General features: G+C 45.6%; 54 protein-coding genes (1 of these 54 only partly in view). 45 read left to right on the forward strand and 9 right to left on the reverse strand.

All coding sequences use genetic code 11. The features are described from left to right. The first annotated feature begins 197 nt into the window (after positions 1–197). Both HMPREF0083_RS00925 and HMPREF0083_RS00930 read left to right on the forward strand, forming a co-directional pair. Positions 198–1688, forward strand: a complete 1491-nt coding sequence (locus HMPREF0083_RS00925) for an aldehyde dehydrogenase family protein (protein WP_021619036.1) — start codon at positions 198–200, stop codon at positions 1686–1688. A 303-nt stretch (positions 1689–1991) separates the two neighbouring features. Next, positions 1992–3422, forward strand: coding sequence for a hypothetical protein (locus HMPREF0083_RS00930; RefSeq protein WP_021619037.1), 1431 nt, complete (start codon positions 1992–1994; stop codon positions 3420–3422). Positions 3423–3453: 31 nt separating this feature from the next. On the opposite strand, the gene yyaC is transcribed toward HMPREF0083_RS00930, so the two are convergent. Then, positions 3454–4020: a spore protease YyaC gene (gene yyaC / locus HMPREF0083_RS00935; RefSeq protein WP_051354491.1), complete on the reverse strand. Its 567-nt coding sequence runs from the start codon at positions 4018–4020 to the stop codon at positions 3454–3456. Between the two features lie 187 nt (positions 4021–4207). On the opposite strand from yyaC, the gene HMPREF0083_RS00940 reads away from it, so the two are divergent. From HMPREF0083_RS00940 to HMPREF0083_RS00975, 8 genes are all read left to right on the forward strand, one after another. Beyond that, positions 4208–4963, forward strand: coding sequence for a creatininase family protein (locus HMPREF0083_RS00940; RefSeq protein WP_021619039.1), 756 nt, complete (start codon positions 4208–4210; stop codon positions 4961–4963). A 214-nt stretch (positions 4964–5177) separates the two neighbouring features. Beyond that, positions 5178–5888 (forward strand): iron-containing redox enzyme family protein, encoded by a 711-nt coding sequence (locus tag HMPREF0083_RS00945; protein ID WP_021619040.1) that lies wholly within the window; start codon positions 5178–5180, stop codon positions 5886–5888. Positions 5889–5987: 99 nt separating this feature from the next. Further along, positions 5988–7445 (forward strand): aldehyde dehydrogenase family protein, encoded by a 1458-nt coding sequence (locus HMPREF0083_RS00950; RefSeq protein WP_021619041.1) that lies wholly within the window; start codon positions 5988–5990, stop codon positions 7443–7445. A 66-nt stretch (positions 7446–7511) separates the two neighbouring features. After that, complete coding sequence (locus HMPREF0083_RS00955; protein WP_021619042.1) at positions 7512–7985, forward strand: GlcG/HbpS family heme-binding protein; 474 nt, start codon at positions 7512–7514, stop codon at positions 7983–7985. Positions 7986–8026: 41 nt separating this feature from the next. Next, positions 8027–9502, forward strand: coding sequence for an MFS transporter (locus tag HMPREF0083_RS00960; protein WP_021619043.1), 1476 nt, complete (start codon positions 8027–8029; stop codon positions 9500–9502). A gap of 234 nt (positions 9503–9736) precedes the next feature. Further along, the gene (locus HMPREF0083_RS00965; RefSeq protein ID WP_021619044.1) at positions 9737–10414 is read left to right on the forward strand and encodes a GntR family transcriptional regulator; all 678 of its coding nucleotides are present in this window, start codon (positions 9737–9739) and stop codon (positions 10412–10414) included. 27 nt (positions 10415–10441) lie between these two features. Beyond that, positions 10442–10720, forward strand: a complete 279-nt coding sequence (locus HMPREF0083_RS00970) for a DUF1450 domain-containing protein (protein ID WP_021619045.1) — start codon at positions 10442–10444, stop codon at positions 10718–10720. Position 10721: 1 nt separating this feature from the next. Continuing rightward, positions 10722–11243 (forward strand): RidA family protein, encoded by a 522-nt coding sequence (locus HMPREF0083_RS00975; RefSeq protein WP_021619046.1) that lies wholly within the window; start codon positions 10722–10724, stop codon positions 11241–11243. Positions 11244–11391: 148 nt separating this feature from the next. On the opposite strand, the gene HMPREF0083_RS00980 is transcribed toward HMPREF0083_RS00975, so the two are convergent. Both HMPREF0083_RS00980 and HMPREF0083_RS00985 read right to left on the reverse strand, forming a co-directional pair. Continuing rightward, positions 11392–13086 (reverse strand): methyl-accepting chemotaxis protein, encoded by a 1695-nt coding sequence (locus HMPREF0083_RS00980; RefSeq protein ID WP_021619048.1) that lies wholly within the window; start codon positions 13084–13086, stop codon positions 11392–11394. A 189-nt stretch (positions 13087–13275) separates the two neighbouring features. Beyond that, positions 13276–14082 carry an aspartate dehydrogenase gene (locus HMPREF0083_RS00985; protein ID WP_245191298.1) on the reverse strand — a complete coding sequence of 269 codons (807 nt, stop codon included), beginning with the start codon at positions 14080–14082 and terminating at the stop codon, positions 13276–13278. A gap of 167 nt (positions 14083–14249) precedes the next feature. Between HMPREF0083_RS00985 and HMPREF0083_RS00990 the strand changes: the two genes are divergently transcribed. Then, positions 14250–14567, forward strand: a complete 318-nt coding sequence (locus tag HMPREF0083_RS00990; protein ID WP_021619050.1) for a 2Fe-2S iron-sulfur cluster-binding protein — start codon at positions 14250–14252, stop codon at positions 14565–14567. A 90-nt stretch (positions 14568–14657) separates the two neighbouring features. Then, complete coding sequence (lepB, locus tag HMPREF0083_RS00995; RefSeq protein WP_021619051.1) at positions 14658–15164, forward strand: signal peptidase I; 507 nt, start codon at positions 14658–14660, stop codon at positions 15162–15164. Positions 15165–15353: 189 nt separating this feature from the next. Here lepB and HMPREF0083_RS01000 read toward each other — a convergent pair whose 3' ends face one another. Continuing rightward, entirely contained in the window at positions 15354–15806 is a 453-nt protein-coding gene (locus HMPREF0083_RS01000; protein WP_021619052.1) for an N-acetyltransferase, read from the reverse strand. 253 nt (positions 15807–16059) lie between these two features. Between HMPREF0083_RS01000 and surE the strand changes: the two genes are divergently transcribed. The 5 genes from surE to HMPREF0083_RS01025 all read left to right on the forward strand — a co-directional run bounded on the left by surE (position 16060) and on the right by HMPREF0083_RS01025 (position 20731). Next, complete coding sequence (surE, locus tag HMPREF0083_RS01005) at positions 16060–16851, forward strand: 5'/3'-nucleotidase SurE (protein WP_021619054.1); 792 nt, start codon at positions 16060–16062, stop codon at positions 16849–16851. A gap of 17 nt (positions 16852–16868) precedes the next feature. After that, on the forward strand, positions 16869–17933 hold the full coding sequence (locus tag HMPREF0083_RS01010; protein WP_021619055.1) for a hypothetical protein: 1065 nt from the start codon (positions 16869–16871) through the stop codon (positions 17931–17933). 90 nt (positions 17934–18023) lie between these two features. Next, complete coding sequence (locus tag HMPREF0083_RS01015; RefSeq protein WP_021619056.1) at positions 18024–18452, forward strand: MerR family transcriptional regulator; 429 nt, start codon at positions 18024–18026, stop codon at positions 18450–18452. A gap of 61 nt (positions 18453–18513) precedes the next feature. Next, the gene (locus HMPREF0083_RS01020; RefSeq protein ID WP_021619057.1) at positions 18514–19194 is read left to right on the forward strand and encodes a zinc metallopeptidase; all 681 of its coding nucleotides are present in this window, start codon (positions 18514–18516) and stop codon (positions 19192–19194) included. Between the two features lie 157 nt (positions 19195–19351). Then, entirely contained in the window at positions 19352–20731 is a 1380-nt protein-coding gene (locus HMPREF0083_RS01025; RefSeq protein WP_021619058.1) for a hemolysin family protein, read from the forward strand. A gap of 178 nt (positions 20732–20909) precedes the next feature. Here HMPREF0083_RS01025 and HMPREF0083_RS01030 read toward each other — a convergent pair whose 3' ends face one another. Next, entirely contained in the window at positions 20910–21581 is a 672-nt protein-coding gene (locus HMPREF0083_RS01030; protein WP_040301031.1) for a helix-turn-helix domain-containing protein, read from the reverse strand. Positions 21582–21764: 183 nt separating this feature from the next. On the opposite strand from HMPREF0083_RS01030, the gene HMPREF0083_RS01035 reads away from it, so the two are divergent. Continuing rightward, a complete protein-coding gene (locus tag HMPREF0083_RS01035) occupies positions 21765–21968 on the forward strand; it encodes a cold-inducible protein YdjO-related protein (protein ID WP_040301032.1) in 204 nt (67 codons plus the stop codon). 6 nt (positions 21969–21974) lie between these two features. Here HMPREF0083_RS01035 and HMPREF0083_RS01040 read toward each other — a convergent pair whose 3' ends face one another. Both HMPREF0083_RS01040 and HMPREF0083_RS01045 read right to left on the reverse strand, forming a co-directional pair. Then, a complete protein-coding gene (locus HMPREF0083_RS01040; RefSeq protein ID WP_021619062.1) occupies positions 21975–22634 on the reverse strand; it encodes a response regulator in 660 nt (219 codons plus the stop codon). Further along, a complete protein-coding gene (locus tag HMPREF0083_RS01045; RefSeq protein ID WP_021619063.1) occupies positions 22621–23655 on the reverse strand; it encodes a PAS domain-containing sensor histidine kinase in 1035 nt (344 codons plus the stop codon). Before HMPREF0083_RS01045 ends, HMPREF0083_RS01040 begins: the two co-directional genes overlap by 14 nt. 173 nt (positions 23656–23828) lie before the next feature. Between HMPREF0083_RS01045 and HMPREF0083_RS01050 the strand changes: the two genes are divergently transcribed. From HMPREF0083_RS01050 to HMPREF0083_RS01070, 5 genes are all read left to right on the forward strand, one after another. Continuing rightward, the gene (locus tag HMPREF0083_RS01050) at positions 23829–25802 is read left to right on the forward strand and encodes a methyl-accepting chemotaxis protein (protein WP_040301033.1); all 1974 of its coding nucleotides are present in this window, start codon (positions 23829–23831) and stop codon (positions 25800–25802) included. Between the two features lie 122 nt (positions 25803–25924). After that, positions 25925–26305: a rhodanese-like domain-containing protein gene (locus HMPREF0083_RS01055; RefSeq protein ID WP_021619065.1), complete on the forward strand. Its 381-nt coding sequence runs from the start codon at positions 25925–25927 to the stop codon at positions 26303–26305. 353 nt (positions 26306–26658) lie between these two features. Beyond that, the gene (steA, locus tag HMPREF0083_RS01060) at positions 26659–27738 is read left to right on the forward strand and encodes a putative cytokinetic ring protein SteA (protein WP_051354492.1); all 1080 of its coding nucleotides are present in this window, start codon (positions 26659–26661) and stop codon (positions 27736–27738) included. Beyond that, entirely contained in the window at positions 27735–28415 is a 681-nt protein-coding gene (locus HMPREF0083_RS01065) for a glycosyltransferase family 2 protein (RefSeq protein WP_021619068.1), read from the forward strand. Before steA ends, HMPREF0083_RS01065 begins: the two co-directional genes overlap by 4 nt. After that, the gene (locus HMPREF0083_RS01070; protein ID WP_021619069.1) at positions 28412–29209 is read left to right on the forward strand and encodes a hypothetical protein; all 798 of its coding nucleotides are present in this window, start codon (positions 28412–28414) and stop codon (positions 29207–29209) included. The genes HMPREF0083_RS01065 and HMPREF0083_RS01070 overlap by 4 nt, the downstream gene beginning before the upstream one ends. A gap of 135 nt (positions 29210–29344) precedes the next feature. Here the strand turns inward: HMPREF0083_RS01070 and HMPREF0083_RS01075 are convergent, their stop codons facing one another. Next, entirely contained in the window at positions 29345–29596 is a 252-nt protein-coding gene (locus HMPREF0083_RS01075) for a DUF2627 domain-containing protein (protein WP_021619070.1), read from the reverse strand. A 154-nt stretch (positions 29597–29750) separates the two neighbouring features. Here HMPREF0083_RS01075 and HMPREF0083_RS01080 point away from each other — a divergent pair, with 154 nt between their 5' ends. The 15 genes from HMPREF0083_RS01080 to fur all read left to right on the forward strand — a co-directional run bounded on the left by HMPREF0083_RS01080 (position 29751) and on the right by fur (position 48178). Next, positions 29751–31817 carry a sigma-54 interaction domain-containing protein gene (locus HMPREF0083_RS01080; RefSeq protein WP_021619071.1) on the forward strand — a complete coding sequence of 689 codons (2067 nt, stop codon included), beginning with the start codon at positions 29751–29753 and terminating at the stop codon, positions 31815–31817. A gap of 375 nt (positions 31818–32192) precedes the next feature. Beyond that, positions 32193–33296 carry a branched-chain amino acid dehydrogenase gene (gene bcd / locus HMPREF0083_RS01085; RefSeq protein WP_021619073.1) on the forward strand — a complete coding sequence of 368 codons (1104 nt, stop codon included), beginning with the start codon at positions 32193–32195 and terminating at the stop codon, positions 33294–33296. A 23-nt stretch (positions 33297–33319) separates the two neighbouring features. After that, the gene (gene lpdA / locus HMPREF0083_RS01090) at positions 33320–34741 is read left to right on the forward strand and encodes a dihydrolipoyl dehydrogenase (protein WP_021619074.1); all 1422 of its coding nucleotides are present in this window, start codon (positions 33320–33322) and stop codon (positions 34739–34741) included. A 67-nt stretch (positions 34742–34808) separates the two neighbouring features. Further along, on the forward strand, positions 34809–35801 hold the full coding sequence (locus tag HMPREF0083_RS01095) for a thiamine pyrophosphate-dependent dehydrogenase E1 component subunit alpha (RefSeq protein ID WP_021619075.1): 993 nt from the start codon (positions 34809–34811) through the stop codon (positions 35799–35801). A 16-nt stretch (positions 35802–35817) separates the two neighbouring features. Beyond that, positions 35818–36801, forward strand: coding sequence for an alpha-ketoacid dehydrogenase subunit beta (locus HMPREF0083_RS01100; protein WP_040301034.1), 984 nt, complete (start codon positions 35818–35820; stop codon positions 36799–36801). 37 nt (positions 36802–36838) lie between these two features. Beyond that, entirely contained in the window at positions 36839–38194 is a 1356-nt protein-coding gene (locus HMPREF0083_RS01105) for a dihydrolipoamide acetyltransferase family protein (RefSeq protein WP_040301036.1), read from the forward strand. 258 nt (positions 38195–38452) lie between these two features. Next, positions 38453–40105 (forward strand): acyl-CoA mutase large subunit family protein, encoded by a 1653-nt coding sequence (locus HMPREF0083_RS01110; protein ID WP_021619079.1) that lies wholly within the window; start codon positions 38453–38455, stop codon positions 40103–40105. 14 nt (positions 40106–40119) lie between these two features. Next, a complete protein-coding gene (mce, locus tag HMPREF0083_RS01115; RefSeq protein WP_021619080.1) occupies positions 40120–40980 on the forward strand; it encodes a methylmalonyl-CoA epimerase in 861 nt (286 codons plus the stop codon). A gap of 89 nt (positions 40981–41069) precedes the next feature. After that, positions 41070–42614, forward strand: coding sequence for an acyl-CoA carboxylase subunit beta (locus HMPREF0083_RS01120; protein ID WP_370950961.1), 1545 nt, complete (start codon positions 41070–41072; stop codon positions 42612–42614). 132 nt (positions 42615–42746) lie between these two features. After that, positions 42747–43868, forward strand: a complete 1122-nt coding sequence (locus HMPREF0083_RS01125) for a M20/M25/M40 family metallo-hydrolase (RefSeq protein WP_021619082.1) — start codon at positions 42747–42749, stop codon at positions 43866–43868. Positions 43869–43980: 112 nt separating this feature from the next. Further along, positions 43981–45120 (forward strand): DUF3866 family protein, encoded by a 1140-nt coding sequence (locus HMPREF0083_RS01130; protein ID WP_021619083.1) that lies wholly within the window; start codon positions 43981–43983, stop codon positions 45118–45120. A 25-nt stretch (positions 45121–45145) separates the two neighbouring features. After that, positions 45146–45703, forward strand: a complete 558-nt coding sequence (locus tag HMPREF0083_RS01135; protein WP_021619084.1) for an NUDIX hydrolase — start codon at positions 45146–45148, stop codon at positions 45701–45703. Then, positions 45700–46896 (forward strand): endonuclease Q family protein, encoded by a 1197-nt coding sequence (locus HMPREF0083_RS01140; RefSeq protein ID WP_021619085.1) that lies wholly within the window; start codon positions 45700–45702, stop codon positions 46894–46896. Before HMPREF0083_RS01135 ends, HMPREF0083_RS01140 begins: the two co-directional genes overlap by 4 nt. Before the next feature lie 58 nt (positions 46897–46954). Further along, on the forward strand, positions 46955–47614 hold the full coding sequence (spoIIM, locus tag HMPREF0083_RS01145) for a stage II sporulation protein M (RefSeq protein ID WP_040301038.1): 660 nt from the start codon (positions 46955–46957) through the stop codon (positions 47612–47614). A gap of 78 nt (positions 47615–47692) precedes the next feature. Further along, a complete protein-coding gene (gene fur, locus HMPREF0083_RS01150; protein ID WP_040301077.1) occupies positions 47693–48178 on the forward strand; it encodes a ferric iron uptake transcriptional regulator in 486 nt (161 codons plus the stop codon). Between the two features lie 279 nt (positions 48179–48457). Here fur and HMPREF0083_RS01155 read toward each other — a convergent pair whose 3' ends face one another. Continuing rightward, the gene (locus HMPREF0083_RS01155) at positions 48458–50542 is read right to left on the reverse strand and encodes a peptidoglycan D,D-transpeptidase FtsI family protein (protein ID WP_021619088.1); all 2085 of its coding nucleotides are present in this window, start codon (positions 50540–50542) and stop codon (positions 48458–48460) included. A 147-nt stretch (positions 50543–50689) separates the two neighbouring features. On the opposite strand from HMPREF0083_RS01155, the gene HMPREF0083_RS01160 reads away from it, so the two are divergent. The 7 genes from HMPREF0083_RS01160 to HMPREF0083_RS01190 all read left to right on the forward strand — a co-directional run. Continuing rightward, complete coding sequence (locus HMPREF0083_RS01160) at positions 50690–50926, forward strand: DUF4227 family protein (RefSeq protein WP_021619089.1); 237 nt, start codon at positions 50690–50692, stop codon at positions 50924–50926. Between the two features lie 104 nt (positions 50927–51030). After that, positions 51031–51918: a site-specific tyrosine recombinase XerD gene (gene xerD, locus HMPREF0083_RS01165; RefSeq protein ID WP_021619090.1), complete on the forward strand. Its 888-nt coding sequence runs from the start codon at positions 51031–51033 to the stop codon at positions 51916–51918. Between the two features lie 113 nt (positions 51919–52031). After that, a complete protein-coding gene (deoB, locus tag HMPREF0083_RS01170; RefSeq protein ID WP_021619092.1) occupies positions 52032–53213 on the forward strand; it encodes a phosphopentomutase in 1182 nt (393 codons plus the stop codon). A gap of 41 nt (positions 53214–53254) precedes the next feature. Continuing rightward, the gene (locus HMPREF0083_RS01175) at positions 53255–54073 is read left to right on the forward strand and encodes a purine-nucleoside phosphorylase (RefSeq protein WP_021619093.1); all 819 of its coding nucleotides are present in this window, start codon (positions 53255–53257) and stop codon (positions 54071–54073) included. A gap of 381 nt (positions 54074–54454) precedes the next feature. Then, the gene (locus tag HMPREF0083_RS01180; RefSeq protein WP_021619094.1) at positions 54455–54931 is read left to right on the forward strand and encodes an Lrp/AsnC family transcriptional regulator; all 477 of its coding nucleotides are present in this window, start codon (positions 54455–54457) and stop codon (positions 54929–54931) included. 57 nt (positions 54932–54988) lie between these two features. Next, on the forward strand, positions 54989–56707 hold the full coding sequence (locus tag HMPREF0083_RS01185) for a peptide ABC transporter substrate-binding protein (RefSeq protein WP_021619095.1): 1719 nt from the start codon (positions 54989–54991) through the stop codon (positions 56705–56707). Between the two features lie 77 nt (positions 56708–56784). Further along, positions 56785–57671: the 5' portion of an ABC transporter permease gene (locus HMPREF0083_RS01190; protein ID WP_040301040.1), read on the forward strand. Its footprint extends 43 nt past the window's final position; 887 of the gene's 930 nt are visible here — the first part of the coding sequence; the start codon lies at positions 56785–56787; its stop codon lies off the right edge, out of view.

Below are 57671 nucleotides of genomic sequence, written 5' to 3' on the forward strand. Positions count from 1 at the left end.
TACCTCTCGCCACAAAAATGTGTCGATTTATCAAGTCAAATGTATATAGAAAACCGGCATGTTAACATGTCGGTTTTTGTTGTATATCATCGAAAAAATATTCTGATTATTTTTAGAAAAAATATTTATTTTGCTAGCGTTTTCATATATAGTAATTGGTGGATTGAGATTCCAAAAATAAAAGGAGGCATTTGTTCATGCAGCTGGCTTCTCCATCGTTACATCCGAATGTTGAAAAATTCCTCAAGGAACCGAAAAAATTATTAATTAATGGCCAATGGGTGGAAGCTGCAAACGGTAAAACGTTTGCCACGGTAAACCCGGCAACGAAGGAAGTACTGTGCCATGTCGCCGAGGGCGACGCAGAGGATATTGACAAAGCGGTAAAGGCAGCGAGAGCGGCTCTCAACGGCCCTTGGAGCAAGGTAAGTCCGTCGCAACGCGGACAGCTTTTGTATCGTTTGGCCGATTTGATTGAACAAAATGCGGAGGAACTGGCTCAATTAGAAACGCTTGACAATGGAAAACCGATTCGAGAGACGTCAAATGCGGATGTGCCGCTGACGGTGGACCATTTCCGTTACTATGCGGGCTGGGCAACGAAGATTTATGGGCAGACTATTCCAGTCTCCGTTCCTAATTATTTCAACTATACGAAACGGGAGCCAGTCGGTGTAGTCGGTCAAATCATTCCATGGAATTTTCCGCTCCTGATGGCGGCATGGAAGCTGGGAGCGGCTCTTGCCTGCGGCAATACAGTCGTGTTAAAGCCAGCGGAACAGACTCCCCTATCGGCGATTCGCCTGGGTGAGCTTATTATGGAAGCCGGATTCCCGGAAGGGGTAGTGAACATTGTAACAGGATTCGGCGAGATGGCAGGCCAGCCGCTTGTCGAGCATTATGACGTAGACAAAATTGCGTTTACGGGCTCTACGGAAATCGGACGCCTGATTATGCAAAAAGCAGCGGGAACGTTGAAGAAGATTTCCTTGGAGTTGGGTGGTAAGTCGCCGAATATTATTCTACCAGATGCGGATATGTCACGGGCGATTCCGGGAGCGCTAAGCGGGATTTTCTTCAACCAGGGGCAAGTATGCTGCGCAGGCTCACGCCTGTATGTGCACAAAAAAGTATATGATAATGTGTTGAGCGATATGGTGTCCCATGCTCAGAAGATTAAAGTGGGCAACGGATTATTATCGGATACAGAAATGGGACCGCTCGTATCTTCTGAACAGTTTAGCCGCGTTACGGATTACATTGACATTGGTAAAAAAGAAGGTGCACAAATCATTAGCGCTGTACGGGAAGAGGAGGCGCTGGAGCAGGGGTATTTCGTCACACCAACGGTATTCTCTGAAGTAACGGATGATATGACGATTGCCCAGGAAGAAATTTTCGGGCCGGTATTGGCGGCAATGCCGTTCGAAGATATAGATGATTTAGTCGAACGGGCCAACCGTACGACATATGGACTTGCTGCAGGCGTATGGACACAGGATGTTTCCAAAGCCCATAGAATTGCAGATCGTATCAGGGCAGGTACGGTTTGGGTCAATTGTTATAATGTGTTTGATGCAGCTTCCCCGTTTGGCGGATATAAGCAAAGTGGTATAGGACGCGAAATGGGCAGCTACGCACTTGAATTGTATACGGAAGTAAAGAGTGTATGGATAAATATTCGTTAGAGTAATCAGTAGCTTTGTCATAAGATAGGAGATAAGGGAGCAGAAGCACCGCAAGGTATTCTGCTCCCTTTTTCCATGAAAGTATAGCAAGGATTAGTTGTTAGATTATTTTAAAAAGTACTATTATTACAATAAATAATGTGTTAGACTTCAATAAATGGTATACAATATACCTTGATGAAGGGAGGTGTATTTCATGAAACCTTGTATGTAGAGCGCATGTAAGCCGGTTAATATAACAGAATATTTAGTCTAAAGAGAGTATTAACAATAAAAGGGATAACTAGGCAAGGAGGGGTATGCATGGACTGGGATATAGCGCATATCATTTATGCGTTAGGTGCTATCACCGTCGTGATGGCGATGCTTTTTCGCAAAGGAGTTATTATTCCTTCACTCGTTACTACCTTTCTGCTGGGTTGGGCGTATAAAGGAGGATTCGGCGAAGGAATTATAGCAGGATTGGCTGCGATTTACAACGCAAACATCATGGCGGCAAAAGAACTATTCAGCATTATTTTGCTTATTGCGTTCATGGTGGGAATGTTGAATGCACTCAAAGAGCTTGGTGCTGATCGAAAGATGATTGCGCCCATCCAGAGAATTATGGTAAATGGACATGCGGCTTACTGGATTTTATTCATAGCTACGGCATTGTTATCTACCGCATTCTGGCCCACACCAGCCGTTCCGTTGGTTGCAGCTGTATTAATACCAGTTGCGCTGCGGGTCGGATTGCCACCAATGGGTATTGCTATCGCAATTACGCTGGCAGGACAAGGAATGGCACTGTCAGCCGATGCATTGATGCAGGTAGCACCAGCACTGTCTGCAAAGGCAGCCGGGATGCCTCAATTGTCGGAAGCAATATGGATAAAATCAATTATACTCACGTTAATTGTTGGTGGCGTAGCAAGTATTATCTCATATGTCCGTATCGCTAAAACGATTAAGAAGCCGAAAGGGCAAGGGCAGCTGGATGAATTGGACGAGAAGTATTTTGAAGAAGGCGAGGCAGAAGCCGCTGCTACGCTAGAGTTTATGCCCCAAAAAGAATCAGGGGTCACCGCAACTTTTTTCGCTATCTTTACTATCGTCATGTTTCTGCTTGATATTGTCGCGATGAGTATGTTTGATATTAAAGGTGGAGATGCTGGGGCATTAATCGGAGGAACTGCAGCCATTATTATGCTTGTGGCAACAATTGTTAGGCACAGGGGAGAGGCATTCGAAGAAATCGGAGAGCGGCTGACTGAAGGGTTTGGCTTTGCCATTAAAATTATGGGATCTATCATTCCGATTGCTGCCTTCTTCTTTCTAGGTGGACAGGAGCATTCTACTGCTGTATTCGGTGAAGGGGCACCAGGGTTTCTGTTCGATATTGTAGAAGGGATGCAGGCTTATATCCCAAGCAATGAGTTTATCGCCGCCTTCGGCGTGCTGCTTGTAGGCATTGTGTGCGGGATTGACGGCTCCGGATTTGCCGGTCTGCCAATTACCGGAGCTCTTGCCGGCGCGTTATCACACGGGACAGGCATCGATACGTCGATGCTGGCAGCAGTGGGGCAGATGGGCTCCATTTGGTCTGGAGGCGGTACGTTTATCGCGTGGTCATCGCTCATTGCTGTTGCTGCGTTCGTCGGTGTTTCCCCGATTGAACTGGCACGAAAGAACTTTTTGCCCGTTATGATCGGACTTATCCTTGCTACCATACTTGCTGTTGTTATTTGGTGAGTAAGCAGACGAAAAGCCGTTGGATAGTGGATTACACCACATGGTCAGCGGCTTTTTTGACGTTCTTTTCGATGAGTGCCGATGCATTAAATAAGGCTGTAGCGATTGTTTTAGCCATATTGCGTACCGACTTTTCATTCGCATTTTGCAGCATCATATAGTTGTAAGGACCAGTTGTATTTACAATGCCTTTGATATGAATATCGCCTATTTGAGGAAGTGACTTTTTCATGCTGTTGCCGGGAAAAAGGGGCCCTTCTACCAATTGAATGTAGCCGATATGGTGTAGGTGGCCAAGGGAAGCGTCAATTGCCACAATAAACGGATCAGTATATTTTTCATAGATTTCCTGCATCGTATCCTGTAGATTCAAGGCGTGTACTGGCTCCTTAATTGTGCCGTAAATATGTGTATTTTTAAGCTCGCTGTCCTGAAGCAATGTGCCTATCATCGGTCCAAGCGCATCACCGCTCGCTTTAATGGTTCCGATGCAGACGAATACAAGAGGTCTTTCTCCGGCTGTCCTGAATAGAAGTGTCAGGCTGTTACATAAATGGACAGCGGCGTTTCTTTCTTTATAATGCATTTGTATAATCACATCTATCTCTCCAAATATGTTTTTTTATAGTATACCACATCACATAAAGTTCACTTTGTGCTGCCAGTCATAAACTATATACCTCTGATTTGATAAATTGACAAATAAATTCTACTTATTCTTTAAATTATGGTATACAATATACAATATAAAAAATAAAAAAACAATGAGATAGGGAGGCATATTTGTGAATATATATGATTTACAGCAAATGACCTGGCCAGAAATTAAGGAGGCATTGGAGCGGGCAAGACTAGCGATTGTACCGATTGGAGCGCATGAGCAGCATGGACCGCATATGGTAGAAAGCTGCGATGCTGTTCTAGCGAAGAAAATGGCAGACAGACTGGCTGCACGGCTTCATCCGCTCACTGTCGTCGCTCCCGCAGTCACAATGGGCGTATCGCCACACCATATGAACTTTCCAGGCACCATTTCGCTGCAGCCGGAAACGATGGTAAGCCTGCTAAGGGATATTACCTCCTCATTAAAGTATCATGGCATTGTGAACTTTCTCTGGTTAAATGCGCATGGAGGCAATCAATCTACATTATCGATTGCTTGTCAGAAGTTGAGCGTTGAGCTGGATGTAACGATTTATTATGCAAAAACGACGGCAAGTGCAAGCGAGGTTTATAAAGAGCGTATTTCTTCCTCACCGTTTGGTCATAGTTGCGAGCGGGAAGTATCTGAAGCGTATTATCTGGCACCAGAATTGCTGAGGAAAGAATGTTTGCAGCAGGGACAATTAAATGAAAATCCCCGTTGGCGTCATCTGCGTCCAGGTAATCCGCTTCAGGGATTTTATCGTTATGAGGAGATGACGGAGAATGGATGTATCGGAGATGCCACACAGGGCAGCTATGAGCTTGGCGAAAAAATTGTCGAGACAGCGCTTGATCGGCTGGAAGAGGAGATCCGTTTTTTGCTGTACGCACAATAGTTTACGAAGAATTTATAGAAAAGTCTAATTTTTAAATAAAATTCGTTGACATGTTGTTTATATGTGTTAATATAAAAGCAAGAAAAAATTTGGTATACAATATACTAAAAGAGCGAGTCTGTATGTTCTGTTAAACTAGAAGCGAGACAGATTAAAAGGACAAGCTCTACTTCTTTCGCCAATTTGGTATACAATATACAAGGAGGAATGAATTATGGCTGAATTAATGGACAAGGAAGTATTTCGTGAGAAGCTGGAGGCAGCGGTAAAAGGCAACAGCAGTGAGGTTGCTCCGTTTACAAACGCATGGGCTGAAGGACAATTAACGCGCGAGCAGTTCGCAAAATGGGTAGAACAGCATTATCACTATGTTGGACCGTTCGCAGATTACCTAGGGTATATGTACTCCAATTGTCCGTATGAGGATGCGAAGGATTTCCTCCTGCAAAACATGTGGGAAGAAGAGCTGGGGGGAGATCGTCATACCGATTTGCTCATCCGCTTTGGTGAAGTATGCGGCACGACGCGCGAGCAGGTTGAAAATCCGAATAACATGTTGGCGACGACACTGGGATTGCAGAGCTGGTGCTATGCGATGGCTATGCGTGAAAACTTCATTGTCGCAACCGCAGCGCTTATCGTTGGCCTCGAATCGCAGGTTCCGGGCATTTATCGTAAGCAGACGCCGACCTTACGTGAGAAGTATGGATTTACTGACCATGAAATCGAATTCTTCGACCTGCATATTGTTTCTGATGAAATCCACGGAGAGCGTGGCTATCAAATCGTCCTGAAATATGCGGATACCCCGGAGTTGCAGGATCGTTGCCTGAAGGCGGTACAAAAAGCAACAGAAATGCGCCGGATGTACATCGACGGTATTTATCGCGCTTTTGTAGATGAAAAACCGTACGCTACATTATAACAGAAAATTAAAAATATGAAGAGCGGCTCTCTCGTACAGGGAGGGCTGTTTGTACTCTATCGCTACTATATAACATTGCCAGGCTAAGGAGGAAATGTAGTGACGATAACTGCAGGCATAAAAATCTATCATAACTTAATCGATGGTCAATGGGTGGAGCCTTCTACGGGTCAATATTTTGAAAGCATAAACCCTGCCAATATTGATGATTGCGTAGGGAGATTTCCGGCTTCTGATGCAGCGGATGCACAGCGGGCTATTGCTGCCGCGCGTCAGGCGCAAAAAGATTGGGCGAAGTACCCTCCATCGAAGAAAGCGATCATCCTCTACAGGGCTGCCGATTTATTGGAAGAAAGAGCCGAGCAATACGGACGGGAATTGACCCGAGAAGAAGGAAAGGTGCTGGCGCAAGCGGTAATGGAAGTGCAACGCTCAGCGCAAACGCTACGCTATTACGCTTCTGAAGGATTGAATGTAGCTGGCCAGACATTACCTACTGATGACGGAAGCTTGCTCTATACGAGACAAGAACCTCTTGGTGTTGTCTCTGTAATTACACCATGGAATTTTCCTATTTCGATTCCTGCACGTAAAATTGCCCCTGCTCTGGTGACAGGTAATACAGTTATTTTTAAACCAGCCTCTGATACACCGCTTGCCGGACTGCGTCTTGCAGAATGTTTGCATGAAGCGGGATTGCCTGCTGGTGTGCTGAACTTCATTACAGGTTCCGCAGGGAAAATTGGAGACATTCTTGTTTCGCATAAGGAGATTAATGCAGTTACGTTTACAGGTTCTACACATGCAGGGGCACAAATCCATAAAAATGCTTCATTCAGGACGCGCCTTCAGCTTGAATTAGGTGGAAAAAATCCTCTTATTGTAATGGATGATGCTAATGTAGAGCAAGCGGTACAGATGACGATTGCCGGAGGCTTCAGCTTAACAGGGCAAGCATGCACAGGAACGAGTCGTGTATTTGTGATGGCAGCGATATATGACACATATGTCAAGCAGCTTGTAGAGGCGACAGAGAAGCTTACTATCGGTAACGGTCTGGATGAAGGAAACAAGCTGGGACCGCTCGCTAATGAAAATCAATTGCATAACGTGCTTGCATATGTGGAAAGTGGCAAGGCAGAAGGAGCCACGCTTCTTATTGGCGGTGAACAATTAACGGCAGGAAATTTGGGCAAAGGCTATTACGTATCGCCGGCTATATTCGTCGATGTGCACCCGGAGATGAAGATTATGCGTGAAGAAATTTTTGGTCCGGTTATCGGTGTACAGAAGGTTTCTTCATTTGATGAAGCACTGGCATTGGCTAATGATACGGAGTATGGATTAGCGGCAGCGATTTGTACATCTGATGAGAGTACAGCAACCCGATTTACTGAACAAATCGAGGCTGGTATGGTAAAAGTCAATAAACCGACAACGGGTGTTGCATATAATGCGCCATTCGGCGGCATGAAAAATTCCAGTACGGCCACTTACCGCGAGAGCGGACGTGATGCGCTAGGCTTTTATGTCCAGACCAAGACAATATATCGATAAAATGGAAAGGGATATTGCTGCTCGTTAAGGGGGCGAATAAAGTGAAAAAAGAAGGGAGAATGCGAGATGCGGCAAGTGCTACAGTTAGAGCTAGAAGAAGCGAAGGTCATGATTGAAGCGGCACGGAAAAAGGCGGAGGAAATTGGCGTGCTGGAGACGATTTGCATTGTGGATGGCGGCGGTTATGCGATTGCGCTAGAGAGAATGAACGGCTCCCGTATTACCGGGGTAGAAATATCGCTGGCCAAAGCGTTCACAGCATCCGGACATAAGCGTTCCACACACTTATTTAATAAAGAAGGAGGACCGGCAGCCGTCGGAGGTGAAGCTTTCGGTATTCAACAGATGATTCCGGGCAAGTTCGCTATTTTTGTCGGAGGCTTTCCTATAGTAGTGAACGGAGAGGTCATAGGCGGAGTTGGCGTCAGCGGAGGAAATGGTGAGCAGGATACAGCGGTTGGTGTCGCCGCACTCGAAGCACTACAGAATTATCTGGGTAATGAATTCGAAGTTCTGGTACAGGCTGATATCAAAAAATAACGGAAGAAGAAAATCTTCTCCGGTACAAAGAGGCGGTACGGATGGCACAGCCGTTGGTCAAACCGCATGGCGTGGTTCCCCCTCAGCGGACCGGTGCACGAGCGGCGGAATTAAATCGCATGTTGCTGGCAATTTGCCTGGGGGCCTTTGTTTCCCATCTGACAGCAGGGATTGTCAACATTGCACTACCGGGGCTTTCTGCTACCTTTCAACAGGATATCTCCCTTATGCAGTGGGTTGCTTCCGGTTATCTGCTCGTTATCGCCGCCCTTCTGCCGATGATGGGAAAATGGGGAGATCGGTTTGGAAACAGAAGAATACACAATATAGGGTATATTATTTTCGGCCTTAGTTCGCTCCTGACTTTATTTGCAAATACGATATATGGCCTGCTTTTGCTTCGGGTTATTCAAGCATTCGGCGCCGCTATGTTTCAGGCGACGAATATCGGACTCGTTAGTCGCTACTTTCCCGCTGAATCACGTGGACGGGCACTTGGATTCGTGAGCACTGCGGTTGCCCTTGGGGCATTAAGCGGTCCGATGATTGGCGGACTGATTATGGATTGGCTGAATTGGCACTGGCTATTTCTTATACATGTACCGGTGCTGGTCATTGCCACCCTTCTTGCGTTCCGCTATATTCCAGCCGATCCGCCGGGAGCTGCACATACGCCGGATTGGGTCGGCGGGATATTGTTCGCAGTTGGTATCGTCGCATTTATCTTTAGTATTTCTAACGGAAATGCATGGGGATGGACCTCGTATGGTATTATGTTCACATTCGCTCTCAGCCTGCTGGCGCTTGCTGGATTATACTGTTGGCTTGGTAGGCGCGTTAGACGAAAGCGGGAGCCGTTCATTAATGTATCCTTATTTGCAAAACCGACGGTTTTGGCCGGTATGTTTGTTGGATTGACTACGTTCATCGCTGTGTTTGCTACACAAGTGACCCTTCCGTTCTATTTGCTAGGAGTGCGGCATTTTGCTCCGACGCAGGCCGGCATGATGATTATGATGTATCCGGTTGCGTTAGGAATTATGGGACCGATTAGTGGCTCGCTATCCGATAAGCACGGGTCGTCAAGAATTACTATGATAGGACTTATCTTCATGTCTGGATCGCTTATTTTCCTATGTTCCATTGGCAATCAAACGCCAGTAAGCCTGCTCGCCCTTGGTCTGCTTGGCCTTGGTGCTGGGATGGGAATGGTTACATCACCGAATTATAGTTTAATTATGGGAAGTGTTGATAAAAGCAATCTTGGCGCTGTCGGAGGGCTAGTGGCACTGGTACGCAATTTGGGATTGGTAATCGGAACGGCAATGGGCATTGCCCTTTTGGATTATGCATTTCCTGGCTCCATTTCAAGATGGATGGCAACAAAAGAAGTAGCTTATGCGCCTTATGTAGTCTCAGGTCTGCGAACCGTATTTATGATATCATTTGCATTCTGCTTGCTTGGCATTTTATTTTTACGGCTTGCACTGCGGAGGCGGGCCCTGCAAGCAAAGTAAAAAATGGGGGGACATCATGGGGGATGAACAGATGTTTAACGTTTTTTTCGAGCCGGTATGCTAGGCTATGGCAGCGGACTTTTGATGCTCCCGCTCATCCATGTGGAAGCCGTAAAACGGTACCCTTGTTATCAGTTCTTCCTTGCTTTATGGTGCTGCGTTCTTGCCATAAGGTTGTGAATTTGCACAGCATCCAGTAAGCTTAGAGGAAAGAGATACAAGGAGGAATATTGTATGCAAGCTGACACATGGGCAAAAGAAGAATTAAGCCCTATACGGGATAAAGTGTATCGCTATATTAAAGAAATGATTTTGAACGGCGAATTGGTGGCAGGTGAGCGAATTGTGGAGCGTGAGTTGGCAGATAAACTTAATATTAGTCGCACACCGATTCGCGAAGCGCTTTTTCGCTTAGAATCTCAAGGCTTCGTAAAAACACTCCCCCGCAAAGGTGTGGTTGTCTCGAAAATGACCACAGAAGAAATTATTGAAATTTTTACGATTTTATCCTCGCTGGAAAGCCTTTCAGTTAAGCTGGCCGCCAACAAAGTAACAGAGGAAGAAAAGATTCAGCTTGCCGACCAGATTAAAGAAATTGATAAATTATTGGAGCGAACGGATTTGGATACGAAGCATCTTACTGATTTACACGTCGATGTGAACGAAACGATCTATAAGCTGGCGAGAAGCCCGCGTTTATATGAAATGCTACACAGTCTGCTTGAATATATTCAGGCATTCGCAACAGTTGGACAGGAAGTGCCAGGCAGGTTACGCAAGTCGCTTGAAGAGCATCGCGCTATTGCGCTTGCAGTACAGCATGGGGACAGTGAATTGGCCGAACATCTGGCGAAAATCCATATTGCCAATTCAAAGGCAGCGTATCTTGAAGCGCTGCAAATGGAGTCATAGCGAATCGTTGATAAGGGAGGGTATACAATGAGCAACAAAATTAAAGTGGAATTTTGCCAGAACAACGTAAACCGCCATGCCTCTTCACGGCATGCTCTTGCGTTCGTGAAGGAGCATGTGTCTGAGGATACAGTGCATCTGGTAGAGATGAAATGCGGAGGAATTTGCGTTGCTTGCAAGATGAGTCCCTATGCACTAATCGATAAAAAGTATGTAACGTCCCTTGATGCGGAGGAATTTTTTCAACGGTTTAAAAAAGAGCTGGAAAAACAAACAGCGGCGGCTATGGCCAGGAAGGCGATATGAGATGCACATTGAAAAAAGGCTGGCGCTTTATGGTATCGAACTGACGGATTGTCCGGATATTACCAAATCGTACATTACGTCAACGACTGACAAATATCATGTATATGTTAGCGGAATTCAGGTGCATTGTCCTAGCAATCTATTCCATGAAGGCCATATTATTGGTAAGCAATTATCCACGAAATGGTTAGAAGCGTGCGCACGCCGCAGTCTTGCAAATCAGTTAAGTATGCTAAAGCGCATTGTTGAGGATTTAGATATAGTCGACCATATTATTAAAATGGTTTATTATATTAACGGTATTGGGACGAAAGAAGATTGGAGACAGGTAACAAAGGAAACAACGGATATTATGCGAGAAGTATTCGGTGAGGCAGGCGATTGTGAAATATGTACAATTGCACCTGTTCCACTACCTCCGGGCCAGCCGGTACAGATCGATCTTCTCGTTTCCTTGCCATCTTCGCCGCGTTCGAACTCTTTACACGTATGTGAAGGAGTAAAAGGCAATGGATCATTTTAATTTTATATGGTATACAAAATACAAAAGCTAGTGCTTTGTTTATACAAAGCCCCTAGCTTTTTTGTCGTATAAGAAAATAGATGTTTTTGCAAATCGTGCAGTTGGCAGGCAAAAAAGGATGAACGACAGCACCCCACATATTTTTCTTCTATGTTTTAAACTGGCTAATTTCAGTCTGTAGTTCATGAGAAAGTCTACTAAGCGAATCGGCTGCAGTGCTAACTTCTTCGATAGAGGCCAATTGTTCCTGGGCTGCTGCTGCTACCCCCTGTGTTCCATTGGCAATTGATTCCGAGACAAGGAGCAATTGTTCCAAAGAGGACGTCATCTGAAATGTACTGGCCGAGATTTGCTCTGCGCTGACGGAAACCTCCTGAACCTCTTCTGCCACCTGCTGAACGAGTGTGAAGATACGCGTAAACGCACTACCTGCTTCATCCACAATGACCGTGCCAGCTTCTGCTTCGTTGGTTCCATAGTCCATCGCTTGTATTGCCTGTTCTGTACGCTGTTGAATCTGGGTGATACGTGCGGCAATATGTTCTGTCGATTGTCGGGACTGTTCGGCCAGTTTTCGTACTTCGTCGGCAACGACGGCAAAGCCTTTGCCGTGTTCACCTGCCCGTGCGGCTTCAATAGCTGCATTTAATGCAAGTAGATTCGTTTGATCGGCAATTTGCTGAATTACTTGCGCAATATTGCAGATTTCCTGTGAGCTTTCTCCTAAGGCATGGATACTATCAGACGATTCTTTAACGGATTTTTGAATGCTTTGCATTTGCTGTATGGCTCTTGTAATAACCTCTTGCCCTTGACGAGCCTCCTCAAGTACATCTGATGCTGAACCGGATACCATAGAGGTTGCCTTGGCTATTCGTTGCACAGCCTGTGCATTTTCACTGATTGCATGCTTGCTTTCGCTCATGCCTTTGGCCTGTCGCTCAGCGCCGCTGGCTACCTCTTGAATAGTAGAAGCGACCTGGGTGGCGATTTCTGCCGTTTGCTCCGCACTAACGTACAGGTCTTTGGAGGAGGCGGCTACATGCTTTGCTGTACTATCGGATTTCTGAATGAGCGTTCGAATGTTTTGCTTCATTAGGTTAAATGTTTGCGACATTTCACCCAGCTCATCTTTGTTTTTGACTATCACATCCGGTCCCGATAGGATACCGGCTGCGATTTCCCGTGCATTAGCTGTTAGTGCACGTACCGGAATGAAAATAAGGCGGCTGATATACATAGCGATAACACAGCTTCCGGCAAGCGCAAGCAAGCAAATAGTGAAAATCGTCATCTTAATAATCGTTACACGCTTGGTGGTTTCGGCGATGCTCTTCTGTAGAAGTTCCTGCTGCATTAGCCCGAACTCTTTGGCCTTGGTGAGGAATTGTCTGCTTGTTACTTTTTCTTTTTCTTGTATTAAGCGTAAGTATTCTTGCTGGTTGTTTTGCTGCTTATAGAAAATAATTTGGTAGGCTGTATCGTTGTAGGAGGTTTGGAGTTGATTCAATTGGCTGAGCTGGTTTTTATTGTCGGCCTGACTGGTGGTAGAACCGAGTTTCCCGCTGATTTTTATGTATTCATTTTTGGCTGCTTCATAGTATTTTAAGCTTCCTTCATCACCCGTCAGCAAATATTCGCGCAGGGTTGCCGATTGTTCATTGGCTAGAGTGGTCAATTCTTTCACTAGTATCATTTTCTCCATACGATCATTGACTACTTGCTGATAAATTCGATCAACTACTGAAAGTTGATAACTAGCAATTCCTGTGGCGATGCCAGATAGCAGCAGGACAGCAAGAAATCCGTAAAACAATTTCTTCTGGATCGACATGCGCATCATACTATGCTCCCCTTTCTAAAATTTACTTACTCGCACAAAGAAATATGTGACTATTATAATAGTTTTGAAAATACTTTAGTTTTATTTATTTTAGCTGAAAAGTATTAATTTGACGATAGAAAAGAGAAAAACCTCCAAAATTTTCTGGAGGTTCTTCTCTTTTCTATGTCTATGTTCATAGATAAAAGTTTATACGCCTATCACAAAAGGATTCGTATACTGGCGTAACACTTTAACAATACTCATTGCGACAATGTATCCTGTTTTTGGATTGTGTGCTGAAGGGGTGTTTTGTAGGGATAGTTTAATTCTTCCGGCGAATCCTTCGACAATAATTTGATGTGTATTCCGTGTAATGGTAGGGTCCACATATACTTGGACATGTGTATTTTCAAATCCGATTCCTGCCAGACTCAAGGCTGCGGATACATTGACACTTTCGGGAAAAAGCAACGCCGATTCGTTAGCCGTTCCGTTAAAAATGAGAGTTGGTTCAGATACGGCAGAAAGTTCTACCTTTTCTTCCGCGAATGTGCCATACCAGGCGACTGGAGGCTTACGCGTAATCAGTTCGATACGATCGATTTCTTCAAGAGTCATGGCACAAATACGGTCCAATCCACCGATAGCAGCGGAAGGAACGAGCAGTTGAGTATGGTATTGTGCTGCAGTAGCCCGTAATTCTTTCAATACATTTGCTTCGGCTAGTGCCCCGATGCTTGCCACGATGAAGGAAGCGTGACGGAGCGCGCGCACCCCGTATGTTTTTACGGCTGTATGTCCGGCTGCTTCTACAATAATATCCATATCCTCGGCAAAGAACGCGTCCTCATCTGATGTAATAAGGCAGGAAGCAGGCAGACGATAATCCCGGGATTCATTGCGGACAAGTGCGGCTTTTACTTCGATCTGTTCAGCATAGCGTTCCATGCTATATGACGCGACAGCATGTCCGATAGTACCAAGGCCGATAATTCCGATTTTAATCGCATTCAATCTTTTCACCTACCTAATTGTATTTTGTATACCAAAAGTATATAAAAAAAGTGTGAATAATACTAGTTCAAATTGTAAAATATTAAATTTTAGTATATTGTATACCAAAAGTGAAGTATGTATGATATAGTTGGAATAATTAGAATACGAAAGGCAGGGAACAGAGGATGCAAAAAATTGATTTCAAAACTAGTGGCAAAAAATTAGAGGTTTCTAAAGAATCAAATCTATTGCGCATGTCGATTCGTTACGAAGGTGGTATTCCCTATAAATGCGGGGGCGGCATTTGCGGTACATGCGTTGTAAAAATTGATGATGGAGCACAGAACTTGAGCAAAGTAAGCAAGAAGGAAGTCGAGAGATTGGGTGAAGACCTGATTGCTCAAGGGTATCGGCTTGCATGCCAAACGTTTGTTAATGGAGATGTAGAATTGAACTGGGAAGAGAACCCGATCCGTCCGAAACGTAAAGCCGCTGCAAAATAACTCTTTATTCGACAACCTATCCCCCTGTACAGATAACCTAAAAATAGGGAAAATAGAAGTAAATAAATCAACGCAGGGGGATGCGGAACGGTGGAAAAAAATACAGGAATCGTGCAGTGGAGCAGGTGGTTTTTGGCTCTTGTCATGGGGATTGTTGTGATACGTATTTTCTTTTTTGCTCCGTATGTAGTAGAAGGCACCTCCATGTATCCGACCTTGGAAGATCATGAACGTATTGTAGTGAATAAATGGGTTTATCATATGAAGAGCCCAGGCTACGGAGATGTAATCGTATTGCATGCTAATGATAGGGAGGACTACATTAAGCGGATTATTGGGGTGGGAGGCGATGAGTTAGAACTTACGAATGGTACGCTGTACCGAAATGGAAAGATAGTGGACGAGCCATACATTAATGAAGTAACGCTAGGTGAATTCGAAAAAATTAAAGTGCCGCCTGCTTCTTATTTTGTTATGGGTGATAACCGAAACCGAAGTATGGACAGCCGTGAAATCGGTTTTATCTCCCAGAGAAACATTGTTGGCCGGGCGGAGTTCATCTTTTATCCATTCAGAAAACTGGAACGGATTCAATAATTTGTCCCGCTTTAACGAGCAGTAATACCCCTACCTCAATACTTGGAGAATTTTCTCCTTTCAACCACCTGGGTTTTTGTTACTACGTTAAATGATTTTTATATAGATAGGCTATGTCGCCGTGTGCGGGAGAATGAGTTTCCTCGTTTGCACATGGCGACTTTTTTGATCGCTTGAAAAAATGGTTATCTAGAATGCTTCTGCATACAAGTTTTTTTTCATCTGTGTCCACTTTACTTTGAAAATCAGTTTGCTTTTTGCACCGTAGCCCATCATCCAGAAGCCGTATGTCTCGTACATGAAACTTGAGAAATGCATCTTTTGCCAGAACAGGAGATTTTCCGGTGCACTTTCCAAAATAATGACCCAGTGGTGTTCCTTCGCGAATTCTTTCATAATCGTTACAATATCGGCCCCGATGTTTTTACCGCGCAGCTTGTGGGGAACGCGAATCATGCCAAGAAACATGGCTTCATTCTTATGATCAAAGAACAAATCAAGCATCACGTTGTTGGGCGTCATACCAGCGTCCCGCATCTCTTCCTCTGTACGATAAAGATAATGGTGCTCTTCTTTTTGCTCTAAATGGTATGGGATACGATGCGTCTCGAAAACACGTTCGAATTCTCGCAAAATCTTCATGATACTTCCTTTCTATCCATGTTTTTGCTGCGCCTTTTTCATGTTTGTATGGATTGCTTGAAAATGATTCCTCACTCAATATACATGGATTTTGCATGCGCCGCAAATGCTGTTTCTAAACAATTTGTGAACAAAGAACGAATAGGAAACAAGCGAAGCGCTTTCAAAGAATGGGTTGTATTTTCGTGCTTTTTCACAAATGAACGAGTACAATGTATAGAAAGAAAAACATCGATGTGGAGGATTATGTACAATGTATAAAGTAGTGGTAACAAACGATGATGGTATTCATGCACTGGGTATTCATAAACTGGTGAAATCGCTTGATGGATTAGCGGAAATTATTGTCGTAGCGCCTGATACAGAACGAAGCGCAGAAGGCCAGAGAATTACGGTGCGGGAAGGTCTAACGGTTAAACGAGTGGATTTTCATGGAATGAAACATATACAAGCATGGGCCGTAAATGGAACCCCTGCTGACTGTGTGAAAATGGCGATTAACGTCATTTTGCGGGAACGTCCGGATTTGGTGATATCAGGAATTAATGCAGGGCTCAATCTTGGTAAAGACATTTATTATTCGGGAACTGTAAGCGCTGCGCGTGAGGCGGTCATTTATGAAGTGCCAGCGATAGCGGTATCGTATGAGAATCATTTCCATAAGGATGATTTCGGTGAAGTGGAGAAGCTTGTACGTCCAATTTGGGAAGAAATTAAAATTCATGATATTCCAGTCGATGTGCTAATTAACATCAATGTTCCGCATATCAAAAGCGCTGAATTGCGTGGTGTGGTAGTAACTGGGCTTGATATTCATCATTACCGCGATCGCATTGATGAACGACCGGGAGTATCAGGAGTGCCGGAGTATTGGCTGGATCGTGAATATGGGGAGCTGAAAAAAATCAACAACAAGGATTACCACATGATTCGAAACAAGTATATTACGATGACGCCTATCCAAATCGATTCGACGGACTATACATTCTTTAAAAAGATGGAAGAATGGAAAGTGATTAAGAAGAACTTGCTTGAAGAAGAGTAGAGAAAGGCGGAAATGTAATGGAAGAATGGAAAATAATAAAGCCGTCCATCCCTTTGCCTCCCAATCGTGCGTCTTTAGGTAGCGATACGCTTGGAAATACGCTGAACCAATTATCTTTTCAGGATATATACACAACGGTACAGGAAGACGGTATGCGTTATTTTCCCAGATTAACTGCCGAGGGCGATGTAGAGGTATGTATCATATATGAGGATATTGATAGCTTTGGCGAGCAGGCGGAAGCGGAAGTGTATCTTGATTTTTCACGTCATAAAGACAATTGGATTGCAGTGCTATGGGTTGTAACCGATCCGGAAGATCCGCTCGGTTATCCGCTTTCCTTTCAAATAACGAAGAGTACGGACCGTTATTTAGCGGTTCGTTTCCTTGAACAGGAACGCATTTGGGTACATTATTTGGCGGATGTGGAAGCGGGAATTATGCATTTGTATTCGGAAGCAATTTCTTTTTCCGATCAGGAAACGGAGCGGGCCGTGGAACTTATGCTTGCAGCTTATCGGTATGATCCGACGAAGGAAGAGGCCGATGAAATGCCCGAGACGACCATTTATGGAGAAAAGCTGGAATTATCTCGCTTGCGTGAGAAAGGGTTTTCGTTTTATTTTGATTATCGATTAATGGAGAATCGATTTGGTGAAGAAGGAGCCCGGGAGCTTGTTATGAGCACGATATTTCGTGCATTCTGGATGATGCGACGTCATCCGAATCCTCAGGCGCGTGAAGCGAAGCTTTTGCTGTGGATTGGGGAGAAAATCGGAAAGAATCGAGCGGATGAAGAGACACACCTGCTCGTGGTAACGATGACACCGCAGTTGCTTGATGTATATCAAGTGGTGAATTTAAGCGAATTGGAAGCCAATCCGCTGGCTACGACATTGATGGCATTAACCGAATATCAATACCTTGAGGAAGAGACACCGCTTGAGAGCGGATATATCCCGATTGCAGGCTATGAGAACGGTACGCTTGTTCATATAGAATGGAGGGAAACGTCGCTCTTCAGATTGGATCAGGCATTTGCAGATGAATATCCGCATCGACATAATCCTTACCGCGCATAACTGGCACATTAACCATCACGTTCGACTGTCTGGTTTGTCGGTATTGTGGTAAAATTGAGGTAAGGGAAAGGAAGTGAAACCGATGGGAAGTTGTATCGTATAGGAGAAGTAGCGGCACAGGCGCAGGTAAGCAAGCGTACCATTGATTACTATACGAACCTGGGACTGTTAATTGCACGTCGCTCGGAAGCGAATTATCGTCTTTATCCGGAGGATACGCTGGAACGCCTAAGATTCATTGAAAGCCTGAAGCGGCGGAAGTTTTCGCTCGAAGAAATTAAGGAACAGATGGCTGGATGGCAGGCGGGTGGCATAAAGCGAGAAGCGATTGAAGTTGTACAGCATGTACAAGAAATCCAGGGTGACATGCGTAGGCTCGAAGAACGCGTGCAAGAATTGAAGATGTATTTAAAAACGCTGGATGAAAAGCAGGCACGCTTGGTTGCACGGCAGTTGTCGGTACAGAGCGGTTCGCTTTTACAGACGCTTATGCTACTGCTTGGCGATGCGCCGTTTTAAGAATAAATAAGTAAGCAGAGACTCATTTAAACAGATAAATAAAGGAGGCAGGAAAGTCTTGATGTTTACATGGATAACTCCCTTGATCTTGGCGGCATTTGCGCTGACGATCTGGGCACAATTTAAAGTAAAGGGCAACTTCAACAAATTTTCGCAAGTTCCGGCGCAATCTGGAATGAGTGGAGCAGAGGTAGCACGCCGAATTCTTGACGATAATGGTCTACATCATGTGCCTGTCGAACCGGTTCCGGGAACATTGACGGACCATTTCGACCCGATGTCTAATGCGGTGCGCCTGTCAGAGCCAGTATATTACGGTAATTCGATTTCTTCCATTTCTGTTGCAGCACACGAGGTCGGTCACGCGATTCAGCATAAGGAAGGGTACAGCATGCTTGTGCTGCGCCATCGTATGTTTCCTGCCGTGAATTTAACGTCCGGAATTGCCCCGTTTCTTTTGCTGGCAGGTGTATTCTTTAAGATGACCAACCTGTTGCTTATTGGGATTATTTTCTTCTCTGTAGCTGTAGCGTTCCAACTGATCACGCTTCCAGTGGAGTTTAATGCAAGCTCGCGTGCGAAGCGTCTTATGCTTGCGGAAGGCTTTGTTGCAAGGGATGAAAAAAGAGGGGTGGATAAAGTGCTGGGTGCAGCTGCGCTCACATATGTAGCTTCCACGCTGGTGGCCGTAATGCAATTACTTGAATACATCTGGATTTTCACGTCTAATAAAGAAGACTAACAGCAGATACGGATGGGCTGTGTGCAATGCGCGCGGCCCATTTATAAATTGTCCGTCATGTGGTATAAATAAATTATATGGGTAGATGTACGTGTTCTATATTTTTTGCTGTAACAAAGGAGGTGTATCTGTCATTCTTGAGAGTGACAGAGTCTAGTTGAGTACTGACCCACTGTCTGCCTTACTTTACCTTGCTGCCGTTTTTCTTCTGGTCTTTCTAAATGGTTTTTTTGTGGCAGCAGAATTTGCGATCGTGAAAGTCCGAAGCACTAGAATTAATCAACTTGTGATGGAAGGAAACAAGCGCGCCAATCTGGCAAAGACACTGACGGATAATCTGGATGCGTATCTGTCGGCGACCCAGCTGGGTATTACACTTGCCTCGCTAGGACTTGGATGGATTGGAGAGCCAGCTATCGCGGAATTGCTTGGACCGATTATGCATGCCTTGCATGTACCGGAGACGCTTACCCATACGCTCTCTTTCATTATCGCATTTGCGACAATTACGTTTCTCCACATTGTATTGGGGGAACTGGCCCCGAAATCCATGGCCATTCAAAAAGCGGAGACGACGACATTGTGGACAGCGGGACCGCTGATTTTGTTCCACAAAATTATGTATCCGTTTATCTGGGCATTGAACCGAACGGCATTTTTCTTTCTGCGTTTTGTCGGCATTCAACCGACAACTGATCATGATTCGGCCCATACTGAGGAGGAAATCCGAATTTTGATGCAGCAAAGCCACAAAAGCGGTTTAATTGATCAGACGGAGCTAACGCTTGTGGACAATGTGTTTGAATTCGCGGAGCGCAATGCCCGTGAAATTATGATTCCCCGTACCGATATGGTTTGTGTGTTTCAGGATGATGACTTTGAGGAGACATTCAAGGTCATTATGGAGGAAATGCACACGCGTTATCCGGTAGCGGCGGGAGATAAGGATAACATTATCGGTTTCGTCCATATTAAGGACATATACCGATTGTACATGAGCGATAAGAAGAACGATTTGAACTCTATCATTCGTCCGGTAGAACGTGTTCCTGAATCGATTCATATTAGCGATTTGCTGAAGCAAATGCAGCGCAACCGCTCTCAGATGGCTATTGTTATCGATGAATATGGTGGGACGGCGGGGCTTGTAACCGTGGAAGATATTCTGGAAGAGATCGTTGGAGAAATCCAGGATGAATTTGACGAAGAGAGACCGCATATTGAGCAGAAAGCGGATACAACATATTCTGTAGACGGCCGCTTGTTGATTGAAGAAGTGAATGATCGTTTCGGATTGGATATTAACTCCGACGATTATGATACAATCGGCGGATGGGTGTTCTCGCAGGTGGAGTTTCCGCCACAGGTAGGGCAGGTTGTTTATTCGCATGGCTATGAGTTTAAGGTCATTGAGGTTGACCATCTGCGTATTGTCCGTTTGATGTTGCGTAAACTGGATAAGGCTGAAGAAGAGGCCACGAAGCAGCAACACGGAGATGTTGGGGAAGAATTGTATGCCAGCGAAGTGAAGGAATAAAGAAAAGTGTCTATGCAACCTGAGTTCGAAATTTCATCGGACTCAGGCTTTTTATTTTGCTTGAAAAATTGTAAGAAACGTTATTCAAATTAAGAAAAAACCCTTTCAGGGTACCATAGTAAAATCTTTCTTTTAACTGTGATACCCTGAAAGGGTTATACATGTAATTTTCAGTTTTTTATGTTTGAGCTCTTTTGCGTTTTGCTTTGCTTGAAAAGCCGAAAAGAGGCCAGGAAAAACCCTTTTTCTTTTTCTCTTCCTGTTTTTGTATGGCGCCGATCATTTGAATTTCAAAATTCATTTTGCGGAGTTCGAGACGAAGCTCTTCCTGTTTTTTTTCCATTTCTTCCATTTTAAGTAGAATTTCCTTGTAATATTGAGTAAGCATTAAATCTTCTGGCAGTGTTGTTTCTTTCTGCTGTTGTGCAGCAGAGGTTTCGTATGCCTGGCTAAGTTCGTGCATAGTGTCGAACAATTGCTGGCTTAAGTGGCGTTCCATCTCGTTCATTCGATTAAATAAATAGTGTGTTGTATCCGCTTTCGGTTTTTGAGGAGAGCTTTCCACAGGCAGATCGTAGTCAATATCCAAGTCTTTTTTTTCAGGGAGGATTCTTTCGAGCAATAGCACTTCCTCGACTTCTTTTAGCGTTTGAATTCCTGAATCTTTGACTCGCTTAATTTCAATGAGCAGATTGAATGCTTGCTCGCTCAAGAGAAAATGTCCCTGGCTGTTTTTTTGCAGCACCATATATGGGCTGAATGTATCTATCCAATTGCGTATAGTACGCACGCTTACATCCAATTTTTCGGCCACATCTTTTGACGCCATCCACATGCTATTGCTTTGCATTCTACATCATCCTCCTCATCCTCACATGCTTTATAATAAAGAATACGGCATAAATAAAAAAGTTCCTACCGACTCGACAAAGGTTATCAAAAGAAGTGTTGTTTCGCTTTTTTCGACAAAAAAGCATAAAAACCATGGAGAAAGGCATACTATGGATACTTTCATGGGAAGGGCGGGGAAGATATGGCTTTCATGCGAGGCAAACAGCAGGTGGAAGAAATTCCAATGTTTGAGATGATTGTGTGGAGTTGCACGAACGATGTATGCAAGGGATGGATGCGACAGGAATACTCATTTTCGGCCGAGCCAGCCTGTCCACTTTGTCAGTCGGGAATGATTCATGAGACGCGCCTGTTACCGCAGCTATCCCATTACATCGGCTCATAGTCAAGCTTACAAGGGCTTTTGCACAGGCAAAAGCCCTTTTTCTATTGCGTATTGCACCAGTTCAGCCCGTGTGGTCATATGTAGCTTTTTCATAAGACTCGTTTTATGGTTTTCCACCGTTTTTACACTGATGAATAGTTTGTTTGAAATCTCTTTATTCGTATATCCTCTGGCTGTAAGACGTAGCACTTCTTCTTCACGTGCGGTTAACAGGGATTTGGATTCTTCTTTGGTGATTTCATGCTGGAAGCGAAGAATGGTTTCTTCCGTAAAAGTGGTATCAAAATATTTTTTCCCCTCTATAAGTGTGCGAATTGCGGTTAGTAGCTGGTAAGGATCCGTTTGTTTTAATACAAGACCATGAGCACCAAGTCGCAATGCTTCCTTTAAGTAAATCTCATCATCATACATTGTTAGAACAAGAACCGGCACATCAGGAAAAGAAAGACGGATTTCTTGTAAGGTTGTAAAGCCATCCATTCCTTTAGGCATAGATAAATCGGTAATGACTACATCAGGGTGAACGGCATGTAGACGCAGTAAGCCTTCCTTTCCATCAGCCGCTTCACCTACTACAATCATATCCGGTTGACTGTTTAGAAACATAGTAAGCCCAGAGCGAACAATCACATGATCTTCAATGAGTACGATGCTAATTTTTTTCATTGTCGGTTTCCTCCGTGCTCGTGAATGGTATGACAAAACGAAGAACGGTACCACGCCCAGGCGCACTGCTGATGTGCATGCTCCCTTGAAGCAGTTTTGTCCGTTCTGCAAGATGCTTTAATCCGAGTCCGGTACTGTGCCGATAAACATGAATCGGATCAAACCCCTTCCCCTTATCTCGAATCGTAAGGCGGAGTCCGAAACGATTGGACAGGGGGCGCAAAGACAGGAAGAGCACCGGGCTTTTTGCATGCTTGGCTGCATTCGAGAGTATTTCCTGTACGATACGATAAATATGCAATTCCATAGAAGAGGACATGCGCAAACCTAAGGGGAGCTTGTAGCGCATTGTTATTTTTAATGAGAAGTGTTGCTCCATTTGGCGGATAAGAGATACGAGTGCAGCTTTAAGGCCAAGAATGTCAAGCGCTGGCGGGCGAAGTGTCACCGACAGCTGCTTTACTTCTCTCATCGTATCAGCAAGGGTGGCAGATGCTGTAGCGAACAGTTGTGTACCCGACTCCGGTACGATTTGCCGCAAAAGGCCGAGTGCCATCGAGATACTGTACAAGGATTGTCCAATTCCATCATGCAGCTCCTGTGCGAGCCGTTTACGCTCCGCTTCCTGTGCTTCGATGGTCTGACGAGCAAGTAGCTTGGCCATGCGAGCTTCTTCTTCCTGTTTTTTCTGGGAAATATCACGCAGCATAAGAAGCGTATGCTCGACTGTTCCGTCTTCTGCAGGAAGATATGTAGTGCTAAATGAGACAGGTATACTCTCGCCATACAAGGTTGGCATTTCCGATTCAAAATAGGAAGGTGCATTTTTTCCCATTAGCAGACAGCGCTCTTCATCATGTTCCACCTCTCTGTACTGACAGAATAGGCAATATGGCACTTTATGTCCTGTTTCCCAGCCGGTCATTCGGGTAGCAGCCGGATTGATTTCTTGAATAATACGGTTGCGATCCATAATGAGGACCCCATCCGATAATGCTTGAAACAGCATATGTTCAAGCATAGCTCCCGCTCCTTTCTTGCTTTACCTAATTCTACTGTACCATAAATAACGAATGCATTATGAAATGAGAACTAAAATATTCTTATTTTCTACCTATTTATATATTGCTAGAATTAGGAATAAGGTTATATAGTAATAAAGACAAACTTCGACAAGAGGGGGAGGAGAGTGTCTTGAAATCATTGAGAAGCAAGCTGTTGGGGATGGTTTTACCTATTCTGATTGTATCGCTATCCACCATCGCATGGATTAACCATTCTAAAGCAACGGAGTTTCTCGAACAAAATTTTAACGAGAAGGCCAATCTGCAGCTTGTTAACTTAAAGAAGCAGATTAGTACATGGATTTCGGTACGGGAAAGCGTGCTTAACACAATATCTCAATCGGATGATGTGAAAAATGGAACGCCAGAGTCGGCTGTTCCCTTTCTAAAGAAAGAGTTGGACATTAATCAAGAATTTGATTATTTCTTCGTAAGCGATGAGAAGGGAAATATGGTTACGACGGCTGGAGATAGGGCTAATATTGCTGATCGTCCATATTTTAAACGCGCTATGAGCGGGCTTCCCGCTATTTCTGATGTAGTTGTAGCGAAAACGACCGGTAAAAAAATCATCGTATTGGCTATGCCGTTAGAGACGGAGAACGGTGAACGGAAAGGCGTTTTGGCCGGAGCTATTACGACAGATTATCTAACAAGTGTGCTGTCGGACGTCAAGCTCGGCAGGACAGGATATGCTTTCATGGTCCAGAAAGATGGCATGGTTGTCGCGCATCCAGAAAAAGACAAAATTCTTAAAGAAAATGTACTGAAAGGCTCGAATCAAGACTTAATCTCTATCATAAAAAAATCGCAAACAGGACAGACTGGTTCTTTACGCTATACGGACAAAAATGAAGCTAAACTAAGCTACTATACATTTATTCCGCGAACAAGTTGGTCGCTTATTATTACTGCACCGGCGAGTGAAGCGACGGAACAATTATCATATCTCGCCAAAATCTCTATAGCAACCGCAGCCGGGGTTCTTATCTTTACATGTATCATCCTTATATTGTTTGCTTCCCGCTTTGTGCGTCCGATTCGTCGCTTGAGTGATGTGACGGCTGAACTGGCTCAGGGGAATTTGACGGTGCGTGCCAACGTGCATAGTGAAGATGAAGTGGGAAAATTGAGTCAGAACTTTGATAAAATGATTGAAAATATGAGTGACATTATTGAAACGATGAAGACGACTTCCACTCATCTGGAACATTCTTCACAGAATATGACTATTTCCAGCGAGGAGACAAAGCGAGCCGCAGAAGAAGTGGCCCTTACCATTCAGGACCTGGCTACCGGTTCGACCGACATCGCTGACTCGGTTAGTGAAGTAACCGGAGAGATGGGTGCGATGAAGCATACGATTGACAATATCTCTGAGCAAGCATCTTGTATGGTTGGTGCGTTTACGAAAATGTCTGAGCTTTCTAGGGAAGGTCTAAAGGTTTCTGGACAGGCTGTGAGCCGGATGCAGGATGTAGATGAACGCATTCATGAATCGGCCGGGATGATGCGGGGGCTAGAGGATAAGTCAAACGAAATCGGCGGTATTGTTACTTTGATTTCCAGCATTGCGGAGCAGACGAACCTTCTTGCGTTGAATGCCAGCATTGAAGCAGCCCGCGCAGGCGAACACGGCAAAGGTTTTGCCGTCGTAGCCGGTGAAGTGCGCAAGCTGGCCGAGCAGACCAATCAGGCTACTTCTCAGATCCAAACGCTTATCTCCGATACACAGAAGGAAGCGAACCGGGCATCGCAATCGATTTCGGACGGCGTATCTACCGTGCAGGAAGGACGTACTATGGTTGAAAAATCAGGTGCATACTTCTCTGAGATGGCAGCTATGATTGATGAAGTGACGGAGTTAACTGAAGCGATTACCCGGGAGATAAAGCAGGTAGAGCATAATACGATGGTCGTTGCTGAATCGATGGAAAGCATCGCAGCCATAACCGAAGAAGCTTCGGCGAGCACAGAGCAGGTCGGTGCCTCTAGCGAGCAGCAGGCCGCTTCTGCTCAAGAAATTCTAAATGACAGTCATCGGCTTAAAGAGCTGTCCATTCAACTTCATGAAGTTGTCAACCGATTCCGCATCCATCAGTAAAAAATATGGCCTCACAGGTAATGTTACTTGCCTTGTGGGGCCTTTCACTGCCAGTTGCAAGCCTGGATAAGCTGTAGTACCATACCATTAACGGTATATTTAAAAAGGAGAGAGAGAAGAACATGGATTGGTTATCTGTAGCATTGCTGGGATTGTTAATTGTATTTATTCTTTACCGCATATTGCCTCCGCGTGGCGTAAAGAAGATATCTGCGGATGAATTGCAGGAGATGATAAAGCAGGCGAAGGGCAAGCAAATTATCGATGTGCGCGAGCCGAATGAATACCGGAATGGGCATATTCAAGGCGCTCGTAATATTCCACTTGGCCAGGTAAAATCGGCGGTAAACGGTATTCCTAAAGATAAGGAGACGTTTCTTATCTGCGAGAGCGGTTTTCGCAGTTCCCAGGCTGCGCGTATTCTGAAGAAAGAAGGCTTCACAAATCTTTATAATGTATCCGGCGGCATGAAGCGCTGGAAAGGAAGAGTTGTAAGAAAATAACGTGTACGATACAGGAGAAGGGAGAACGCCAGATGGTGTAGCCTTCTCTTTATTTTTGTGGAAAATGAGAAGAATAGAACGTGTTCCTTCACAGCAGAAGCTCCTGTATGGAAAAACCGGCTTCCTTCCATACTATATACATATGATTTGATAAATCGACACATGTTTGTGGTGAGAGGTAAGAAAAGAAGGAAGGACGGAAGTGGGCGGAAAAAGACACGCTGGCCTTTTTTCTGTTGGGGCACAGGGCGCATCTAACCTCTTCTTTTTTCCGAATCTCCTACTTCCAACCACGCTATCTTGTCAAAATACCAAGTGTAATTTATATAGATAGGGAAGGAGTTGAGCGGAGTATGTTCATACGTCTAGGAAGAAACAACACTGTATGCGGCCCGGTTCGATATGGTCGTATAACAAAACATATGACAGCATCGCTGCGTCCCGGAGATATTGCAATTATCGAGCATACCGATATTGATGAATTGGCAGCCCGTGAACTTATTGAGCGAAAGGTAAAAGCGGTAGTGAATTGCGCAGTATCCTTTACAGGAGAATATGAAGTGCAAGGGGCAAGGCTTTTGCTTGATATGGGGATACCGCTGTATGATTGTCCAGCACAGTCCGGTCTGCCGGGAGAAGTTTCAAATGGTGAAAAAGTGGTTATTGATGGTCATTACTTATTTCGGGAACGGGATAAGATGATGCTTACTCGCCTGTTGCCAGTAACTCATGAAGAGTGGAAAGTAACCTATCAAAAAGCAAAAAAAAATACATCTGAGAGGCTGGCACGCTTTATTGATAATACCCTGCATTATGCATTGCGTGAGAAGGAGAATTTGTTTCGCCCGCTTCCGGGTTTATCGCTTCATACAATGATTTCTGGTCGGCACGCAGTAGTTGTTTCACGCGGTCGGCATTATGAAGAGGATTTGCAAGCGATTCGAAACTATATTACGGTATACCGACCTGTACTTATTGGAGTGGATGGCGGCGGCGATGCATTGCTTGCGCAGGGATGGCGGCCGGATATTATTATGGGGGATATGGATAGTGTAAGCGATCAGGCGTTGTATGAGACGAAGGATGTTATTGTGCATGCCTATGCGGATGGACACGCTCCGGGAGAAGAGCGGATTCAATCGTTAGGGATACCTTACCATCTTTTGCGGGCGCCAGGCACGAGTGAAGATATGGCCCTGTTATACGCGTATGATAACAAGGCTTCGCTTATTGTCGGAATAGGCACCCATACATCAATGGAAGACTTTCTGGAGAAGAACCGCCACGGTATGGCCAGCACGCTGCTGGTACGAATGAAAGTAGGCAGTAAATTGGTCGATGCCAGGGGTATTCATCATTTGCACTCACCGTTTATATTTACAGGATTGCCCTTGTTTCGCCAGTTAAAAACACTTATGCAGACGAAGCGATGAAAGGGAGGGCTGCAATTATCGTTCCGGCCTACAATGAAGCGTCATACATCTCGGAAACATTGCGGACATTGCGCCAGCATCCTTCCTTCCTTGATTGTTGGCTCGTTGTAGTGGACGACGGAAGCGAGGATGGCACGGGCGTGCTTGCAAAAATATGGGCTGATGATGTCGTCTGCTTACATAAGAACGAAGGAAAAGGCAAGGCATTAAGGCAAGGGATTGAAGCGGTGGACGCCGATTACTTTTTATTTGTGGATGCGGATGTAGGAACAACAGCAAGATACACGGAGTGTCTTTTAAGCATAGTGAGGTCTGGAGAGTGTGAGATGGCTATCGCATGTCCGCCCGCCGCAGAGCGTGGTGGTTTTGGGCTGGCCAAACGTTTGGCCAGGCGAAAAATCCGGCAAATAACCGGCATAACAATACAGGCGCCTTTATCCGGCCAGCGTGCATTAACGCGCAGAGCGGTCGAAGCGGTAAAAGAATGGGATGTAGGCTTCGGGATTGAAGCTGCGATGACGGTGGATGTGCTTCGGGCAGGACTCCCGATACGTGAAGTACCGCTTGTAATTCGGCATCGTGAACACGGTAAAAGTCTGGAAGGCTTTTGGCATCGGGGACGGCAGTATTTAGCGATTCAAAAGGTGATGGCGAAGAGACGGGAGATAGGAAGATGAGCAAGTGGCTTATCATGTTTGCGGGAGGGTGGGTCATCAGTTTTACGGGGATGAAGAACCTTCGTTTTTTGTTCGAGCGAAGAAGATGGATGGCACCAAATTATAATGGTGATGCTATTCCGCTGGGCTATGGGCTGGTGTTTTGGATAGCCTTGGTGTGGTTTGTCTTTTGTGAGCCTGCTTCTGTTTGGCTTATTGGTCCATCTATTATCGTCTCATTTGCCGGATGGCTGGATGATCGAATAGGTCAATCAAGAATGAAAGGATTGCGTGGCCACTTTGGCATACTGTGGCGAGAAGGACGGATAACGACAGGAATGCTAAAGGTTTGGATAATCGGCAGTTGTGCCGCAGGTGTGGCATTTTTGGAGTCTGATACGGTTTCTTCATTTATTACAGACGTATTGCTGCTTGCATTAAGCGCGAATTTTATCAATTTGCTGGATGTGCGTCCCGGACGCGCTTTGAAAGGCTTCTGGTTTCTTTTGTTGCTCTGTGTGACGGTAGGCTCTGTGCATGATACGGAAATGCCGTTTTTTTTGTATCTTTTTATGTGCACAATCGTTGCTGCGCCGTCAGATTTTTCCGCACGGGCTATGCTAGGGGATACAGGAGCGAACCTGCTTGGTTTTCTTGGCGGAGCGCTTTGTGTGTACTCATTATCTCCGATGGTAAAATGGCTTATTGTTGCATGGCTTATTATCCTTCATGTGTACACGGAGCGTGTTTCATTAACGACTGTCATCGAACAAAATGCGTTATTGCGCTGGATTGACCGATGGGGAAGGTCATAGGATAAGAACCAAGAAAAACTGCGGGCGTCTTCACTTGTCCTTTTTCTACAAGAAAGCCAAATGGCCGTTTTATGTTATGTAAAAAGAACCGCTACAGGCAAAAGTGACTGATACGGTTCCGTTAGCATGTTTTTATCACTGTTCTTTTTTTCTGAAGCGAGGCTGTACGAGATTTTTTTTGCGATCACGATGCAGGATAAAGCCTCCGATGAATGCGACGCCGAGTGCAAACAGTACAAAGCCAAACAGAAATTTTCCGAGCAAAAATTGATTGATGGCTGGATCAAAGTACAAGTACAGTGTATCCCGCATCGTTTTGAAGCCATATGCCGCGACGGCACCTGGAATGATGTAAATGATAAAAACGGCAACGAATCGTAACAGCATAACCTTTACCTACCTTACTGTATAACTAACTTGATGAATCTTGTTGTTCTCATCTTATCCCTTTCTATTTCTTTTGTCTACTATTGCCCGAGCGGTCAAGCTTTGGTTAAATAATAAGAGTCTGCAATTTTTTTCATGGTGAGGGAGGAGACGCATGAAGGTTGTGATTATGGGAGCCGGGCACGGAGGTACGGCACTTTTACGTGTGTTGCATCAGATGGATAGCGTAGATGTAATCGGTGTGGTCGATATTGATAAAGAGGCGCCCGGTATTACACTTGCCAAAAAAATTGGAATTGCAGTGGGCGCTTCTATACAATCTTTTTTTGCGCGTGGTGTAGATGTAGTGCTTGAAGTAACCGGTAGTGATACGGTGTATAGAAGATTGCAGGAGATAAAGCCCAAGGATACGGTTATCATTCCTGGAAATGTCGTTTCGGTAATCATGCGTCTCATCGAAGAACGAACCCAGCTTGTACAGGTATTGCATGGCAAGCAAAGGCAAATTGATACCGTACTTAATTCCACGCATGATGCAATGATCGCAGTTGATGTAAACGGGATTATTTCTCTGTATAATCGTGCTGCCGAGCGAATTTTGGGTATAGACAGGGAGGAAGCACTAGGGAGAAAAGCAGAGGAAGTGATCCCTAATTCACGGCTCCATCTTGTGCTTCGCTCGGGTGAATCAGAACTGAATCAAGAGCAATCACTTGATAAAACCCGCCGCATTGTCACGAACCGGGTGCCGATTCTTGAACAGGACGGGCAGATTATTGGAGCAGTCGCTGTATTCCGCGATGTCACCGAAGTCGAGACATTAACGAACGAAATTACGACGCTCAAGGATATGCAAAGCCTGCTTGCGGCCATTATTCAATCGTCCAATGATGCCATCTCTGTTGTTGATATGCAGGGAAACGGCCTCATGATTAATCCTGCTTATACCCGCATGACCGGGCTGACAGAAGCGGACATTATCGGAAAGCCTGCTAATGTAGATATTTCGGAAGGGGAGAGCATGCATATGCAGGTGCTCAGAACCGGTCAGTCGGTACGAGGGGTTCCGCTTAAAGTTGGCCCGAAAAAGCGGGATGTTGTCGTTAATGTAGCTCCCGTTGTTGTCGATGGTGTGCTGAAGGGGAGCGTGGGGGTACTTCATGACGTATCTGAGATTAAAAAGCTAACTGAAGAGCTGGAACGTGTGAAGCGTCTGGTACGTAAGCTTGCGGCCAGTTATACGTTTGATGATATTGTGGGCAAAAGTGAAGGCATATTGCATGCAATCGAACAAGGACGAAAAGCCGCCCGAACTCCAGCGACTGTGCTTCTGCGGGGGGAATCGGGAACGGGCAAGGAGTTATTCGCACATGCAATTCATAATGAAAGTTCACGAAAGTATAGTCAGTTTGTACGTGTAAATTGTGCCGCCATACCTGAAACGTTACTTGAGAGCGAACTGTTCGGCTACGAGGAAGGTGCCTTTACCGGTGCGAAGCGGGGAGGGAAGAAGGGCTTATTTGAAGAGGCGAGTGGCGGAACGATTTTTCTTGATGAAATCGGTGAACTATCCATGAGCACACAGGCAAAGCTATTGCGAGTGCTTCAGGAAAAAGAAATTGTTCGCATCGGCGGTACGAAAGCTGTTGCTGTTGATGTGCGTGTTATTGCAGCTACGCATGTCAATTTGGAGCGTGCGATGCAGCTTGGGACCTTTCGTGAAGATTTGTATTACCGGATCAATGTGCTTCCGATCGTCATTCCACCGTTACGCTATAGGGCCCAGGACATCGAGGAACTCGTAGAATATTTAATTCATAAATATAATCAAGAGTACGGAAGGAATGTGCAAAATGTGGCACCTGAAATGCTGCAACGGCTCGTGAATTATTCATGGCCGGGGAATGTACGCGAGCTGGAGAATGTCATCAGCCGTTCGCTAATCAATATGAAGTTTCAGGAAACTACTGTGCAACCGTATCATTTGCCGGAGCTGGTAGCAACTAATGAAGAGGAAGAAAATGCAGAAAAAGTAAAAAAGAGCATAGATAAGAAGCATAGGGAAGATGGTCGGACATTGAATGAGCGGCTTGAAGAAGTGGAAGCAGATATTATTAGAGAAGCGCTAATCAATTATGGCGGAAATAAGACAGAAACCGCCAAACAATTAGGTGTTTCTATTCGTAATCTGTATTATAAAATTGAAAAGTATGGATTATAGCAAAAAAATGCATGCAAAATATTGCGCAATATGCAGTTTTTTGCAGGATTAAAATTTTTTCTTCTTGTACTTTTTGACGAAAATTCAAATGTGTAGACATATTTTTAGGAAGCGTTTACAAAAATGGTATTGGCATAGGCATTGCAAGGAAATATGATGGGTGAGCGATAATAATAAACTATACTATGAATAATACATTTGATATGCCAAAGGTTTTCCTTTGATATACACTGTATACAGTGTATATCAAGCATTATTTATCCCGCTCAACGGGCAAACAGCCCCCTCACTTTACGTATGCTGCGTGGGGGATGAAGAACCCTAAGCTGATGGAAGTTTTACTTTATGATATCTCTGTAGGAGGCAGGAACAAGCATGAAGATATTTGACTACATGGAAAGATACGATTATGAACAGTTGGTGTTTTGTCAGGATGAAAATTCCGGTTTGAAAGCCATTATTGCTATACATGATACTACACTGGGCCCTGCGCTAGGTGGGACACGGATGTGGACGTACGACTCGGAAGAAGACGCCATTGAAGACGCACTGCGCTTGGCGCGTGGCATGACTTACAAGGCAGCAGGCGCCGGTTTAAATCTGGGCGGTGGTAAAGCGGTCATAATTGGTGATCCGCGCAAAGACAAAACTGAAGAGATGTTTCGCGCATTTGGCCGGTATATTCAGGGGTTGAACGGCCGCTATATTACGGCTGAAGACGTGGGCACAACCGTAGCTGACATGGATACGATTCATATGGAGACGGACTATGTAACCGGGGTTTCTCCGGCGTTTGGCAGCAGCGGTAACCCGTCTCCGGTAACAGCGTATGGCGTATACCGTGGGATGAAGGCAGCGGTGAAAGCAGCCTTCGGCAATGATGATCTGGGCGGAAAGACGATTGCGGTACAAGGCGTAGGGAACGTTGCGTACAATTTATGCCGTCATCTGCATGAAGAAGGGGCGACGCTTATCGTAACGGATATCAATAAAGACAATGTACAACGCGCGGTAGATGAATTTGGCGCTAAGGCGGTAGATCCGGATGATATCTACAATCAGAACTGCGATATTTTCTCTCCTTGTGCGCTTGGAGCTATTATTAATGACAGCACCATTCCACAGATTAAGGCCAAAGTAATCGCTGGTGCGGCAAACAATCAGCTGCGCGAAGAACGGCATGGTGATATTATTCAAGAGATGGGGATTGTTTACGCGCCAGACTACATTATAAACGCAGGTGGTCTTATTAATGTGGCTGATGAGTTACAAGGGTACAATCGCGATCGTGCCATGAAGAAGGTTGAGACTATTTACGATAATATTCAAAAAGTCATCGAGATCTCGAAACGGGATCATATCCCGACATACAAAGCCGCAGATCGGATGTGTGAAGAACGCATAGCCAGCATGCAGCGTTCACGCAGCATGTTTTTGCAAGATGGCAAGCATGAGTTGTCTCGCATCCATCATAAATAATAACGAATTACCGGAGGTGCCCTATGTCCAACGAATATGATGTAGTGGTGCTCGGCGGGGGAACGGGCGGCTATGTAGCCGCCATCCGTGCCTCTCAGCTGGGCATGAGAGTGGCAGTGGTCGAAAAGGATAAATTGGGTGGAACGTGTCTGCATCGAGGCTGCATTCCAAGTAAAGCGTTGCTGCGTAGCGCAGAAGTATACCATACGCTGAAGAATGGGGCACAATACGGTGTAGAGGCCGGAGATATTGGCATTAACTTCCTGCGAATGCAAGAGCGCAAGCGGGAAATTGTCAGCCAGTTGCATAAAGGTGTGCAGCATTTGATGAAGCAAGGAAAAATCGACGTATATGAAGGAATCGGCCGCATTATGGGCCCTTCTATCTTTTCACCTCAGGCGGGTGCTATTACAGTCGAGTATAAGAATGGTGAATCGGAAATTCTGGTACCGAAATTCGTATTGATTGCGACTGGATCCCGTCCGCGTACATTGCCTGGTCTAACTATAGACAAGGAAACAGTAATTACGAGTGACGAAGCGTTGGAACTTACACAATTACCGAAATCGGTGCTCATTATCGGAGGCGGCGTTATCGGCATCGAATGGGCATCTTTATTTAACGATTTGGGTGTAGAGGTTGAGATTGTCGAGTATGCGGAACGCATCCTGCCGCTTGAAGATGAAGAAATCAGCAAAGAAATGGCGCGCCTGCTCAAAAAACGAAAAATCAAAGTACATACCGGAACGAAAATTCTGCCTGAAACACTTGAGTATGGTGAGGGAGCGGCCATTATCAAAGCTGAGCAGAACGGTAAAGAAATCGAATGCAGAGCCGAAAGAATTCTTGTATCTGTGGGCCGTCAGGCCAACATCGAAGACATCGGACTTAACAATGTAGAAGCGGATGTCGAAAATGGTGCGATTAAAGTTAACGAAATGTTTCAGACCAAAGAAGCGCACATTTACGCTATCGGGGATGTAATCGGAGGGCTGCAGTTGGCCCATGTTGCTTCGCATGAAGGCATTGTCGCAGTGGAACATATGGCTGGCCAGCATCCGCATCCGATTGATTATACGATGGTTCCGAAATGCACATACAGCCGTCCCGAAGTGGCTAATGTCGGCTTGACCGGGGCAGAAGCAAAAGCGCAAGGATATAGCGTTAAAACAGGAAAATTTAATTTCCGCGCCATTGGCAAAGCGCTTGTTTACGGTGAGTATGACGGATTTGTCAAGATAGTTGTGGATGAGAAGACTGATGATGTGCTGGGCGTGCATATGATTGGCCCACATGTTACTGACTTGATTGCTGAAGGCGCGCTGGCACGTGTGTTGGATGCTACCCCATGGGAGATCGCACATACGATTCATCCGCACCCGACATTAGCGGAGATCATGGGTGAAGCGGCGCTGGCTGTGGACGGTAAAGCGATCCATTCCTGATAAAATAAGATATCAAAGCGGGGCTTCCCGCTTTCTACTCATCAAAAATTAAGGAGGCGAGCCTATTATGACAGAGCATCGTCATCAAGCGGCAGGTTTAACTGACGAACAGGTTCTGGATATGTATTATCATATGCTTTTAGCCCGAAAAATCGACGAACGGATGTGGCTGTTGAATCGTGCAGGCAAAATTCCGTTTGTTATCTCCTGCCAGGGACAGGAGGCGGCACAGGTGGGAGCGGCATTCGCATTTAATCATGAGACAGATTATGCGTGCCCGTACTACCGGGATATGGGCGTGGTGCTTGCATTCGGTATGAGCGCGAAAGATATGATGTTGTCGGCGTTCGCCAAAGCGGAAGATCCAAACAGTGGAGGTCGTCAAATGCCCGGGCATTTCGGCAGTCGCAAGCATAATATTCTGACTGGCTCAAGCCCGGTAACGACACAGGTGCCGCATGCTGTGGGCCTCGCCCTTGCCGGAAGAATGGACGGTAAGAATCCGGTCGTATTTACCTCATTCGGCGAAGGCTCCAGCAATCAAGGCGATTTTCATGAAGGAGCTAACTTTGCTGGTGTGCATAAACTTCCTGTTATTTTCTTCTGCGAAAATAATAAATATGCTATTTCCGTGCCTCTTGCGAAACAGCTTGGCTGCGAGAGCGTGGCAGATCGTGCGCAAGGCTATGGATTTCCGGGTGTTTCGATCGACGGCAACGATCCGATTGAAGTATACAAGGTCACCAAAGAAGCGGTAGAACGGGGCCGTAACGGAGAAGGCCCAACATTAATCGAAGCGGTCACATACCGTCTGGTGCCTCATTCGAGCGATGATGATGATCGGGCCTATCGTTCGCGTGAAGAGGTCGATGAAGCGAAAAAGAAAGATCCGATCTTGCGATTTGCTGCTTACCTGCGCCAGGTAGGTCTTTTGCCAGAGGAAAAGGAAGAAGAATTAAGCGAGCAAGCAGCAAGAGAAGTGGATGAAGCGACCGAATACGCGGAAAATGCACCATATCCGGAACCGGAATCTGCACTTACGCACGTATATGGGGAATAAGAGGGGGGAGAATAAAGTGGCTATCATTTCATATATTGATGCGGTAACCCAGGCACTTCGGGAAGAAATGCAACGCGATAAACGCGTATTTGTAATGGGTGAGGACGTAGGTGTACGAGGCGGCGTATTCCGCGCTACGAATGGGCTATATGAAGAGTTCGGAGAGGAACGTGTTATTGATACGCCTCTCGCAGAATCCGCGATTGCAGGCGTTGCGATTGGTGCAGCTGCCTACGGTATGCGCCCGGTGGCGGAAATGCAGTTTGCCGACTTTATTATGCCTGCGGTTAATCAAATTGTAAGCGAAGCAGCGAAGATGCGGTACCGTTCCAATAATGATTGGCATTGCCCGCTTGTTATCCGTGCTCCATATGGCGGTGGCGTGCATGGAGCGCTTTATCATTCACAGAGCGTAGAGGCGATGTTTAATAGTACGCCAGGTCTTAAAGTAGTAGCGCCTTCCACTCCGTATGACGTAAAAGGAATGTTGAAAGCGGCCATTCGTGATGATGATCCGGTGCTTTTCTTTGAGCATAAACGCTGCTATCGATTGATTAAGGGTGAAGTGCCTGAAACAGATTACACAGTTCCGATCGGAAAAGCCGAAGTAAAACGCGAGGGCGAAGACATTACGGTTATAAGCTATGGACTTACTCTTCACTTTGCGCTACAGGTGGCTGAGAAGCTGGCTGAGGAGGGCATTAGCGCGCATGTGCTTGATCTGCGTACGCTGTATCCGCTTGATAAGGAGAGCATTGTTGAAGCCGCCCGCAAAACCGGAAAAGTATTGATTATCCATGAGGATAATAAGGAAGGTGGCGTCGGCGGTGAAGTGGCAGCTGTAATTGCTGAAGAGTGCCTATTTGATCTTGATGCGCCGATCCGACGTTTGGCAGGACCGGATGTACCGGCTATGCCATACAGCCCGACGCTTGAAAAATTCTTTATGCTGAACCCGGATAAGGTAATGGCCGCAATGCGTGAGCTGGCCGAATTTTAAAGATTAGAGATAAGTGAAAAAGGAGGCAACACGCGTTATGGAAACCCAGGTGCTTATGCCCCAGCTAGGCGAGTCCGTTACGGAGGGAACTATTGCCAAATGGCTGATAAAGCCGGGCGATACCGTGAAGAAATACGAACCGTTATGTGAAGTAACAACAGATAAAGTGAATGCTGAAGTACCGTCAACTGTTGAAGGAACGGTAACGGAACTGGTAGCCAGAGAAGGCGATACGCTGTCTGTAGGCGAATTGATTTGCTACATTGAGACGCGGGCAGGAGGTGCGAAGGCTCCTGTAGCAGCGCAACCGACTGATACGAAAGAGATCGCGTCTGAGACGCCAGCGGCTGAATCCCCCAAAGCGAACATCCCTTTGCCATCGAAGGGAAGCGTAGTGAATTCTGCGGCGAAAGCAGCCGGGAAGCGTTATTCTCCGGCAGTAATGCGCCTGGCACAAGAGAACAATATTGACCTAGCCCAAATAGGGGGCACGGGCAGGGAAGGTCGGATCACTCGCAAGGATGTTCTGGCTTTCATCGAGAATGGGGGCATGACAACGCAGTCGGCTAAACAGCCGGGGCCAATCAACGAGGAAGAAGCTGCCATGAACGTAGTTCATGTGGAGTCCCCTTCTCAGACGGCCCCTGCACCAAGTGTTCGTCCCGCCGTGAGTACACCGGAAATTAACGCATATCCGGGTGATACGGAAATTCCGGTTAATAATATCCGCAAGACGATTGCAAGCCGCATGGTGCAAAGCAAGCATGATGCACCGCATGCCTGGACGATGATTGAGGTCGATATGACCAATCTTGTGAAGCTGCGCAATAGCCTAAAAGCTGAGTTTAAAGCAAAAGAAGGCTTTAATTTGACATTCATGCCCTTCTTTATTAAGGCGGTCGTAGAATCGATTAAAGAATTTCCGATTATGAATTCGGTTTGGGCAGGCGACAAGATCATTATGCGTAAAAGCATTAATGTTTCCATTGCGGTAGCGACTGATGATGCCTTGTTTGTTCCGGTTATTAAAGATGCCGATCAGAAGAGCATCTACGGATTAGCTCGTGCAGTGGATGAGCTGGCGGCGAAGACACGCCATGGTAAATTGTCGATGGATGATATGTCAGGCGGCACGTTCACCGTTAACAACACAGGTTCGTTCGGCTCTGTATTGTCAGCGCCAATTATTAATCAGCCGCAGGCGGCCATCATAAGTATGGAATCCATTGTGAAGCGTCCGGTTGTTGTTGATGATATGATTGCGATTCGTGATATGGCGAATCTGTGCCTATCGCTCGACCATCGTGTGCTTGATGGCTTGGTGTGCGGGCGTTTCCTGCAGAGTGTAAAGCAGAAGCTGGAAGCATACGGTTCACATACAAGCATCTATTAATACATCGCATGGCTTGGAATACGTAGACATAATAAGGGAATAAAAGAGGGGAGAAGAGAAGAAGGGGTGCCTGACGAATGAAGTCTGTATATCCTCTTCCTCTCTGTCTCCTTTTTTAGTATGCAAAATTTTGTCGAACCAAGCAGGAATTCTGTAAGAAAAAAAAGAATATGTAAAAAGATTGGAACTATTTTTGTAGTTTCAATACCAGAATAGATAAAAGAGACCATACGGAGTGTTCTGTAAGGAGGGAAAACCATGGGCAAAAACAAAAAAAAGAAAGCGCTTCGAGCGTGGGAAGAAAAAGTAGAGACACGCCTTGCCAAGGTGCCGGAGCGCAAAGAGAAGTTCGAAACCTCGTCAGGCATTGAGGTTGAACGGGCGTATTTTCCGGAAGATCTGACAGACGAGTATATGGAAAATACCGGATTTCCTGGCGAATATCCGTATACGCGCGGTGTACAGCCAACGATGTATCGGGGACGCTTCTGGACCATGCGTCAATATGCAGGATTCGGTTCTGCAGAGGAAACGAATAAGCGGTTTAAGTATTTGCTTGAGCAAGGACAGACCGGCCTGAGTTGTGCATTCGATTTGCCTACGCAAATCGGTTACGATTCCGATGACCCTATGTCTACTGGAGAGGTGGGCAAAGTGGGTGTAGCGATCGATTCGCTTGAAGACATGGAAATTCTACTGGATGGAATTCCGCTTGACAAGGTAAGTACATCGATGACGATTAATGCACCGGCATCCGTGCTGCTGGCGATGTATATTGCCGTTGGAGAGAAGCAGGGCGTACCTTCCGAGAAGCTATCGGGTACAATTCAGAATGACATTTTGAAAGAATATATTGCGCGCGGCACGTATATTTTCCCTCCGAAGCCGTCCATGCGCTTAATTACTGATATTTTTGCCTACTGTTCGGAGAATGTTCCGAAATGGAATACAATTAGCATCAGCGGTTACCATATCCGCGAAGCCGGCTCGACAGCTGTGCAGGAAGTTGCATTCACATTAGCGGACGCCATCGCCTATGTAGAAGCTGCGCTTGAGGCAGGACTCGATGTTGATGGCTTTGCTCCGCAGTTGTCCTTTTTCTTTAATGGTCACAACAATTTCTTCGAAGAAATCGCCAAATTCCGGGCGGCTCGTCGCATCTGGTCCCGTCTGATGAAAGAGAAATATGGCGCGAAGAATCCGAAGTCATGGCAGTTCCGTGTGCATACGCAGACGGGCGGCTCTACGCTAACTGCGCAACAGCCGGATAACAACATTGTACGTGTGACCATTCAGGCGTTAGCGGCTGTATTGGGCGGAACGCAAAGCCTACACACAAACTCAAGGGACGAAGCATTGGCATTGCCGACAGAAGAGTCAGCCCGTATCGCGCTGCGTACACAGCAGATTATCGCTTATGAGACGGGGGTAACGGATACGGTCGATCCGCTGGCCGGTTCTTACTACGTAGAAAGCCTTACCGATCAAATCGAGCAGCAAGTGCTGGATTATCTGAAAAAAATTGAAGATATGGGCGGTGCGGTATCAGCTGTAGAACAGGGGTATATGCAACGTGAAATTCATGAGAAGGCATACGAGTTTCAGAAAAAGGTGGAAACGGGCGAAGAAGTGGTCGTCGGTGTAAACCGTTTCCGCATTGAGGACGAAAAACAGCCTGAGCTGCTTCGCGTCGATCCAAGCCTGGGTAAAGTGCAGCGCGCTAAGCTTGAACAGCTTCGGGAACGCCGCGATAACGACAAAGTGAACGAAACGTTGAAAGCGCTTCGCAATGGAGCCAGAGGTCAGGATAATCTCATGCCGCTAATTTTGGATGCGGTTCGTGTCTATGCGACCATTGGAGAAATTTGTGGCGTCCTGCGCGAAGAATTCGGCGAATACCGTCCGGTGTAAGGAGGATAAGAGAGATGGAGAGAAAAATACGCGTACTTGTAGCAAAGCCTGGCCTTGACGGACATGACCGCGGTGCCCTCGTCATTGCGCAGGCGTTGCGTGATGAAGGAATGGAAGTAGTATATACCGGCTTACGCCAGACACCGGCGCAAATCGTAGCCAGCGCTATTCAAGAAGATGTGAATGTGATTGGCCTGTCCTGCCTGTCTGGTGCTCATAATGAATTGTTTCCTGAGGTGATTCGTCTGTTGAAAGAGCAAGGGGCAGACGATATTATTGTTATCGGTGGCGGAGTCATTCCAGATGAAGATATTCCGTTCCTGGAAGAGCAAGGTGTTGTGAAAGTGTTTACTCCTGGAACGAAAACGAAAGATACGGCTGATTTTATCCGTCATAAGGTGTCGGAGAAGCAAGGAGCTGCCGAGTCCATTATGAGTTCGCCGGAGAAGATTGAGCATATTGGGATCGCGGTGAAAAATTTAGATGAATCCGTCAAATTTTATACCAAAATGCTTGGTTTGAAACTGCTTGGATTCGAGACGGTGGAAAGCGAGCAGGTACGTGTAGCTTTCCTTGAAATCGGCGAAACTCACATTGAGCTTTTAGAGCCGACAAGTGAAGACAGTGCGATTGCGAAATTTATTGCCAAGAAGGGTGAAGGCATCCATCATATCGCGCTTAAGGTTGATGATCAGAAGGAACGCCTGAATAAGCTGAAAGAGGCCGGAGTACGGTTGATTAGTGAAGAACCGAAACTGGGCGCACATCAAAATATGGTAGCTTTTCTGCATCCAAAATCGACGCACGGCGTATTGCTTGAGCTGTGCCAAAAAGTCGATACGCCGATGCTTTCCGACCATACAGACAAACAGTAAAGTAGAGTGGAGAGGCAACAAGGCGGGAAGCTCCTGCCTTGTTTTCCATATGCAATGGATAGGAGGATTACACAAAAAATATGAGCACCATGTATGAAAGAATTGACGAAATGTATGAGAGACGCCGCAAAGTAGAGCTTGGTGGTGGAGATAAGCGCATTGATGCGCAGCATAATCGGGGCAAATTGACTGCACGGGAACGCATTGATTTGTTTTTAGACGAAGATACATTCGTAGAACTGAATCCATTTATTGAACATCGTGCGACTAACTTCGGTATGGATAAAATGGAGGGACCGGGTGAAGGTGTGGTCACTGGATACGGGAAAGTAAACGGTCGACTTGTGTTTATTTTCTCACAGGATTTCACTGTATTTGGAGGGGCCCTTGGTGAGATGCACGCTCTAAAAATTGCCAGGATTATGGATCTTGCGGCAAAGAACGGTGCACCGGTTATCGGACTTAATGACTCCGGTGGCGCCCGCATCCAAGAGGGGGTCGAATCGCTTGACGGATACGGTCATATTTTCTACCGGAATTCCATTTATTCCGGCGTCATTCCTCAAATTTCCGTTATCATGGGACCGTGTGCAGGCGGAGCAGTGTACTCTCCAGCGATTACTGACTTCGTCTGCATGGTAGAAAAGACAAGCCAGATGTTTATTACGGGACCTAAAGTTATCGAAGCTGTAACAGGAGAAAAGATTACATCAGAAAACCTGGGTGGGGCGAAAGTACATGCCTCCATTAGTGGAAATGCGCATTTCACAGCTCCAAGTGAACCAGAAATGCTGGAGCAGGTGCGTCGTCTGCTAAGCTTCCTGCCACAAAACAACAAGGAGAATCCGCCGGTTGTCGCACTTGAACATAAAGATGACGGCTGGGATGATGAACTGGCAGAAATCGTGCCTACAGCAGCAACTAAGGTATATGATGTTCGCAAAGTCATCCATAAAATTGTTGACGGCGGCGATTTCATGGAGGTACAGCCGGATTTCGCAAAAAACATTGTCATTGGCTTCGGACGTATTGATGGCCATAGCATTGGGATTATTGCAAACCAGCCAAAATTTATGGCTGGAGGCTTAGATATTAATTCATCCGATAAGCTATCCCGTTTTGTCCGTTGCTGTGACGCATTTAACATTCCGCTTATTACGTTTGAAGATGTATCGGGTTTCTTTCCTGGCATTAATCAGGAGCATGGCGGGATTATCCGTCATGGAGCGAAGATTTTGTATGCTTATTCTGAAGCGACTGTACCGAAGATTACGGTTATTCTGCGTAAAGCGTTTGGTGGTGCGTATGTAGCCCTCAATTCAAAAGCAATTGGCGCCGATATCGTTTATGCATGGCCGAATGCAGAGATTGCAGTCATGGGTGCGGAGGGCGCAGCCAATATTATCTTTGCGCGCGAGATTGAAAACAGCGAAAATCCTGCGGAAACAAGACAGGCCAAAATAGATGAGTATCGTGAACGTTTTGCCAACCCGTATGTGGCGGCAAGCCGTGGAATGGTAGACGATGTCATTGATCCGCGTGAAACAAGGAAAAAGCTGCGCGAAGCGCTGGATATGCTACGTACGAAACAGGAGACACGACCAGCCAAGAAACATGGTAATATTCCTTTATAATACGTATCATTTTATCCGATAGCCGTTCATGGCTATGCTAGGGAAGTAGCAGTACCCCCGTTCCTTTGTGTATAATGAAACACGTAGTGTGAATGTACGCGTTTCATTACATAAAGCGGGGGTGTTTTGTATATGGTGCAGGAAGAACGTATTGTTCGGGAGTTCATGGAACTTGTGCAGGTGGACAGTGAAACAAAAAACGAACGAGCGATCTGTGATGTATTAAAAGAGAAGTTTTCTGCTCTCGGGTTGGAGGTTGTTGAAGACGATGCAGCAGAGAAGACGGAGCATGAAGCGGGCAATCTTGTTGCAACACTCAAAGGCACAGCAGACGATTGTCCGACGATTTATTTTACATGTCATATGGATACGGTTGTGCCTGGTGCAGGGATTAAACCGAGTGTAAAGAACGGCTATATTGTTTCGGACGGCACAACGATTCTTGGAAGCGATGACAAAGCGGGTATTGCCGCCATGCTTGAAGCGGTGCGCGTGCTTAAAGAACAGCAAAAGCGACACGGTACCGTTCAATTTTTGATTACGGTCGGTGAAGAATCGGGCCTGCAGGGCGCAAAAGTATTTGATCCCGCATTGCTTCAGGCCAAGTACGGATTCGCGCTTGATAGTAATGGTAAGGTAGGCGACATTATTATTGCCGCGCCATTCCAGGCGAAAGTTACGGCCACTATCCGTGGCCGCTCCGCTCATGCCGGTGTGAATCCGGAAGCAGGCATTAGTGCCATTCAGGTTGCCAGCAAAGCGATCTCCCGTATGTCGCTCGGTCGTATCGATGAGGAGACGACCGCTAATATTGGCAGCTTTGAAGGAAGTGGTCCGACGAATATCGTTTGCGATCAAGTCCAGATTCACGCGGAAGCACGCAGCCTTGTGGAGGAAAAATTGAATGCACAGACGAAGAAAATGAAGCAAGCATTCGAAGAAGCTGCTGGAGAATATGGGGCAGAGGCCGATGTGGAAGTTGTTCTGGCATACCCCGGATTCAAATTTACGGAAGAGGATCTAGTCGTTCGCAGAGCGATAGAAGGTGTTAAAGCGGTTGGGCGTAAGCCTCGTCTGCTTGCAAGCGGAGGCGGGAGCGATGCGAATATTTTATCCGGCCACGGAATCCCGACAGCCAATCTAGCGATCGGTTACGAAGATATTCATACGACCAGCGAGAAAATCCCGGTTGAAGAACTGGTAAAAGCCGCTGAATTAGTAGTAGCCCTCTGTGAACAATCCGGGAAAATATAGTGTAAAAATAAGCTATAATCAAAAAAGATGGGGCCTATTTTAAAGCTCCATCTTTTTTGTCCTTTCCTTCGGACATTCTGCATATGTTTGCTGTAGAGGGGGCGGGAACAAAATGATTGTATGGTCATTCGGGACAGTGACGCGCATCGTTCGTGAGGAAGAATCTGTTCAAGAGCTAGAAGTGCATATAATGGATGACGAGATGGCACGGGCTTTGAATTATCCTCAATTGACTGGTCGTATCCGGGAAGGGGAACGGGTTGTCTTGAATACAACCGCAGTTGATTTGAGGCTTGGTAGTGGCGGCAAACATTTTGTCTCAGCCAGAATAGGTGTAGATGGAAAGCCGCTTGTAGACATGGACACCGCCAAAAGATACGGTCATATCATGAAATTGCGTTATACACCATTTCAGCATGCTGTGCAGACGGTAGAAGAGGAAGAGAGTGCGTACCATGAAATTTTTTGCGATATAGAGGGAAAAACATTAGATAGGACTCCGGTCATCATCGGAGAAGTACACAGCATGCTGCCGGCATTTGTGCTTTCTATTCGCCATTTACAGAGACGTACGGGTGGAAGGGCGCCAAGGATTTGTTACATTATGAGTGAGGGCGGAGCCTTGCCGATGGCATTAAGCGAGCATGTACGAAGCTTGCGCTCGCTTGGGTTTTTGAGTGGAACTATTACGTATGGGCATTCATTTGGCGGGCAAACCGAGTGTGTTAACTTATATACGGCACTGCTTGCGGCACGTTTTGTATGGAAGGCGGATATGATTGTCGTCATGCCCGGACCGGGCATGACCGGTACCGGCACCCCTCTTGGGTTCAGTGGTATGGAACAGGTGAGCATCCTTGAGACCGCCCATAAGCTTGGAGGGTTGCCTATACTTATTCCACGAGTAAGTCTTGCTGATTTGCGTAAACGCCATGTAGGTATTAGTCATCATACTATTACGGTACTGCAGTTTGCCCGTGAAACTCCGCTTGTGCTTAATCTTGAGCATCATCCTGAGCTAATCGCACAGTTAAAAGAGCAATCCGAACAGCATACACTTATTTTTCATGAACCATTAGATATGGAGGAGTGGAGGGAAGTGGAAGAACGATTTCCTATTTCTATAGCGACGATGGGGCGCACGGCCCAAGTAGATTTGATTTTTTTTGCTCATGCCTATTATGCAGCACGTTTGGCCTGGATAAAATACGAGAAGCAGGAGAAGATGCAAGAAATGGATTTGTTCACCTGAATATGCTTCAATAGAAGGGAACATTATGCAGGAAAGGATGAACATAACGTTTATGCTAGAGAAAACAATTGCAAGCAAGCCGATATATGACGGAAAAATCATCAAAGTAAAAGTGGATGACGTAGAATTGCCGAATGGAAAAACCGCAAAGCGGGAAATCGTCAATCATCCGGGAGCAGTAGCGGTCATGGCTATTACGGAAGACAATCGTATGGTAATGGTACGTCAGTTCCGTAAACCGTTGGAGAAGATTATTGTAGAAATCCCGGCAGGAAAACTGGAACCGGGCGAAGATCCGGAAACATGCGCTAAGCGCGAGTTGCAAGAGGAGACTGGATATACTTGCAAAACATTGCGGCATCAGGCCTCTTTTTATACGTCTCCGGGCTTTGCTGATGAACTTGTACATCTATACCGGGCTGAGGGAGTCAGGCCCGGTGAAGCCCAGCCAGATGAAGATGAATTTGTTGAACTCCTTCATGTGACGAAGGAAGAAGCACAGAGGCTTATCGAAAACGGTGAAATACAGGATGCGAAAACAATACTTGCTGTTTACGCATGGAAGCTGGATGCATTGTCATGAATTTCATGAAGGAGTGCTTTGCTGATCTGCATATTCATATCGGCCGGACAATGTACAATCGCCCGGTGAAAATTACAGCTTCACGCATGCTGACGCTTACAAATATTGTAGAGGAAGCAATTACGCGTAAAGGAATGCATATGATTGGGATCATTGATTGTCATTCTCCTGAAGTACAAGAGGAAATCGACAGTCATCTGAAAACGGGACAGATGCAAGAACTTTCAGGTGGCGGCTACCGCTATACGACCCCGAAAGGGGAAGTTACACTAATTGCTGGCATTGAAGTGGAGCTTGCAGTAGGTAGCGGACTCGCACATTTTCTCGTCTATTTGCCGGACCGCTCCGCATTCGCTACATTTCGGGAATGGTATCAGACCAAAGTAAAAAATATTCATTTGAGCACGCAGCGTATGTATACGGACCTGGAAACACTTATAACGAAGGCGGAAGCGGTAGGTGGGATTGTTATTCCTGCCCATGCATTTACACCGCATAAGAGCATATACGGCGCGTGTGTGGATAGCCTTGCCTCCGTTCTTCCAGTACATCGGTTCGCCGCTTTGGAGCTGGGTTTAAGCTCGGATTCCGATTTGGCAGACGGCTTGGCTGAGCTTGCGGAACTGACATTCGTTACGAATTCGGATGCGCATTCCATCACCAAAATTGCACGTGAGTATCAGAACTTGCGGGTAAAGCAGCCCGACTTTACGGAATTGGTGCTGGCGCTGGCTCGTAAAGAAAATAGACGTGTAAAGGAAAATTACGGTTTGCATCCGCAACTGGGTAAATACTATCGGACGCGTTGTACAAACTGTGAAGAATTGGTTGCACAGGTGGATTCACCGCGTTGTCCGCATTGCGGCAAAGAAGGAAAGAAAGTAATTACACGAGGTGTATACGAACGGTTCCAAGAGATTTCCACTCAGCCTCCTGCTTCCCATCCGATGCATCGCCCACCTTATCGTTATCACATCCCGCTTGAATTCATACCGGGGCTTGGACCGGGACGAATGAAAAAGCTGTTGGGCGCATTTGGCACTGAAATGAATATTGTACATCATGTGTCCGTCGAGCAGCTTACGGAAGCGGTAGGCGCTACGGTAGCCCAGGCGATTGATCGAAGCAGGCATGGCGAGATATCGTTTGTCGAAGGCGGTGCCGGTGTATACGGAAAAATCTCGCTTGAGTAATACGTTGCCCCTGTCTTACATATATATCGTAGTAAGAGACCGACAGGGGGGATTCCCATTGGTAAGGAGTAAACTTGGACAAACATTACAGCAAAATGTGCGGGAGAATTCATCACTCTACTTGTTTACCATTGTGCTGTTCATCATGGGAGTTGGGTTCGGGGCGGTCGTAGTCAATTCGCTCGGACTGACACAGAAACAGGAATTGTTCATGTATGTCAGTCAATTCTTTCATGAACTGAAGAGTGATAACATTACCGATCCGTTTCGCAGCTTTCAGAACTCGCTGGGCCACTATTTAAAATACGTAGGTTTTATGTGGATTCTTGGATTATCCATCATTGGTTTGCCACTCATTCTTTTAATGGTATTTCTTAAAGGTGTTGTCGTAGGATTTACGGTAGGATTTCTTGTAAACCAATTGCAGTGGAAAGGTCTTTATTTTGCTATCGTATCAGTGTTGCCGCAGAATCTGCTTGTTATTCCTGCTATTATCATCGTAGCGACAGCGGGGATTTCGTTCTCGCTGCATCTTGTGCAATCAAGATTTCTGAAGCGTGGGGGAGCACTGTATCCGCGTTTTCTTGTCTATAGTGCATTAATATTGATTATGGGTGGAATTGTAACGATAGCTGCTGCCCTCGAAGCGTTTATTTCCCCGACGCTAATGAAGCATGCCAGCGCGACTCTCCTGAAATTTATAATAATTATTATCTAATAAGAGTTCTATTTGACTCCCTATTCCTGCTCAACTATAATGATGATGTAGGAAGCTGCTCGGGGAGGTCTTTTTATGATGGAAGAAAGAATTGACAGGATCAGACAGCAATTGCACGCACATAGCTATAAGCTGACTCCGCAGCGTGAAGCTACGCTCCGCGTCCTGTTGGAAAATGAAGAGGACCATTTATCCGCTGAAGACGTCTACTTGCTTGTGAAAGAGAAAGCCCCTGAGATTGGTCTGGCTACCGTGTATCGCACATTGGAATTAATGAGCGATTTGCACATTTTGCAAAAAATTAATTTTGGTGATGGAGTGGCCCGTTATGAGTTTCGTAATGAGGACGCCGAACACCACCATCATCATTTGATTTGTGTTGTGTGTGGCACGGTAGATGAGATTCATGAGGACCTTCTTGGTGAAGTAGAGCAGGCGGTTAGCGATAAATTCAAGTTCCATATCCTTGATCACCGCTTATCGTTTCATGGAGTGTGCCATCGTTGTACTGATAAGATGGATGCAAATGAAATCGCCAATGTCAAAAGTAATATTCCTGAATAAAAAAGCAGGGGCTCATACAGGAGCCGCTGCTTTTTTGTGCTTTTTCCCTATAAGTGTTTCGAAATGCCTTAGAATATAAGGGAAATTGCTCAAGCCCTATGCTTCGAGTGGTTGTACAAAAAATGCCCTGCTGATGGAATGGCGAAATCCTGATTTTAATTAATAACAGTGAACGATAACAAGAAAGCGAGTTTTCTTGTTTTACAGCGATATATCGTTTATTATCCATTAAAAAAGCGTGTGGCTTATGCAAAGGAGCCACACGCTTTTTAGTATTTACTATTTTGCTTTTTTTGCCGTCTCTTGTGTATTTGGTACGGCGGTAGCTGGGTCATACGGTTTGTCGGTCGGTCCTAATCCGATATATTTGTCGTATGATTCATAGATGGCGCGCGCGATTCGTCCGGCGGATTGACCACCATAGCCGCCCTCCGGTACGACAACAGCTACGGCTAGTTTTGGATTTTCAACCGGAGCGAATGAGACAAAGACACCGTTATTGATTTCTTTGTACTTATGCCAGTTAACCCCTTTATCGAAATTCAATGAGTCCGGTACATAAATATCCTGCTGAGAGGTACCGGTCTTGGCCGCTACGCGGTACGGGAATCCGGCGAAAACTCCGGCAGCAGTTCCGCCTTGTTGTGTAACCATGTTCATTCCTTGGTGGATAATTTGCCAATAGCTGTCTGGCTCTTCAAGCTTGCTTAGTACTTCAGGTTTGAAAGGCTGAACTACTTTGCCGTTATTATCTACAATACGATCGACCAGTTGCGGACGCATGCGTGTACCTTTGTTGGCTACAGTCGCCACATATTGTGCGAGCTGCATTGTCGTATACCGTCCCTGCTGACCGAAGGATGCTTGCACCATAGCTGCTTTCGGACCATACTTTTTATTCATCGTCAGGAAATCCTCACCTCCCGCTGATTCGCCAGGAAGATCGATACCCGTTTTGACGCCAAGCCCGAATGCATGATAATACTTCTGATATACGCTAACCGAATTCTTTTTGTATTTCTCACTTAATAGCTTACCGATGTTCGCCATGTACGTATTCGACGACTTTTGGATCGCTTTTTGCGGAGTTAGCATGCCGTAGTTATGACCGCTATCATTACGGATAATGTCCCCTGCACCACCATAGCGGTAGGCGCCCGGATCAGACCAGGAATATGGGGCAATTCTTTCCGATAGTCCCATCAGCACCGTTGCCGGTTTTACGACAGAACCGGCCGGTACGACAGATGCAGGATGTTTATAATTTTCCATTTCCGCGTCTTTTCCGGTTTTTGGGCTCACGTCATGCGGCGCGCTGCGAATCGTTCCGTTCGTAAAGGAGAACTTGTTTTTTTCGTATGTTTCTTTATCGGGACCTGAAGTCCAGATGTTCGGATCGTATTCTGGATAGCTGACCATCGCCACAACTTTCCCTGTCTTTACTTCGATCGCTACCGCATACGCATTTTTCGCATATGCAGCATTACGGCCTGTAGCACGAAGCTTCGGCAGAAAATTCTTAATGAAGTCACGCGTCTCAAGCTGCACCCGTTGATCGATAGTCAGATACAAGTTGTTCCCTCGTTTTGGAGGAACCTCTTTAATCTGTTGAAGGATCGTCTGATCTGCTGCGACTTGGTACATGCGGTAGCCGTTCTCGCCCCGCAATGCTTCTTCATAGCTTCGCTCGATGCCTTCATATCCTACCATTTGGTTTGGCAGGTAGGATTCTTTACGTTGCCGATAGTACTCAATGCCCTGGTTGTCAGCAACGTTAAACTGGCGTACATAACCGATAGCTTGTACAGCTACTTGTTTTGGGTCGTATTCCCGGATTGGTTTGGTTACGACGGATACACCATCTAGCTCGTTGCGATGCTCGGCCAGATAGGCGATCTCTTTCTGGGATAAGTCATACTTTAAATCTTTCTCAAGAAACTTTGATGTCATGCGCATGGACTTTTCGACTTTGCCGTCTTTATATTCGTAGCCCACATCCATTTTTTTGAGTAAATCTTCTTTCTTGGTGCCGGGCAGAATCTTTTCCAGTTTAGTAACAAGATTAATGTAATACTCTTTGTCCATATAATCTTTTTCCTGGAATACAGCCGCAAAAGAACCGCGACTATGCACGATCAGATTGCCGTTCTTGTCATAAATGTTACCACGTAGTGCCGGGATAGGCACTTTTTTGTCTGACTTTGCTGTTGCTTTTTGCTCATATTCCTCACCGTCGACAATCTGTACGTACGACAGACGGAAAATAATGACCGCAAAAATGAGAAACACAAGCAGAAGCAGCATATTTAAGCGATTGAATACCTGCTTTGTTCGGGCGTTTTCATTTTCTTCATGATTATACATTGGTTGATCACACCTTGCCGTGAGTTTACTCCAAAGATAAATTCTATCATGCGGAAAGTAAATTGAAAATGAACGAAAGGTATAAAATTTATATGGGATGAATAGGATGAAAGAAAAACGGGCTGAAATGCAGGAAGGAGAGGCAGCATGTTTATCCCATACAGCCGTATTGGAGAAGGCGTTCGATTGCTTGCTATTTTCATATTTTGCACATTCATATTTTATACAATTATTTCGTATGTCAGCGATACGATAAGGCCGTTAGAGCCATACAAAGAACCGCATGGCAAGGCGGTAAAAGTAATGCAGCATACGCCGGCATTCGAAGGAACATATAAGGAGATGAAGCGCCGTCTGTTTGATTTCTACTGGTATGGCGAATAATTTTTTGTTCAATAGCAGGAAACGACGTATCATTGTGGAATAAAGTAATAAAGGACAGGCTTGTGTGACATATAGAGGAGATTGGATGTTGAGGAGACTAGGAAATGAATGAGTTAATTACCCATTTTATCCATTACTTAACAGTGGAAAGAGGGTTAGCGAAGAATACGCTGGAGTCATATCAACGGGATTTGCATGCATACTGTGCCTATCTGGAACGTGAAGGTTTCACGGATTTGAATGAGACGAACCGCATGCAAATTATGGGCTATTTGCTCCATCTTCAGGAACAGGGCCGGGCTACGGCGACACTCTCACGTAATCTGGCATCCATTCGCGCTTTTTACCAGTTTTTATTGCGGGAAAAGTTTATTGATAAAGATCCAAGCGTTAATTTAGAATCACCTAAGATTGAAAAAAGACTGCCTCAGGTGTTATCGGTGGCGGAAGTAGAAACATTATTGAACGGACCGGATACGCGCCTGCCCTCTGGCCTGCGTGATAAAGCTATGCTTGAACTTCTATATGCAACAGGCATTCGGGTATCGGAACTTGTATCGTTGAATCTATCCGATGTGAATTTGAATATGGGTTTTATTAAATGCTTCGGTAAAGGATCGAAAGAACGTATCATCCCCCTCGGACGTCTGGCGATTGCAGATGTAAGCCGCTATCTGGAACGAGGACGGCCCATGCTTAGGAAGCGTGGACAGGAAGAAGCCTTGTTTTTGAATCATCATGGCCGCCGTCTGTCACGTCAGGGCTTTTGGAAAATCATTAAAAAATATGCCCAATTGGCCAACAGTCATAAGGAAATTACTCCGCATACGCTACGGCACTCCTTTGCAACACATCTGCTTGAAAATGGTGCCGATTTACGTTCAGTGCAAGAAATGCTTGGACATGCTGACATTTCGACTACGCAGATTTATACACATGTCACACGCTCCCGTCTAAAAGAAGTATATGCCAAAGCCCACCCACGGGCATAAAAAAGGGCACTTTGGGGCAAAGTTTGAAGTGCCTTCCCTACTTTTCGCATGTATCATTCGGAAAGTGAAAAATTGGAAGAAAGCAGGGTATATGGTATAAGGAGGAGATAAGCATGAAGCGATTCAAGCGGATATTTCTTATCGTACTGGATAGCGTCGGCATCGGTGAGTTACCGGATGCAAAAGACTATAATGATGAAGGAGCACACACGCTCGGCCATATCGCCGAGCGCATGGATGGTCTGAATGTACCGAATCTGGCGGCTCTCGGCCTCGGACATATTGAACACCTTCAAGGGGTTTCTGCTGATGCTCCACCTGTAGCCGCATTTGGCAAGATGAAGGAAATTTCGCTTGGCAAAGACACGACAACAGGGCATTGGGAAATTATGGGTCTGCGCGTTGAAATACCGTTCAAAACATGGCCGAATGGATTCCCCGAAAGTCTAATTGCGCCTTTCTCGGAGAAAATCGGGCGTGGGGTGTTAGGCAATAAGCCGGCCTCCGGTACGGAAATTATCGAAGAGCTGGGCGAAGAACATATGAGAACAGGCGATGTTATCGTGTATACTTCAGCGGATAGCGTATTTCAGGTTGCGGCGCATGAAGATGTTGTTCCCCTTGAGGAATTGTATAAAATCTGCCAGATTGCACGTGAGTTAACACTTGAAGATAAGCATTCGGTTGTACGTGTCATCGCCCGCCCGTTTGTTGGAGAGCCGGGCAATTTTACCCGCACAGCAAATCGGCGTGATTTCTCCGTATCTCCACCGGGTAAGACGGTGATGAATAAGCTTGAGGATGCGGGTTATACCTCGATTGCGCTTGGGAAAATTTCGGATATTTATGCAGGAGAAGGTGTAACCGAATCGATTAAAACGAAGTCCAATATGGACGGTGTGGATAAGTTGCTGAATACGATGGACAAACAATTCACCGGTTTGGCTTTCATCAATTTGGTCGACTTTGATGCGTTGTATGGACACAGGCGTAACCCGACTGGCTATGGCGAAGCACTTGAAGAATTCGACCGCAGGTTACCGGAAATTCTGACGGCGATCACAGACGATGATCTGCTTATTATTACGGCCGATCATGGCAATGATCCAATACACCATGGGACGGATCATACACGCGAATATGTACCGCTGCTAGTCTATCATAAAGGACTGACGGCAGGTAAAGCGTTAGGTATACGTGAGACATTTGCTGATATCGGTGCTACGATTGCAGATAATTTCGGGATAGAGAAGCCGAAGATTGGAACAAGCTTTTTACACACGGTTATCGAATAAGATGTTCTTGGATCAAAATAGTGTGCAGGGGGTAGAGGGGGATGTCAATTGCAGCGCATATTTCTGAAGTGCAAGCATATATCGCAGGCAAAACGGACATCAAGCCGGAAATCGGCTTGATTCTTGGTTCCGGACTTGGTGTGCTGGCTGATGAAATCGAAACTCCGGTTACGATTCCGTATGGAGAAATTCCACACTTTCCAGTGTCTACGGTGGAAGGTCATAAAGGTCAGCTCGTTATTGGCAGACTCGAAGGGAAGTCTGTCTGCGCCATGCAGGGCCGATTCCATTATTATGAAGGGCACGGCCTGGATGAGGTGACGTTTCCGGTGCGTGTCATGAAAGCGATTGGTGCGGATAAAATAATCGTGACAAACGCAGCGGGCGGCATAAATGAAAGCTATAAAGCCGGTGACTTAATGTTGATTAGGGATCATATCAATTTAACCGGTCGCAATCCGCTTATTGGTCCGAATGATGAAGGCATGGGGGTTCGTTTCCCTGATATGTCTGCTGCTTATTGTCCGGATTTGCGGGCGCTTGCGCTGGAAGTGGCACAGCAAAATGGTATAAAGCTACAGGAGGGTGTGTATGTCGGTATGCTTGGACCGAGCTATGAGACACCCGCGGAAATTCGTATGCTGCGCACGCTGGGCGGTGACGCGGTCGGTATGTCAACTGTACCGGAGGTGATCGTCGCGCGTCATGCAGGCATTCGTGTGCTAGGTATCTCCTGCATCAGTAACATGGCAGCCGGTATTTTACCTCAGCCGTTATCGCATGATGAAGTGATGGAAACAGCTGAGAAAGTCAAGCATACGTTTCTGACTTTGGTAAAGGCTGTCATTCAAAAAGTATAATGCAACACAGAAAAGCCTGAAACGATGTTTTTGTTTCAGGCTTTTTGTCTATTAGACCTAGTAAAAGCGTATTGCTCTAAAATGAATATATAATACGTAAAACGTATAAATATGCTATTTATATTACGTATCTCTTAATAATTAATGACTGCGATTTTTATGATTTTTGAACAAAATGTTACTATTTCCATAAAATAAAGCGGTTACTTATCAGATTTTCATAATTATTTTGCTTTACAATGCTAAGTTTCTGTTTTATATTTATATTGCTTATTCAGAAAATTATTTTACGAAAAACGTAGATTTTTCTTTAAATTGTACTATAATCGTAATCGCAGATATTCTGAATAGCCATTCATTCAATAGAGGGGGGGATGATTGGTGCGTAAGCTGGATTTGTTGGATTTTCAGATTCTTCAAATCCTTCAAGTTGATGCTCGAAAGTCTTATACAGAGATGGGGCATATGCTTGGAGTCAGTGAAGGAACCATACGTTCTAGGATTAATCGCATGATTGAAGACGAAATTTTTCAATTTATCGTACATACAGACCCTGTGAAAGTCGGACTGCATGTACAGGCAATCATTGGTATGTCCACCAAGCTTGGATATCAGGAGAAGGTTGCCGAACAATTGGGGAAACTGCGTGCGGTGCGCTTTATCGGGGCATTTTCTGGACGCAATGATTTAATTATTCAAGCGTATTTCCGTTCGAATGAAGATTTGACCGCATTCGTAAATGAGGACCTGGCGAATATTGAAGGGATTGCTTCAGCGGAAGTATCGATTGAATTGAAGCAGTACAAGGATTCATTCTCATATGTAACCGCTGATGGAGTAGAGGACACCGCTGGTTAATAGACACAGTGCAGCTGTCCTGCTCATATACATTTAAGATTAAGGAGGTCAATTGCTGTGAAGAGAGGTTTTTCGATTATTGTAAGCTTGGTGCTTCTCTTAACGTTAGCGCTTACAGGCTGTGGTGGCGGAACGAAAGAAACCGGCGAAAGCGGGAATCAGAAGAGCTCCGGTAATACTGGAAACAATATTTTACATGTAAATAACTCATCTGAACCTGGATCCTTGCATCCAGCGAAGTCACAAGGAACGCATGATTCCTGGCCGCTCCGTCATCTGTTCGTAGGTTTGACGATGAAGGAGCCGAAGGGAAATACAGGCGATTTCGAAATTAAGGGCGCCATGGCAAAAGATGGCTGGAAGATTAGTCCTGATAAGAAAACGTATACATTTGAGCTGCGTGATGGGTTGAAATGGTCCAACGGAGATCCGCTTACTGCACATGATTTCGAATATGCATGGAAGTATGCGTTGAATCCAGCTACTGCTTCTGAATATGCGTACCAGCTCTACTACATCCAGGGCGCTGAACAATACAATTCATCCAAAGAGAAAGACCCGGCGAAGCTAAAGGCACTGGAGGACAAAGTAGCCGTAAAAGCGAAAGACGATAAAACGCTGGTAGTTACACTTGTAAATCCGACGCCATATTTTGATGAGCTTGTTTCTTTTTATACGTATTTCCCGGTAAATAAGAAAGTTCAGGAGCAAAATCCGAATTGGGCGAACGAGGCCAAAACGTTCGTATCAAACGGACCATTCAAGCTGACAGAATGGAAGCATAAAGACAGCATGAAGATGGTCAAAAACGAAAATTATTTTGAAAAAGACCGCATTAAGCTTGCAGGCATCGACTGGACGATGGTAGAGTCCGAAAATACGGCATGGCAAATGTACCGCTCCGGCCAGTTGGATCTCTCGTATCCGCTGCCTGGTGATGTTGTGGGTCAATTGAAAGCGCAAAACGCACCGGACTTTAAAATCGTTCCAGAATACGCCACCTACTTCTATCGCTTCAATACTCAAAAGAAACCGTTTACAAATGTAAAAGTTCGTAAAGCATTGACAATGGCCATCGACCGTAAGACGATTACAGAAAGCATTGCACAGGGTGGACAGAAACCTGCATTTGCGCTTGTTGCTGAAGGTTCGAAAGACGCAAACGGCAAGGATGACTTCCGCCAGGTAGGCGGGGATTATTTCAAGGAAGATGTTACAGAAGCGAAGAAGCTGCTTGCTGAAGGGCTGAAAGAAGAAGGCATGGACAAAATGCCGAAATTCAACATTATGTATAACAACAATGATCTTCATAAGCGTATTGCCGAAGCGATTCAGGAGATGTGGCGTAACAACCTCGGCGTGGATGTCGGAATTGAAAACGTAGAGTTCCAGGTGAAAATCGATCGCGAGCACAAGCTTGATTACGATGTAGCTCGTGCAGGATGGATTGCGGACTTTATCGACCCGATGACGTTTGTAGACATGTTCACGAGTGTAAGTACGCAGAATGATACCGGCTGGAAGAGCCAGGCATACGATGCAGAAGTAAATCAAGCAAAGAAGTCCAGCAACGCAGAAGTGCGTATGGCAGCGATGCATAAAGCCGAAGACATTATTATGAAAGACATGCCGATTCTGCCGATTTACTTCTATACAAAAGCTTATACATTAAAAGAGAATGTTACAGGTGTATTCACTCCGCCGGATGAGTACCCGGTACTGAAGTATGCAAAGTTTGTTGATGAGAAGGATAAGAAGAATAAAGAGAAGCAGTAACGTCTAAATTCAGGGGAATGCTTAGGTTTTCCGGGCGTTCCCCATTTTTCAAGTAAAAATAGAATGGAGGGTATACGTTGTTACGGTATACTTTACAGCGCTTGGGCTGGGCCCTCTTAACTCTTTGGGTGGTTGTAACGCTCACTTTTAGTTTGATGCATCTGATTCCCGGCAACCCGTTCGCTAAGGAGGGTAATATGCCTCCCGGCGTGTTTGAGAATTTAATGAAATACTATAATCTGGACCAGCCATTGTATGTTCAGTATTGGTTGTACCTCAAGTCGCTGCTTGCTCTGGATTTTGGTCCATCATTGAAATCAAGCACCATTACAGTAAACGATTATATTTCGGAAGGCTTTCCGGTTTCCCTGCATCTTGGACTGCAGGCATTACTTATCGGCGTAACGCTTGGTATCATTTTAGGCGTTATCGCTGCGCTTTACCATAACCGTTTTCCTGATTATTTATCTATGATTTTAGCGATTATTGGCATTTCTGTACCGAACTTTATTCTTGCTACTGTTTTTATCAACTATGTAGCCGTTGAATGGGGCTGGCTGCCTGCGGCGACATGGGGAACATGGAAACATACGATTCTGCCTTCTCTGGCATTGGCAGCGATGCCGATGGCATTTATCGCGCGTCTCATGCGCTCCAGCATGCTTGAGGTGCTTAGCCAGGATTATATTAAAACCGCTAAAGCTAAGGGCTTGGCACGCAATGTTGTTATTATTAGACATACGCTGCGCAACGCAATTCTGCCGGTCGTCACTGTACTTGGCATTATTACTGCAAACCTTGTCACAGGAAGTTTTGTTATTGAACATATCTTTGGAATTCCAGGCATGGGCGAAATGTTTGTAAAGGGCATCTTTAACCGCGATTATCCGGTTATTCTGGGTTCCACAGTTTTTTATAGCGCGATTCTTATTTTTCTTATTTTCCTGGTGGACGTTATGTACAC

Origin of the sequence: Aneurinibacillus aneurinilyticus ATCC 12856 (assembly GCF_000466385.1) — a bacterium.
Lineage (GTDB): Bacteria > Bacillota > Bacilli > Aneurinibacillales > Aneurinibacillaceae > Aneurinibacillus > Aneurinibacillus aneurinilyticus.

Excerpts from the sequence above, each read along its gene's own strand:
- HMPREF0083_RS00925 (WP_021619036.1), top strand. The coding sequence starts at position 198 with ATGCAGCTGGCTTCTCCATCGTTACATCCGAATGTTGAAAAATTCCTC.
- HMPREF0083_RS00930 (WP_021619037.1), top strand. The coding sequence starts at position 1,992 with ATGGACTGGGATATAGCGCATATCATTTATGCGTTAGGTGCTATCACC.
- HMPREF0083_RS00945 (WP_021619040.1), top strand. The coding sequence starts at position 5,178 with ATGGCTGAATTAATGGACAAGGAAGTATTTCGTGAGAAGCTGGAGGCA.
- HMPREF0083_RS00955 (WP_021619042.1), top strand. The coding sequence starts at position 7,512 with ATGCGGCAAGTGCTACAGTTAGAGCTAGAAGAAGCGAAGGTCATGATT.
- HMPREF0083_RS00960 (WP_021619043.1), top strand. The coding sequence starts at position 8,027 with ATGGCACAGCCGTTGGTCAAACCGCATGGCGTGGTTCCCCCTCAGCGG.
- HMPREF0083_RS00965 (WP_021619044.1), top strand. The coding sequence starts at position 9,737 with ATGCAAGCTGACACATGGGCAAAAGAAGAATTAAGCCCTATACGGGAT.
- HMPREF0083_RS00970 (WP_021619045.1), top strand. The coding sequence starts at position 10,442 with ATGAGCAACAAAATTAAAGTGGAATTTTGCCAGAACAACGTAAACCGC.
- HMPREF0083_RS00975 (WP_021619046.1), top strand. The coding sequence starts at position 10,722 with ATGCACATTGAAAAAAGGCTGGCGCTTTATGGTATCGAACTGACGGAT.
- HMPREF0083_RS00980 (WP_021619048.1), bottom strand. The coding sequence starts at position 13,086 with ATGATGCGCATGTCGATCCAGAAGAAATTGTTTTACGGATTTCTTGCT.
- HMPREF0083_RS00990 (WP_021619050.1), top strand. The coding sequence starts at position 14,250 with ATGCAAAAAATTGATTTCAAAACTAGTGGCAAAAAATTAGAGGTTTCT.
- HMPREF0083_RS01000 (WP_021619052.1), bottom strand. The coding sequence starts at position 15,806 with ATGAAGATTTTGCGAGAATTCGAACGTGTTTTCGAGACGCATCGTATC.
- surE (WP_021619054.1), top strand. The coding sequence starts at position 16,060 with ATGTATAAAGTAGTGGTAACAAACGATGATGGTATTCATGCACTGGGT.
- HMPREF0083_RS01010 (WP_021619055.1), top strand. The coding sequence starts at position 16,869 with ATGGAAGAATGGAAAATAATAAAGCCGTCCATCCCTTTGCCTCCCAAT.
- HMPREF0083_RS01020 (WP_021619057.1), top strand. The coding sequence starts at position 18,514 with ATGTTTACATGGATAACTCCCTTGATCTTGGCGGCATTTGCGCTGACG.
- HMPREF0083_RS01030 (WP_040301031.1), bottom strand. The coding sequence starts at position 21,581 with ATGCAAAGCAATAGCATGTGGATGGCGTCAAAAGATGTGGCCGAAAAA.
- HMPREF0083_RS01035 (WP_040301032.1), top strand. The coding sequence starts at position 21,765 with ATGGCTTTCATGCGAGGCAAACAGCAGGTGGAAGAAATTCCAATGTTT.
- HMPREF0083_RS01040 (WP_021619062.1), bottom strand. The coding sequence starts at position 22,634 with ATGAAAAAAATTAGCATCGTACTCATTGAAGATCATGTGATTGTTCGC.
- HMPREF0083_RS01045 (WP_021619063.1), bottom strand. The coding sequence starts at position 23,655 with ATGCTTGAACATATGCTGTTTCAAGCATTATCGGATGGGGTCCTCATT.
- HMPREF0083_RS01055 (WP_021619065.1), top strand. The coding sequence starts at position 25,925 with ATGGATTGGTTATCTGTAGCATTGCTGGGATTGTTAATTGTATTTATT.
- steA (WP_051354492.1), top strand. The coding sequence starts at position 26,659 with ATGTTCATACGTCTAGGAAGAAACAACACTGTATGCGGCCCGGTTCGA.
- HMPREF0083_RS01065 (WP_021619068.1), top strand. The coding sequence starts at position 27,735 with ATGAAAGGGAGGGCTGCAATTATCGTTCCGGCCTACAATGAAGCGTCA.
- HMPREF0083_RS01070 (WP_021619069.1), top strand. The coding sequence starts at position 28,412 with ATGAGCAAGTGGCTTATCATGTTTGCGGGAGGGTGGGTCATCAGTTTT.
- HMPREF0083_RS01075 (WP_021619070.1), bottom strand. The coding sequence starts at position 29,596 with ATGCTGTTACGATTCGTTGCCGTTTTTATCATTTACATCATTCCAGGT.
- HMPREF0083_RS01080 (WP_021619071.1), top strand. The coding sequence starts at position 29,751 with ATGAAGGTTGTGATTATGGGAGCCGGGCACGGAGGTACGGCACTTTTA.
- bcd (WP_021619073.1), top strand. The coding sequence starts at position 32,193 with ATGAAGATATTTGACTACATGGAAAGATACGATTATGAACAGTTGGTG.
- lpdA (WP_021619074.1), top strand. The coding sequence starts at position 33,320 with ATGTCCAACGAATATGATGTAGTGGTGCTCGGCGGGGGAACGGGCGGC.
- HMPREF0083_RS01095 (WP_021619075.1), top strand. The coding sequence starts at position 34,809 with ATGACAGAGCATCGTCATCAAGCGGCAGGTTTAACTGACGAACAGGTT.
- HMPREF0083_RS01105 (WP_040301036.1), top strand. The coding sequence starts at position 36,839 with ATGGAAACCCAGGTGCTTATGCCCCAGCTAGGCGAGTCCGTTACGGAG.
- HMPREF0083_RS01110 (WP_021619079.1), top strand. The coding sequence starts at position 38,453 with ATGGGCAAAAACAAAAAAAAGAAAGCGCTTCGAGCGTGGGAAGAAAAA.
- mce (WP_021619080.1), top strand. The coding sequence starts at position 40,120 with ATGGAGAGAAAAATACGCGTACTTGTAGCAAAGCCTGGCCTTGACGGA.
- HMPREF0083_RS01120 (WP_370950961.1), top strand. The coding sequence starts at position 41,070 with ATGTATGAAAGAATTGACGAAATGTATGAGAGACGCCGCAAAGTAGAG.
- HMPREF0083_RS01125 (WP_021619082.1), top strand. The coding sequence starts at position 42,747 with ATGGTGCAGGAAGAACGTATTGTTCGGGAGTTCATGGAACTTGTGCAG.
- HMPREF0083_RS01130 (WP_021619083.1), top strand. The coding sequence starts at position 43,981 with ATGATTGTATGGTCATTCGGGACAGTGACGCGCATCGTTCGTGAGGAA.
- HMPREF0083_RS01135 (WP_021619084.1), top strand. The coding sequence starts at position 45,146 with ATGCAGGAAAGGATGAACATAACGTTTATGCTAGAGAAAACAATTGCA.
- HMPREF0083_RS01140 (WP_021619085.1), top strand. The coding sequence starts at position 45,700 with ATGAATTTCATGAAGGAGTGCTTTGCTGATCTGCATATTCATATCGGC.
- fur (WP_040301077.1), top strand. The coding sequence starts at position 47,693 with ATGGAAGAAAGAATTGACAGGATCAGACAGCAATTGCACGCACATAGC.
- HMPREF0083_RS01155 (WP_021619088.1), bottom strand. The coding sequence starts at position 50,542 with ATGTATAATCATGAAGAAAATGAAAACGCCCGAACAAAGCAGGTATTC.
- HMPREF0083_RS01160 (WP_021619089.1), top strand. The coding sequence starts at position 50,690 with ATGTTTATCCCATACAGCCGTATTGGAGAAGGCGTTCGATTGCTTGCT.
- xerD (WP_021619090.1), top strand. The coding sequence starts at position 51,031 with ATGAATGAGTTAATTACCCATTTTATCCATTACTTAACAGTGGAAAGA.
- deoB (WP_021619092.1), top strand. The coding sequence starts at position 52,032 with ATGAAGCGATTCAAGCGGATATTTCTTATCGTACTGGATAGCGTCGGC.
- HMPREF0083_RS01175 (WP_021619093.1), top strand. The coding sequence starts at position 53,255 with ATGTCAATTGCAGCGCATATTTCTGAAGTGCAAGCATATATCGCAGGC.